At 68.1% G+C, this 56,485-nt stretch carries 55 protein-coding genes, 1 tRNA gene and 2 pseudogenes; 32 read left to right on the plus strand and 26 right to left on the minus strand.

The features are described 5' to 3' along the window. Window positions 1-381: 381 nt before the first annotated feature. Window positions 382-2,202, plus strand: coding sequence for an ABC-F family ATP-binding cassette domain-containing protein (locus A3ES_RS0134225; protein ID WP_020391360.1), 1,821 nt, complete (start codon window positions 382-384; stop codon window positions 2,200-2,202). 426 nt (window positions 2,203-2,628) lie between these two features. Here the strand turns inward: A3ES_RS0134225 and A3ES_RS0134230 are convergent, their stop codons facing one another. Further along, the gene (locus A3ES_RS0134230) at window positions 2,629-3,126 is read right to left on the minus strand and encodes a MarR family winged helix-turn-helix transcriptional regulator (RefSeq protein ID WP_020391361.1); all 498 of its coding nucleotides are present in this window, start codon (window positions 3,124-3,126) and stop codon (window positions 2,629-2,631) included. 97 nt (window positions 3,127-3,223) lie between these two features. On the opposite strand from A3ES_RS0134230, the gene A3ES_RS0134235 reads away from it, so the two are divergent. Beyond that, window positions 3,224-4,012, plus strand: a complete 789-nt coding sequence (locus A3ES_RS0134235) for a methyltransferase domain-containing protein (protein ID WP_020391362.1) — start codon at window positions 3,224-3,226, stop codon at window positions 4,010-4,012. Then, window positions 4,009-4,356, plus strand: coding sequence for a VOC family protein (locus A3ES_RS0134240; RefSeq protein ID WP_026163468.1), 348 nt, complete (start codon window positions 4,009-4,011; stop codon window positions 4,354-4,356). The genes A3ES_RS0134235 and A3ES_RS0134240 overlap by 4 nt, the downstream gene beginning before the upstream one ends. A 1-nt stretch (window position 4,357) precedes the next feature. Here the strand turns inward: A3ES_RS0134240 and A3ES_RS0134245 are convergent, their stop codons facing one another. From A3ES_RS0134245 to A3ES_RS0134280, 8 genes are all read right to left on the minus strand, one after another. Further along, window positions 4,358-6,817: an ABC transporter permease gene (locus A3ES_RS0134245; protein ID WP_020391364.1), complete on the minus strand. Its 2,460-nt coding sequence runs from the start codon at window positions 6,815-6,817 to the stop codon at window positions 4,358-4,360. A 3-nt stretch (window positions 6,818-6,820) separates the two neighbouring features. Beyond that, entirely contained in the window at window positions 6,821-7,615 is a 795-nt protein-coding gene (locus A3ES_RS0134250) for an ABC transporter ATP-binding protein (protein ID WP_020391365.1), read from the minus strand. A gap of 131 nt (window positions 7,616-7,746) precedes the next feature. Next, window positions 7,747-8,421 (minus strand): response regulator transcription factor, encoded by a 675-nt coding sequence (locus tag A3ES_RS0134255; protein ID WP_020391366.1) that lies wholly within the window; start codon window positions 8,419-8,421, stop codon window positions 7,747-7,749. Further along, the gene (locus A3ES_RS0134260) at window positions 8,418-9,620 is read right to left on the minus strand and encodes a sensor histidine kinase (protein ID WP_020391367.1); all 1,203 of its coding nucleotides are present in this window, start codon (window positions 9,618-9,620) and stop codon (window positions 8,418-8,420) included. The genes A3ES_RS0134255 and A3ES_RS0134260 overlap by 4 nt, the downstream gene beginning before the upstream one ends. Before the next feature lie 113 nt (window positions 9,621-9,733). After that, the gene (locus tag A3ES_RS0134265; protein ID WP_020391368.1) at window positions 9,734-10,375 is read right to left on the minus strand and encodes a TetR/AcrR family transcriptional regulator; all 642 of its coding nucleotides are present in this window, start codon (window positions 10,373-10,375) and stop codon (window positions 9,734-9,736) included. A 63-nt stretch (window positions 10,376-10,438) separates the two neighbouring features. Further along, entirely contained in the window at window positions 10,439-11,428 is a 990-nt protein-coding gene (locus A3ES_RS0134270; RefSeq protein WP_020391369.1) for an acyl-CoA desaturase, read from the minus strand. 249 nt (window positions 11,429-11,677) lie between these two features. Beyond that, window positions 11,678-11,929 carry a hypothetical protein gene (locus A3ES_RS0134275; RefSeq protein ID WP_020391370.1) on the minus strand — a complete coding sequence of 84 codons (252 nt, stop codon included), beginning with the start codon at window positions 11,927-11,929 and terminating at the stop codon, window positions 11,678-11,680. Between the two features lie 68 nt (window positions 11,930-11,997). Further along, a complete protein-coding gene (locus A3ES_RS0134280; RefSeq protein WP_020391371.1) occupies window positions 11,998-12,765 on the minus strand; it encodes an SMI1/KNR4 family protein in 768 nt (255 codons plus the stop codon). Between the two features lie 157 nt (window positions 12,766-12,922). On the opposite strand from A3ES_RS0134280, the gene A3ES_RS0134285 reads away from it, so the two are divergent. The 4 genes from A3ES_RS0134285 to A3ES_RS0134300 all read left to right on the plus strand — a co-directional run bounded on the left by A3ES_RS0134285 (window position 12,923) and on the right by A3ES_RS0134300 (window position 17,099). Further along, complete coding sequence (locus tag A3ES_RS0134285) at window positions 12,923-13,153, plus strand: hypothetical protein (protein ID WP_020391372.1); 231 nt, start codon at window positions 12,923-12,925, stop codon at window positions 13,151-13,153. Between the two features lie 400 nt (window positions 13,154-13,553). Continuing rightward, window positions 13,554-14,540, plus strand: a complete 987-nt coding sequence (locus A3ES_RS0134290) for a hypothetical protein (RefSeq protein WP_020391373.1) — start codon at window positions 13,554-13,556, stop codon at window positions 14,538-14,540. Window positions 14,541-14,625: 85 nt separating this feature from the next. After that, window positions 14,626-16,122, plus strand: coding sequence for a bifunctional UDP-N-acetylglucosamine diphosphorylase/glucosamine-1-phosphate N-acetyltransferase GlmU (gene glmU / locus A3ES_RS0134295; protein ID WP_020391374.1), 1,497 nt, complete (start codon window positions 14,626-14,628; stop codon window positions 16,120-16,122). Further along, on the plus strand, window positions 16,119-17,099 hold the full coding sequence (locus tag A3ES_RS0134300) for a ribose-phosphate diphosphokinase (protein WP_026163469.1): 981 nt from the start codon (window positions 16,119-16,121) through the stop codon (window positions 17,097-17,099). The genes glmU and A3ES_RS0134300 overlap by 4 nt, the downstream gene beginning before the upstream one ends. A gap of 3 nt (window positions 17,100-17,102) precedes the next feature. On the opposite strand, the gene A3ES_RS0134305 is transcribed toward A3ES_RS0134300, so the two are convergent. Beyond that, window positions 17,103-17,765 carry a hypothetical protein gene (locus A3ES_RS0134305; protein ID WP_020391376.1) on the minus strand — a complete coding sequence of 221 codons (663 nt, stop codon included), beginning with the start codon at window positions 17,763-17,765 and terminating at the stop codon, window positions 17,103-17,105. 140 nt (window positions 17,766-17,905) lie between these two features. On the opposite strand from A3ES_RS0134305, the gene A3ES_RS51810 reads away from it, so the two are divergent. From A3ES_RS51810 to A3ES_RS0134320, 3 genes are read left to right on the plus strand one after another with little or no spacing between them, the layout of a single operon-like run. Further along, a complete protein-coding gene (locus tag A3ES_RS51810) occupies window positions 17,906-19,867 on the plus strand; it encodes a sensor histidine kinase (RefSeq protein WP_020391377.1) in 1,962 nt (653 codons plus the stop codon). After that, the gene (locus A3ES_RS0134315; RefSeq protein ID WP_020391378.1) at window positions 19,855-20,487 is read left to right on the plus strand and encodes a response regulator transcription factor; all 633 of its coding nucleotides are present in this window, start codon (window positions 19,855-19,857) and stop codon (window positions 20,485-20,487) included. Before A3ES_RS51810 ends, A3ES_RS0134315 begins: the two co-directional genes overlap by 13 nt. A 20-nt stretch (window positions 20,488-20,507) precedes the next feature. Beyond that, window positions 20,508-21,272 carry a DUF1932 domain-containing protein gene (locus tag A3ES_RS0134320; RefSeq protein ID WP_020391379.1) on the plus strand — a complete coding sequence of 255 codons (765 nt, stop codon included), beginning with the start codon at window positions 20,508-20,510 and terminating at the stop codon, window positions 21,270-21,272. Here the strand turns inward: A3ES_RS0134320 and A3ES_RS54490 are convergent. From A3ES_RS54490 to A3ES_RS56425, 9 genes are all read right to left on the minus strand, one after another. Continuing rightward, window positions 21,266-21,442 (minus strand): hypothetical protein, encoded by a 177-nt coding sequence (locus A3ES_RS54490; protein WP_020391380.1) that lies wholly within the window; start codon window positions 21,440-21,442, stop codon window positions 21,266-21,268. The genes A3ES_RS0134320 and A3ES_RS54490 overlap by 7 nt on opposite strands. A gap of 115 nt (window positions 21,443-21,557) precedes the next feature. Then, on the minus strand, window positions 21,558-22,421 hold the full coding sequence (locus A3ES_RS0134330; RefSeq protein ID WP_026163470.1) for a cobalamin-binding protein: 864 nt from the start codon (window positions 22,419-22,421) through the stop codon (window positions 21,558-21,560). Between the two features lie 525 nt (window positions 22,422-22,946). Further along, a complete protein-coding gene (locus A3ES_RS0134340) occupies window positions 22,947-23,585 on the minus strand; it encodes a choice-of-anchor M domain-containing protein (protein ID WP_020391383.1) in 639 nt (212 codons plus the stop codon). Beyond that, on the minus strand, window positions 23,582-24,226 hold the full coding sequence (locus A3ES_RS0134345; RefSeq protein WP_020391384.1) for a choice-of-anchor M domain-containing protein: 645 nt from the start codon (window positions 24,224-24,226) through the stop codon (window positions 23,582-23,584). The genes A3ES_RS0134340 and A3ES_RS0134345 overlap by 4 nt, the downstream gene beginning before the upstream one ends. 16 nt (window positions 24,227-24,242) lie before the next feature. Continuing rightward, on the minus strand, window positions 24,243-25,106 hold the full coding sequence (locus tag A3ES_RS0134350; RefSeq protein WP_020391385.1) for an anchored repeat-type ABC transporter permease subunit: 864 nt from the start codon (window positions 25,104-25,106) through the stop codon (window positions 24,243-24,245). After that, complete coding sequence (locus A3ES_RS0134355; protein WP_020391386.1) at window positions 25,103-25,870, minus strand: anchored repeat-type ABC transporter ATP-binding subunit; 768 nt, start codon at window positions 25,868-25,870, stop codon at window positions 25,103-25,105. The genes A3ES_RS0134350 and A3ES_RS0134355 overlap by 4 nt, the downstream gene beginning before the upstream one ends. Continuing rightward, entirely contained in the window at window positions 25,867-26,676 is an 810-nt protein-coding gene (locus tag A3ES_RS0134360; RefSeq protein ID WP_020391387.1) for a choice-of-anchor M domain-containing protein, read from the minus strand. Before A3ES_RS0134360 ends, A3ES_RS0134355 begins: the two co-directional genes overlap by 4 nt. Next, entirely contained in the window at window positions 26,673-28,196 is a 1,524-nt protein-coding gene (locus A3ES_RS0134365) for an anchored repeat ABC transporter, substrate-binding protein (RefSeq protein ID WP_020391388.1), read from the minus strand. The genes A3ES_RS0134360 and A3ES_RS0134365 overlap by 4 nt, the downstream gene beginning before the upstream one ends. Before the next feature lie 14 nt (window positions 28,197-28,210). Further along, window positions 28,211-30,733, minus strand: coding sequence for a choice-of-anchor M domain-containing protein (locus A3ES_RS56425; protein ID WP_020391389.1), 2,523 nt, complete (start codon window positions 30,731-30,733; stop codon window positions 28,211-28,213). 371 nt (window positions 30,734-31,104) lie between these two features. Between A3ES_RS56425 and A3ES_RS0134375 the strand changes: the two genes are divergently transcribed. The 7 genes from A3ES_RS0134375 (at window position 31,105) to A3ES_RS0134410 (ending at window position 38,976) form a co-directional block, all read left to right on the plus strand. Continuing rightward, the gene (locus A3ES_RS0134375) at window positions 31,105-31,749 is read left to right on the plus strand and encodes a 50S ribosomal protein L25/general stress protein Ctc (RefSeq protein WP_020391390.1); all 645 of its coding nucleotides are present in this window, start codon (window positions 31,105-31,107) and stop codon (window positions 31,747-31,749) included. 46 nt (window positions 31,750-31,795) lie between these two features. Continuing rightward, the gene (pth, locus tag A3ES_RS0134380) at window positions 31,796-32,371 is read left to right on the plus strand and encodes an aminoacyl-tRNA hydrolase (RefSeq protein WP_020391391.1); all 576 of its coding nucleotides are present in this window, start codon (window positions 31,796-31,798) and stop codon (window positions 32,369-32,371) included. Window positions 32,372-32,384: 13 nt separating this feature from the next. Further along, window positions 32,385-36,014, plus strand: coding sequence for a transcription-repair coupling factor (gene mfd / locus A3ES_RS0134385; RefSeq protein WP_020391392.1), 3,630 nt, complete (start codon window positions 32,385-32,387; stop codon window positions 36,012-36,014). A gap of 23 nt (window positions 36,015-36,037) precedes the next feature. Then, window positions 36,038-36,679, plus strand: coding sequence for a SurA N-terminal domain-containing protein (locus A3ES_RS0134390; RefSeq protein WP_157630897.1), 642 nt, complete (start codon window positions 36,038-36,040; stop codon window positions 36,677-36,679). 4 nt (window positions 36,680-36,683) lie between these two features. Continuing rightward, a complete protein-coding gene (locus tag A3ES_RS57265) occupies window positions 36,684-37,718 on the plus strand; it encodes a nucleoside triphosphate pyrophosphohydrolase (protein WP_020391394.1) in 1,035 nt (344 codons plus the stop codon). A 548-nt stretch (window positions 37,719-38,266) separates the two neighbouring features. After that, entirely contained in the window at window positions 38,267-38,440 is a 174-nt protein-coding gene (locus A3ES_RS56435; protein ID WP_020391396.1) for a hypothetical protein, read from the plus strand. Further along, window positions 38,437-38,976, plus strand: a complete 540-nt coding sequence (locus A3ES_RS0134410) for an RNA 2'-phosphotransferase (RefSeq protein ID WP_026163473.1) — start codon at window positions 38,437-38,439, stop codon at window positions 38,974-38,976. The genes A3ES_RS56435 and A3ES_RS0134410 overlap by 4 nt, the downstream gene beginning before the upstream one ends. On the opposite strand, the gene A3ES_RS0134415 is transcribed toward A3ES_RS0134410, so the two are convergent. Further along, window positions 38,963-40,261 (minus strand): aspartyl protease family protein, encoded by a 1,299-nt coding sequence (locus A3ES_RS0134415; protein WP_020391398.1) that lies wholly within the window; start codon window positions 40,259-40,261, stop codon window positions 38,963-38,965. The two genes, A3ES_RS0134410 and A3ES_RS0134415, sit on opposite strands and share 14 nt — an antisense overlap. A 169-nt stretch (window positions 40,262-40,430) precedes the next feature. On the opposite strand from A3ES_RS0134415, the gene eno reads away from it, so the two are divergent. The 4 genes from eno to A3ES_RS0134435 are packed head-to-tail and all read left to right on the plus strand — an operon-like array spanning window position 40,431 to window position 43,769. Beyond that, the gene (gene eno / locus A3ES_RS0134420; protein WP_020391399.1) at window positions 40,431-41,711 is read left to right on the plus strand and encodes a phosphopyruvate hydratase; all 1,281 of its coding nucleotides are present in this window, start codon (window positions 40,431-40,433) and stop codon (window positions 41,709-41,711) included. An 18-nt stretch (window positions 41,712-41,729) separates the two neighbouring features. Further along, a complete protein-coding gene (locus A3ES_RS49445) occupies window positions 41,730-42,341 on the plus strand; it encodes an FtsB family cell division protein (RefSeq protein WP_063746032.1) in 612 nt (203 codons plus the stop codon). Then, window positions 42,338-42,835, plus strand: coding sequence for a DUF501 domain-containing protein (locus A3ES_RS0134430; protein ID WP_026163474.1), 498 nt, complete (start codon window positions 42,338-42,340; stop codon window positions 42,833-42,835). Before A3ES_RS49445 ends, A3ES_RS0134430 begins: the two co-directional genes overlap by 4 nt. After that, window positions 42,828-43,769 carry a Ppx/GppA phosphatase family protein gene (locus tag A3ES_RS0134435; RefSeq protein WP_202806660.1) on the plus strand — a complete coding sequence of 314 codons (942 nt, stop codon included), beginning with the start codon at window positions 42,828-42,830 and terminating at the stop codon, window positions 43,767-43,769. Before A3ES_RS0134430 ends, A3ES_RS0134435 begins: the two co-directional genes overlap by 8 nt. Here A3ES_RS0134435 and A3ES_RS0134440 read toward each other — a convergent pair. Beyond that, window positions 43,749-44,501: a class I SAM-dependent methyltransferase gene (locus A3ES_RS0134440; RefSeq protein WP_020391403.1), complete on the minus strand. Its 753-nt coding sequence runs from the start codon at window positions 44,499-44,501 to the stop codon at window positions 43,749-43,751. The two genes, A3ES_RS0134435 and A3ES_RS0134440, sit on opposite strands and share 21 nt — an antisense overlap. 74 nt (window positions 44,502-44,575) lie before the next feature. Here A3ES_RS0134440 and A3ES_RS0134445 point away from each other — a divergent pair, with 74 nt between their 5' ends. Further along, on the plus strand, window positions 44,576-45,406 hold the full coding sequence (locus A3ES_RS0134445; protein ID WP_020391404.1) for a uracil-DNA glycosylase: 831 nt from the start codon (window positions 44,576-44,578) through the stop codon (window positions 45,404-45,406). A 296-nt stretch (window positions 45,407-45,702) separates the two neighbouring features. Further along, a complete protein-coding gene (locus tag A3ES_RS0134450; protein ID WP_020391405.1) occupies window positions 45,703-47,010 on the plus strand; it encodes an NAD(P)/FAD-dependent oxidoreductase in 1,308 nt (435 codons plus the stop codon). Here the strand turns inward: A3ES_RS0134450 and A3ES_RS0134455 are convergent, their stop codons facing one another. The 3 genes from A3ES_RS0134455 to A3ES_RS0134465 all read right to left on the minus strand — a co-directional run bounded on the left by A3ES_RS0134455 (window position 47,011) and on the right by A3ES_RS0134465 (window position 51,197). Further along, the gene (locus A3ES_RS0134455) at window positions 47,011-49,347 is read right to left on the minus strand and encodes a GH92 family glycosyl hydrolase (RefSeq protein WP_020391406.1); all 2,337 of its coding nucleotides are present in this window, start codon (window positions 49,345-49,347) and stop codon (window positions 47,011-47,013) included. It abuts the gene before it with no gap. Between the two features lie 63 nt (window positions 49,348-49,410). Beyond that, entirely contained in the window at window positions 49,411-50,076 is a 666-nt protein-coding gene (locus tag A3ES_RS0134460; RefSeq protein WP_040456275.1) for a response regulator transcription factor, read from the minus strand. Then, window positions 50,073-51,197 carry a sensor histidine kinase gene (locus tag A3ES_RS0134465; RefSeq protein ID WP_020391408.1) on the minus strand — a complete coding sequence of 375 codons (1,125 nt, stop codon included), beginning with the start codon at window positions 51,195-51,197 and terminating at the stop codon, window positions 50,073-50,075. Before A3ES_RS0134465 ends, A3ES_RS0134460 begins: the two co-directional genes overlap by 4 nt. A 104-nt stretch (window positions 51,198-51,301) precedes the next feature. Here A3ES_RS0134465 and A3ES_RS0134470 point away from each other — a divergent pair, with 104 nt between their 5' ends. The 5 genes and pseudogenes from A3ES_RS0134470 to A3ES_RS54505 all read left to right on the plus strand — a co-directional run bounded on the left by A3ES_RS0134470 (window position 51,302) and on the right by A3ES_RS54505 (window position 53,526). Continuing rightward, complete coding sequence (locus A3ES_RS0134470) at window positions 51,302-51,808, plus strand: glycine cleavage system transcriptional repressor (protein WP_020391409.1); 507 nt, start codon at window positions 51,302-51,304, stop codon at window positions 51,806-51,808. Then, complete coding sequence (locus tag A3ES_RS0134475) at window positions 51,805-52,380, plus strand: peptide deformylase (protein ID WP_020391410.1); 576 nt, start codon at window positions 51,805-51,807, stop codon at window positions 52,378-52,380. The genes A3ES_RS0134470 and A3ES_RS0134475 overlap by 4 nt, the downstream gene beginning before the upstream one ends. A gap of 305 nt (window positions 52,381-52,685) precedes the next feature. Continuing rightward, a tRNA-Leu gene (locus tag A3ES_RS0134480) sits at window positions 52,686-52,766 on the plus strand. A gap of 170 nt (window positions 52,767-52,936) precedes the next feature. Then, window positions 52,937-53,329: pseudogene (locus tag A3ES_RS57475) on the plus strand (ribonuclease FAU-1 family protein); the annotation flags it as partial. Between the two features lie 87 nt (window positions 53,330-53,416). Continuing rightward, a pseudogene (locus A3ES_RS54505) lies at window positions 53,417-53,526 on the plus strand. Window positions 53,527-53,533: 7 nt separating this feature from the next. Here the strand turns inward: A3ES_RS54505 and A3ES_RS0134490 are convergent. Beyond that, window positions 53,534-53,983: an ester cyclase gene (locus tag A3ES_RS0134490; RefSeq protein WP_020391412.1), complete on the minus strand. Its 450-nt coding sequence runs from the start codon at window positions 53,981-53,983 to the stop codon at window positions 53,534-53,536. 140 nt (window positions 53,984-54,123) lie between these two features. On the opposite strand from A3ES_RS0134490, the gene A3ES_RS0134495 reads away from it, so the two are divergent. From A3ES_RS0134495 to A3ES_RS0134505, 3 genes are all read left to right on the plus strand, one after another. Further along, window positions 54,124-54,453, plus strand: a complete 330-nt coding sequence (locus A3ES_RS0134495) for a hypothetical protein (protein ID WP_020391413.1) — start codon at window positions 54,124-54,126, stop codon at window positions 54,451-54,453. Continuing rightward, window positions 54,446-54,862 (plus strand): hypothetical protein, encoded by a 417-nt coding sequence (locus A3ES_RS0134500; protein ID WP_020391414.1) that lies wholly within the window; start codon window positions 54,446-54,448, stop codon window positions 54,860-54,862. The genes A3ES_RS0134495 and A3ES_RS0134500 overlap by 8 nt, the downstream gene beginning before the upstream one ends. 181 nt (window positions 54,863-55,043) lie before the next feature. Then, a complete protein-coding gene (locus A3ES_RS0134505; RefSeq protein ID WP_020391415.1) occupies window positions 55,044-55,340 on the plus strand; it encodes a putative quinol monooxygenase in 297 nt (98 codons plus the stop codon). Here A3ES_RS0134505 and A3ES_RS49450 read toward each other — a convergent pair. Next, window positions 55,337-55,573, minus strand: coding sequence for a hypothetical protein (locus A3ES_RS49450; protein ID WP_020391416.1), 237 nt, complete (start codon window positions 55,571-55,573; stop codon window positions 55,337-55,339). The two genes, A3ES_RS0134505 and A3ES_RS49450, sit on opposite strands and share 4 nt — an antisense overlap. A 91-nt stretch (window positions 55,574-55,664) precedes the next feature. Here A3ES_RS49450 and A3ES_RS49455 point away from each other — a divergent pair, with 91 nt between their 5' ends. Then, window positions 55,665-56,414, plus strand: coding sequence for a DUF4118 domain-containing protein (locus A3ES_RS49455; protein WP_020391417.1), 750 nt, complete (start codon window positions 55,665-55,667; stop codon window positions 56,412-56,414). Window positions 56,415-56,485: the final 71 nt, after the last annotated feature.

The raw sequence follows: 56,485 nt of genomic DNA on the forward strand, positions 1-56,485 counted from the left end.
ACCCGGCCAAATGCACCCGATCGGCCGGGGCGATCTGACCACACCACACCTGCCCGGACTCCACCTCGAGATAGTCGAACGTGATCTGCTTCCGATGAACGTCCAATCCTCCTACGATAGACATCAGGGACCTCCTCAAGCTCCCAACGGGCACACCAGCGCCCGCAACGCAAACGGATAGATACAACCGATGATGATGCGACTGAGCTGAGGAGGTCACCTCAGCAGCCGCACCGATATCCCCAGCCCCGCCGCCAACGGGCCCATGCATGTCATCTTTGGGCACTGGCCAGGGGGCGATCGGGGTGGGGAGTGGCTAGGCGGTGCTCAAAGTGGATGGGGGCGGAGGGTGGGTGGGGGACGTACTAGGCTGAGGGGGATATGGCCGCCATTCCTGCACCCAACTTTGTCAATCTGGAAGCTGTTTCCAAAGGCTTCGGAACCCGCACCCTGCTGGATGGGGTGACCCTCGGCATCGGTCGGGGAGAGCGCATCGGGGTGGTCGGGCGCAACGGCGACGGCAAGTCCACCCTGCTGCGGTTGCTTGCCCGTGAGGAGGAGCCGGATACCGGGCGGATCACGCACAACCGCGATCTCCGGCTCGGCTTTCTCGGTCAGGTCGACGACCTGGATCCCGAGCTGACCGTCGCGCACGCGGTGCTCGGTGACGTCGAGACCTACACCTGGGCCGCCGATCCCCGTGCGCGCACGGTGATGGAGCATCTGCTCGGTGGCGTCGACCACGAGGCGCTGGTCGGCACGCTCAGCGGTGGTGAGCGCCGGCGCGCGTCGCTGGCGAAGCTGCTGATGACCGAGGTCGACCTGCTGATCCTCGACGAGCCGACCAACCATCTCGACATCGAGGCGGTCGACTGGCTCGCGCAGCACGTGGTCGACCGGGCCGGCGCGCTCATCGTCGTCACCCACGACCGGTGGTTCCTCGACGCGGTCTGCACCGAGACCTGGGAGGTCCAGGGCGGCAAGGTCAACTCGTACGACGGCGGGTACGCCGCCTACGTGCTGGCCAAGGCCGAGCGGTCGCGCAACGAGCAGGTCGTCGAGGGCAAACGGCAGAACCTGATGAAGAAGGAGCTCGCCTGGCTGCGCCGGGGAGCGCCCGCGCGGACCGCGAAGCCGAAGTTCCGGATCGACGCGGCCAACGCGCTGATCGAGAACGAGCCGGCGCCCCGCGACAAGCTCGCCCTGGCCCAGCTCGCCACCTCGCGGCTCGGCAAGGACGTTTTCGACGCGGAGGACGTCACCCTGCGCTTCGGCGACCGGGTGATGCTCGACCACGTCACCTTCCGGCTCGGCCCGGCCGACCGGATCGGCCTGCTCGGCCCGAACGGCGCCGGCAAGACGACCTTCCTCAAGGTGCTCACCGGTCTGCTCCCGCCGGACTCCGGCAAGGTCAAGCAGGGCAAGACGGTCCGGATCGCCAACCTCTCGCAGACGCTGGAGGACCTCGACGACTCGGTCACCGTGCTCACCCACATCAGCGACATCCGCCGTACTGCGGCGCTGGCCGGCCGCGGTGGTGAGATGACGTCGTCGCAGCTGCTGGAGCGATTCGGCTTCACCGGCGACAAGCTGACGACCCGGATCAGCGACCTGTCCGGTGGCGAGCGCCGTCGGCTGCAGTTGCTCCGGATCCTGCTCGACGAGCCGAACGTCCTGATCCTCGACGAGCCGACCAACGATCTGGACGTCGAGACGCTGACGGTGCTCGAGGATTTCCTCGACAACTGGCCGGGTGTCGTCGTGGTCGTCACCCACGACCGCTACTTCCTGGAGCGGGTCAGCGACATGGTCTACACGATCCTGGGCGACGGAGCCGTCAGGCACCTGCCCCGCGGCGTCGACCAGTACCTCGAAGAACTAGCAGGCGGTACTCCGGTACGCCGAGTCGTCTCGCCATCCGCAGTACCAGCGGCTCCGGTCGCCGTGGCGGAGCCGGCCGACGAGCCCGTAGTGGACGCGGCCTCGGCCCGGGCCGCGAAGAAGGAGCTCAACCGGATCGAGCGGCAGCTGTCCAAGCTGACTTTCAACGAGACGAAGCTGCACGACCAGCTGGCCGCGAACGCGAGCAACTACGAGCGGCTGGCCGAGCTGGACACCGAGCTGCGCAAGCTCGCCGAAGAACGCGGTGAGCTGGAAACCGCCTGGTTCGAAGCGGCCGAACGCGCGGAGCAGTACGGCTAAATAGGGGAGCCGTTGTCAAGACATTCCCAGCCCGGCTGGGAAATGTATACATAGCGCGAACTGAGTCGCGGCATACCCTCCGATCCCCTGTGACTGGGAGGGTATGCCGCGCCTGCCGGGTGAGCGGGCCCCGTACCGGCCGGGTTGTCCGGGCCCCGAGCCCCGGACACCACCAACCGGCTTCGGCGAACCACCTCTTGCCGCCGAAGTCGCCGATTCGTGAGCGTTCTGTAGTTGATTGGCCACCGATGGTGAGGACACTAGTTGGACCGGTCACTCAGTGTCGATAGTCGTCGGCTACAGCAATCTCTCGATCTCGTTGCAACTAGCAACGATCGGCACACAGATAAAGTGACGGGCCGGCTTTTCGGATTATTCCGACCCAATTCCGGCCGGCAACCTCAAGCCCCGCGAAGAAATGCCGGATCAGTGTTTTTCCTGGTCGAACGGGCCGACCAGTTCGCGCAGTACCCGGGCGATCTTGGCCTGGTCGCGTTCGCTGATCGAGCCGAGCAGGGTGCGTTCGTGCGCGAGCAGGTCGGCCATCGCGGCGTCGACCGAATCGCGGCCGGCGTCGGTGAGCTGGACGATCACGCCCCGGCGGTCGGCCGGATCGGGCAGCCGCTCGACCAGGCCGCGCGCGGTCAGCCGGTCCACCCGGTTCGTCATCGTGCCCGACGTCACCAGGGTTTCCTTGAGCAATCGGCCGGGGGAGAGCTGGTACGGCTTGCCGGCCCGCCGCAGCGCGGCCAGTACGTCGAACTCCCACGACTCCAGGCCGTGCGTCTCGAAGGCCTGGCTGCGGGCGCGATCGAGGTGACGGGCCAGCCTGCTGACCCGCGACAGCACCTCCATCGGCGCGACGTCGAGGTCGGGCCGCTCCCGGCGCCAGGCCTCGACCAGCCGGTCGACCTCGTCTCTCATACTCCGAGACTATGTCATCAAGACTCTTGACATCAAGAGAACTCCTCGGCGTAAAGTATCTCGACATCAAGAGATCTCAGCGGAAAGGGCGGACACCATGCGGACCTCACCGGTCTGGAACCCCCAGCAGTACGGCAAGTACGCCGACGAACGCGGCCGCCCGTTCGCCGATCTCGTCGGCCGGATCCGGGCCGCCGAGCCGGCCACGGTGGTCGACCTGGGCTGTGGCCCTGGCAACCTGACCGTCACCCTGCTCGACCTCTGGCCGACCGCCACCGTGCACGGCGTCGACAGTTCGCCGCAGATGATCGAGGCGGCTCAACCGCTCGCGACGGACCGGTTGACCTTCGAGGTCGGCGATCTGCGGGAGTGGACCGCGGCACCCGAGTCGGTCGACGTGATCGTCACCAACGCGACCTTGCACTGGATCCACGAGCAGCTCGAGTTGCTGCCCGGGTTCGTGGCGGCGCTCAAGCCGGGTGGCTGGCTGGCGATTCAGATTCCCGGCAACGGGGACGCGCCGTCCCACGCGATCCTCCGCGAGCTCGCGAACACCGAGCCGTACGCCGAGTACGCCAGCGAGCAGTCGCTCCGGGCGGACGTGCCTGGCCCGGCCGAGTACGTCGCCGCGCTGAGCGCTGAGGGTTGCACGGTCGATGCCTGGGAGACGACGTACAGCCATCTCCTGCAGGGCGACAACGCTGTGCTCGAGTGGGTCAAGGGGACGGGGGCGCGGCCGGTGTTGCAGTCGTTGCCCGACGAGTTGCGGGAGCGTTTCGAAGCGGAGTACGGGGCTCGGCTGAATGAGGCCTATCCGCAGCGGTCGTTCGGCACGCTGCTGCCGTTCCGGCGGATCTTCGCCGTTGCCCAGAAGGAGAACGGATGAGACTCGATCATGTCCAAGTGTCCTGCCCGCCCGGTGGCGAGGAGGTGGCTCGCGCCTTCTATCGCGACGCGTTAGGGATGACCGAGTTGGAGAAGCCGCCGCTGCTCGCCGCGCGTGGCGGCTGCTGGTTCAAGGATGGGACGGCTGAGGTGCATGTCGGCGTCGAGGAGAACTTCAGCCCTGCGTTGAAGGCGCATCCGGCGCTGGCCGTCGACGACCTCGATGCGCTGGCGGAAACCCTGCTGGCCAAGGGATATCCGGTCAAGTGGGACAACGACACGATCCCGGGCCGCCGACGGTTCCACACCGCCGACGGCCACGGCAACCGAGTCGAGATCGTCTGAGCTACTCGGTGGCCAGCGCCCCGGCCGGTGCGACCTTCGCGGCGCGCCGGGCGGGGAGGATCGAGGCGACCAGACCGGCGACCGCTGCAACCAGCGCGATCGTCAGCAACAGGCGACCCGGTACGGCGTACTCGATGGCGCCGTCGACCTGGTTGCCCATCAAGGCAGCCGTGCCGGACCAGCCGTAGACCAGGCCGAGCGCGATGCCCAGGCCGGCCGCGACGAGTGCCATCAGCAACGATTCGACCGCGAGCATGCCGCGCAGCTGACGCCGGGTCAGGCCCATCGCCCGGAGCAGGGCGTTCTCACGGGTCCGTTCGAGCACCGACAGGCTGAGCGTGTTTCCGACGCCGACCAATGCGATCAGCACCGAGACTCCGAGCAGTCCGACCGCGACGAGCAGCAGGACGTCGAACACCTTGGTGTAGAAGCTTCGTTCGGGCAGGCCACCGGAGATGGTCAGGCTCTTCACCGTCGGGAGCGCCTGCTTGAGTTCGTCGATCACCTTGGGGCCGTCGGCCTTCGGGTCGGAGGCGAGCCAGTACCCCGTGATCGCTGCCTTCGGCGCGAGCTTGTGCAGGTCGGCCTGGGTGACCGTGATCGGCTCCAGCCCCTTGGCTTCGAGCACCTTCAGGGTGAGCTTCTCCTTGCCCGAGACGATGGTGAGGGCCGAGCCGTCCTCCAGCTTGAGCCACCGCATCGTTTCGCGAGCGACCAGCGCCGTTCCGGGCTGCAACTGACTGGCCAGCGTCGGGTTGTGGATCACCGGGCCTGCCGTCGCTTGGTCGATCCCGGTGACCTCCAGCGTCTCGCCGCCGGTCTTGACGGTCGCGGTCCTGACCGGCACCACGTGGGTGATGCCCTTGATCTCCTGCAGTTGCTTGGCCGCGGTGGCCGGCATCTTCTCCTCGTACACCCGGACGGTGACGTCGACCGGGTACTCCTTGTCCATCGTGACATCGAACGTCTTGCGCACCGAGGCGATCCCGACGCAGGTCAGGCTGATCAGCGTGACGCCGATCAGCAGCGCCGAGGTGGTCGCCGCGGTCCGCCGCGGGTTGCGAACGGCATTGGCGACGGCGATCCGCGCGGGCACGCCGCCACTCCGCGCGGGCAACGCCCCCAGCAACCTGACCAGTGCGGGCACCAGCAGTGTGCCGACGGCCAGGATCCCCAGGAAGGAGATCACGCCACCCGCAACCCCGACGATCACCTGGCTCGCCTGAGCTCCCATGACCAGCAGCGCTCCGCCACCGGCCAAGAGGATGAAGCCGAGGATCAGGCGCAGTACGCCGGCCTTGGACTTGGCGACCGGAGCCGCGTCCGGCCGGAGAGCGGCCAGCGGAGCCACCCGAGTCGCCCGTCGTGCCGGTACTACGGCCGCCAGGATCGTCGCGACCGTGCCGAGCAACAGTGGGATGAAGACGGACCCGAGCCCGAGGTGCAGGTCGATCGGCGGCAGACCCCAGTCGAACGTCCGCGCCAGCGTCAGGGCGAGCGCGGACAGGGCCACCCCGAAGACCACACCGATGCCAGAGGCAACCAGTCCGACGACGGAGGCCTCGGCGAGCACCGAGGAGAAGACCTGCCGACGGGACGCTCCGACGCAGCGCAGCAGCGCCATCTCGCGGGTCCGCTGGGCGATCACGATGGTGAAGGTGTTGGCGATCACCAGGCAGGCGACGAACAGCGCGATCACGGCGAACATGCCGAGCACGCCGCCGAGAACGTCGATACCGCTGGTGATGCCCTTGACCTCGCGGTCGATCCAGGCCTCGCCGGTGTAGACGGCCAGGCCCTTGTTGACGACCCCGCCGATCGCGGCGGCCAGCGCTTCCTGGGTCACGCCGGGAGCCGACGCGACCTTGAACTGGTTGATGTAGCCCTGCGGTTCGAAGGTCTTCACGGCCTCGGCTGTGGCGACCGCGTTCGCGCCACCGATCGAGGTGCCGTCGTCGATCAGACCGACCACGGTCACCGGGTAGGTCTTGCCGTCGTACGAGGTGACCTTGAGTTGCTGACCGAGCGCGACCTTGTACTTGTCCGCCAGCTTGGCCGGCAGCGCGATCTCGTTCTTTGCTTCCGGCAACTTCCCGGAGCTGGTGGTCGGGCCGGCGATCTTGGAAGTGTCATAGCGGGCGGCGATGGCGAGCGAGTCGGCGCGGACCTGGCCGGCCCACTGCACCTGCATGTACGCCGAGGTGTCGACGACGACCGAAGATGCCTGCGGCAACTTCTTCACGGCGGCGACGTCGGCCGCCGTCACCGTCTCGCGTTCACTGGCGATCACAGCGTCGACGCCGGCGTTCTGCTTGCCGATGGTCTGGTCGATGCCGTTGCTGGCCGACGAGTGGGCGGTCATCGCCAGCGTGCCGAAGCCGACGCCCAGCACGATCGCCAGGCAGGCGGCGACCAGGCGGCCCAGGTGGGCGCGCAGGGAGGAGAGGATGGAGCGTCGCACGGGTCAGGCCCCCAGCTGCCGCAGGGCGCCGAGCACGGACTCCGGGGTCGGGTCGGTCAGCTCGCCGGCGAGCTTGCCATCGGCAAGCATCACGACGCGGTCGGCGTACGAGGCCGCGAGCGGGTCGTGAGTGACCATCACCACGGTCTGGCCGAACTCGCGGACCGAACGGCGCAGGAAGCCGAGCACCTCGGCGCCGGACCGCGAGTCCAGGTTGCCGGTCGGCTCGTCGGCGAAGACCACCTCGGGCCGGCCGACCAGCGCACGAGCCACCGCGACGCGCTGCTGCTGACCGCCGGACAGCTCCGATGGGCGATGCGTCAGCCGGTCCTGCAGACCGAGTACGTCGATCAGCGTGGCCATCCACTGCTGGTCGGGCTTGCGGCCGCCGAGCTCCAGCGGCAGCAGGATGTTGTCCTTGGCCGAGAGCATCGGCAACAGGTTGAACGACTGGAAGACGAAGCCGATCCGGTCCCGGCGGATCTTCGTCAGCGCCGCGTCCGGCAGCGTGGTCAGCTCGGTCTCGCCGAGCAGCACCTGCCCCGACGTCGGCATGTCCAGGCCGGCCAGGCAGTGCATCAGGGTCGACTTGCCCGAACCCGACGGACCCATGATCGCGGTGAACCGCCCGACCCCGAAGTCGACGGAGACCCCGTCGAGCGCGGCGACCGCGGTATCGCCGTGGCCGTACACCTTGCGGAGTTCGTGCGCGCGGATCGCGGTACGGTCGGCGGTGTCCTGCGGCAAACGGCCGAGCGGCAGTTGCCCGACAGGTTGGTCGCCGGTCTGGATGCTCATCGTTCTCCTCGAAGTGCCTGGGGCGAGACGTTCTCACCCACACTCCGAAAACTAGTGATCAGCAACCCCAGAAGAGTCGGACCAGGGAATGGACTGTACGTACGACCTGAGTCGTACCTGGGTCCGACGACTCAGTTGCTGGGTTTGACGATGCCGGTTTCGTAGCCGAGGACCACCAGGGCGACGCGGTCGCGGAGGCCGGTCTTGGCCAGGATGCGGCCGATGTGGGTCTTGACCGTTGCCTCGGACAACGTGAAGAGCTGGGCGATCTCGGTGTTCGACAGGCCGCGCGCGACCTCGACCAGGACCTCGCGTTCGCGGGCGGTCAGGTCGCCCAGGTCGGGACGCTCGTGCTCCCCGTCCGGCAGCGAACCGGCGAAGTGCTCGAGCAGCCGGCGCGTCGTACTGGGGGAGACGACGGCGTCACCGGAGTGCACCTGGCGGATCGCCGAGAGCAGGTCGGCCGGTGGCGTGTTCTTGAGCAGGAAGCCGGCCGCGCCGGCCTTGATCGCGGCGAACGCGTACTCGTCCAGATCGAACGTCGTCAGCACGATCACTCTGGGGGCCTCCGGCAACGACTGGAGCTGCCGGGTCGCCTCGACGCCGTCCAGTCGCGGCATCCGGACGTCCATCAGGACGACGTCGCTGCCGGTCACCTGGAGTTTCTCCAGCGCTTCGCCGCCGTCACCGGCCTGGCCGACCACCCGCATGTCCGGCTGGGAGTCCACCAGCATGGTGAATCCCGCCCGTACCAGCTCCTGGTCGTCGACCAGGAACACCCGGATCACGTTGTCGTCGTCGGTCACTGAGAAACTCCTCCAGCTGGCAGGTTGTACGGCAGCTTGGCGATCACCTCGTAACCACCGCCCGCCTTCGGTCCGGCGTTCACCGTACCGCCGGAGATGGACGCGCGTTGCCGCATCCCGACCAGACCGTGCCCCGGGTCGTTGCTCGGAGCGACACCGCCACCGCGTCCGTCGTCGGTGACCACCACGGTCAGCATCTCGCGGCCGAAGTCGAGATGGACGGAGGTCCGCGCGCCCGGCCCGGCGTGTTTCAGCGTGTTGGTCAGCCCCTCCTGCACGATCCGGTACGCCGTCAGTCCCAGCAGCGCGGGCAGATCGCGCGGGGTGCCGGTCACCTCGTAGTCCACGGTGAGCCCCGCCTGGCGCACGTTCTCGATCAGCTCGGGCAGCGACGAGACGCCGGGTTGCGGGCGCGGCTGGTTCGGATCGAGCTCCGGCTGGGCGTCCTGCTTGAGGATGCCGAGCATCTTGCGCATCTCGTTCAGCGAGGCGCGGCCGGTGTCGCCGATGGTGGCCAGCGCCTTCTTCGCCTGCTCCGGCGACGCGTCCGCGGCGTACAGGCCGCCGTCCGCCTGGACGATCATGATGGACAGGCCGTGCGCGACGACGTCGTGGATCTCCCGGGCGATCCGGGTCCGCTCGTTGGAGACGGCGAGCTTGGCCTCCCGATCGCGGTCCCGCTCGAGCTGGGCGGCGCGCTCCTCCAGTTGTGCGACGTACAGGCCTTTGGTCCGGCGGCGCTCGCCGAAGGCCCAGACGCCGAAGACCATCGCGCCGAGCGCGACCATCATGGTGATCTGCTGACGCCAGTCGGAGCCGCTGTAGTACCGCGAGGTCGCCATCAGGACGCCGAGGCCGCCGACGCCGAGCGCGATCCGGCTGTACCTGACCTCGCCGTACACGGAGATCGCATAAAGGGCGACGAGCAGGCCGACGTTTCCGGGCATCAGGTTGACGCCGCCCAGCCACTGCAGGACGGCGGCGCCGGAGACGGTGAAGAAGACCGCCTCGGGATGGCTGCGGCGCCAGACCAGCGGCGCCAGCATGGCGAGGCCGAGGACGCCCCCGGCACCGGCCTGAGCGAGTCCGAGCAGCCCGACGAACAGCGTCAGCCCGCCCGCGAACAACAGATCGAACGCCTTGTTGCGTGGGCTGATCTGTCGCCGGGGCGCCAGGATGCCGGCTATGGTCCCCGTCATGCGGGCCAGATTACGGCGTATTCCGGCCGGATTGGTCATGCTGGGGGCGGATGTCGGCGTCCTACTGGGGTCTCATCCACCGGCGGCCGCAGCCGCGTACGGCGTGCTGGGGGTTACTTGTGCGGGCGGGTGGAGAGGGTCGGCTTCGCCTCGAGGCCGGACAGGCCGTTCCAGGCCAGGTTGACCAGGTGGGCGGCGACGTCGGGCTTCTTGGGCCGGCGGACGTCGAGCCACCACTGGCCGGTCAGCGCGACCATGCCGACCAGCATCTGCGCGTACATCGGGGCGAACTTCGGATCCAGGCCGCGACGCTTGAACTCCTCGGCCAGGATGTGTTCGACCCGGGTGCCGACGTCGCTCAGGATCGAGATGAACGAGCCGGTGGACGAGCCGACCGGGGAGTCGCGGACCAGGATCCGGAAGCCGTCGGAGGAGTTCTCGATGTAGTCCAGCAGCGCGAGCGCGGCCTGCTCGACCAGCTCATGGGCGCGGCCGGCCGTCAGGCTCACCGTGACGGTGTCGAGCAGACTGCGGACCTCGCGGTCCACGACCACGGCGTACAGGCCCTCTTTGCCGCCGAAGTGTTCGTACACGACGGGCTTGGAGACCTCGGCGCGAGCCGCGATCTCCTCGACGGAGGTGCCCTCGTAGCCCTTCTCGGCGAACAGGCCGCGGGCGATGACGATGAGCTGCTCGCGTCGCTCGGCACTGGTCATCCGGACCCGGGTGCTGCGGCGCGGCTTGGGATCGGTCACTTCGAGATCACGTCAACATCATGCCGTAGTTCGGGGTTACGGAGTGGGAGATTTACGGCCCGCTCAGGCTGCCGCTCGGTCGGCGGCGGTCACCCGCCGCGCTTCGAGGCGTTCCTTGACCGGCCAGCGGACGTCGCTGACCCAGCCCATTTTCTCGAAGAACCACAGGCACCGGGCCGACGTGTCGAGCTGGCCCTTCAGTACTCCGTGCCGCGCGCAGGTCGGGTCGGAGTGGTGCAGGTTGTGCCACGACTCGCCCTGGCTGAGGATCGCCAGCCACCAGACGTTGCCTGACTTGTCCCGGCTCTTGAACGGCCGCGCGCCGATCGTGTGGCAGATCGAGTTGATCGACCAGGTGACGTGGTGCAGCAGCGCGATCCGGACCAGGCTGGCCCAGAAGAAGGCGGTCAGCGCGCCCTCGATCGACCAGGACCACAGGCCGCCGATGACGGCCGGCGCGAACAGGGACGCGAGCACGAGGAACGGGAACATCCGGGACACCTTGACGATGTCGCGGTCCTTCAGCAGATCCGGCGCGTACTGCCGCTGCGGGGTCTGCTCGGTGTCGAACAGCCAGCCGATATGCGCGTGCAGGAACCCCTTGGTCAGGGCGCCGAGGCTGGTGCCGTACTTCCACGGGCTGTGCGGGTCGCCCTCGCGGTCGGAGAACTTGTGGTGCTTGCGGTGGTCGGCCACCCAGCGGACCACCGGCCCCTCGATCGCGAGCGAACCGGCGATCGCCAGGGCGTACTTGAGCGGCCGGTTCGGCTTGAACGACTTGTGCGTGAAGTAGCGGTGGAAGCCGATCGAGATGCCGTGCCCGCTGACCGTGTAGAAGACGATAGCGATCACGATGTCACGCCAGCCGAGGAAGCCGCCCCAGGCGATCGGCACGGCCGCGAGCACCGCGAGGAAGGGAATCCCGATGAACAGAGCCAGCGCGACCTGTTCCCACAGACCCTTCCGCTCACTCCCACGCGTTCCGGTCTCGACGTCGAACTCGCCGGCCTGCTGGGCGCGGGTGGGCACCTCCGGTGCCGCAACTGGAGTCATGATGTTCCCTCGGGGTGGAGGACGGCTTACCTACGCAACCGTAACCTACGGCCCCGTAGGTAAGGAACCCCTCGCAAGCCACTTGCCCCCTCATGGCAAACTGTTCCGGCGTACACCGCGATCCCCCGTGGGGTAATCGGCAGCCCGCGAGACTTTGAATCTCGAAGATCTGGATCGAAACCAGGCGGGGGAGCAACCCGAACCCTCAGGTCAGAGCACCTCTGACCTGAGGGTTTCGTCATGCTCTGGTCAGTCGTCGATGTCGCGGAAGGAGTCGAGGGCTCGTTCTCGGAGCATGTCCAGTTGGACGGTGAGGATGCCGATGACCTCCTCCACGTTCATGCCCTCGGTTTCGCGGAAGGCCCAGCTGGGGTGGCCTTCGCTGTCCAGGCATTTCACCAGTACTACGCCCTCGAGGGCGGTCCAGCCCGGCAGCAGCGGCGGGACGCGAAACCCGTCGCCGAGGACCTGGGCGAGAGGCTCTCCGTACTCAGTCGACATACCGGAATTCTCGCAGGAGAAGGCGGCCGCCGTACTGCGTTGCGCTCGCCCGATTCCGGGCCGCATGCTCAGGTAGACATCGACCAGGGGGCGCCGAATGTCACGCCGGTGGTGATGGCTGTCTGGCGGATTCGTTCGCGGAGGTCGGCTGCACGGTCTGGCTGGTAGCGGAAGTGGGCGTAGACGTTCGACGCCTGCGGGTCCTGGAGGCTGAGGTATCCGCCGATCGCCTTCACGAAGAAGGTGCACTCGTCGTCGCCGGTTTCCACGGCGTCGTGCAGGCCAAGGGAGCTGATCGCCTCAGCCAACTGGCTGAAGCCGCCACGGCGTCCCTGGCCGTTGGTTGCTTCGGTCGGTCCGGCGAAGGATTCGAAGTACCGGAAGGGGTGAGGGCGGGTCAGAACCCCGGACTCCTGGAACCACGCGACGACGTCCCAGAGGTCGGTGCCGACGGAGTACGTGTGCTCGTCGTGCCGGGGCAGCACGTGCAGCCGGCCGGTGCCTGGATGGAAGATGACCTGGTCCCCATCGATGGAGTCCGCGATCGCGATCGACTCCAGGGCGTAGTCCTTGGTGAGGGTTTCGTCTGGTTCGTTGAAGAACCACACGTCCTGGGTCAACTCGCGGAAGAGTTCCTGCTCAGCTTCGAGCTTGGCCGGTGAGAACACCCGGAGGATGCCGCTGATCTCGCCGTCGCCCAGCGTGGTCATGAGTTCGCGATACCCGTTGGGCAGCTGCACGCCCAAGGCTGCTTCGGCGGTGCGTACGTCGTCATCGGTCTGGCGCTTCAGGCCGTGCTGGACGAGATAGAAGCCGCCCCAGTCAGGTTTCGTCATCCAAGTCCACTCCCGCCTCGATCAGTGCGCACTCATCTTCCGCGATCCGCGCGTCGGTCAGGCGGTTGGGGAGGTAGTTGCCCCCTTAGCGGGCGAAGATCCTCCTCGGGGTTGGTGAAAATCCTCCCCAGGGCCGGATAGAGGGAGGTCGGTGGTAGTGGCAACTGAGGCTCCGATTCGTATCGAGGTTGATGGGCAGGTCTTCGAAGTACAGGTCAGTCCGGACCTCCCCGGGCAGTACGACTTCACCTGGTTGTCCGGCCCCAACCCGGGCTATGGGTTCAGTTCGAGGTCCTCGGACGGCTCGGTTCTGAGCACGAGCGACTTCGAGGAGTCGATCCGGAGCTTCCTCGCTCAGGTCGACCCTGCGACCGGGTACATCGAATAGGCGGTCGGTGTCCCGACCGACAGGACATAGTCGGTGAGCGCGCGGACTCGCACGCTCAGGTGATGTGCCGTGGGACGGGAATTGCGGACTATGTCCTGTCGGTCGGGACAGGACTGCCGCGAAGTTGGTGTGGGGGAGGGGCGTGCGTGACGATGTGGGGGTGCGTGGGTGGCGAGGGGTGTTGACGCCGGTGGTGGCGGCGTTGGTGGTGGGGAGCGCGATGTGGTTGGCGGTTACGCCGGCTGCGAGCACTGTGCGGTTGACCAGCGAGGCGACGCGGGGTGTCACGCTCCAGACCATGCGGCCAAGCCGGACCGGGGATGTGGATCCACGGTTGGCGGCGGCGGTTGATGCGAGTCTGGCGAGGCGTGGGGTTGCGGTGCGAACCAATAATCTTGGGTTGTTCTTGCAAGAAGTTGCGCCAGCGCTGAGGCCGAAGCAGGCGCAGCTGTTCCGCAACCTCAAGGCGGTCGGCATGAGCGTGACCTATCGCCGGGCCGAGCCGTGGGAGAGCTACAGCGCGCAGACCAAGACCTTCCGCGTCAGCATGCGCTACGTCCTGCACGGCAGCCGCCTCGGACAAGCCGCCACCGACGTCGGCTATACCTATACCTTCCGGCAAGGCCGCCTCGCGATGGTGTCCGACCGGTATCTCGACAAAGCGATCGGCTCCAACCGCCAGCCCTGGGATTTCGGCCCCATCGCCGTACTGCGAAGAGCCAACGTCGTGGTGATCGTCAACCAGGGGCAGCTCGCCAGAGCCAAGAGTCTCGCGGACGAGACGGTCGTATCGGCAAGGCGGGTTCGCAAGATCTGGCCCGGACAGCTACAGACAGTCCCGTACGTCGTTGCGCTGCGCGAGCCGCAGGTCCTGACCGAGATCCCACCGACCCAGCCCGGTGCCGAGCCGGCCCAAATCAGGGCCATGATGAGTCCAAAAATCGGCTCGATCCAGCCTGCGGGCGGCTGGGTGGTGGTCAGGCAGACCAGGCTGAGCCCGGCCCAGCTGACCCACGCGCTGATGCACCTCCTGCCGGTGAGACTCGGCGACGGCGCGCCTGGATGGCTGGCTGAGGGCATGGCGCAGTACGCCGGGAACCAGCTGCTCACCGCGGCCCAGCGAGCCAAGCTGCGGGCCGAGATCAGCAAGCAGCAGCTCACCAGGCTCCCCGCCGACGACGAGTTCCCCAACAGCGCCAGCGACAGCATCAGCTGGCTCGCGGTGGAGCAGTTGATCGCCAAGGTCGGAGTGAGACCGGTCACTGAGTACTACCGCCAAGTCGCCCGGCGCGGCTACAACGACGCTGCCAGGGACCGTCTGATGCAGGAGTACACCGGCTTCACCCAGGCGCGGCTGGTGGAGTCCGTGCGAAGGTCGGCGGGTTGAGCCAGTAGGCTTGTGCGGGCACCGTTTCGAGTGTCCTTGACAGTTGTTCCAGCCGAACTCGCCGGGAACTCGAGGAGACCACCGCGTGACTTCCCACCGTCCTGCCTCCGTCATCATCATGGCCGCCGGGCAGGGGACCCGGATGAAATCCGCCACCCCCAAGGTGCTGCACGAGATCGGCGGGCGCAGCCTCGTCGGGCACGCCGTGGTCACCGCCCGGGCGCTCGCGCCGGAGCATCTCGTCGTCGTGGTCGGTACCGGCCGGGAGCTGGTCGAGGCCCACCTGGCCGAGATCGACCCAGGCGTCCGTACCGCCGTCCAGGAGCAGCAGTTGGGTACCGGCGACGCGGTCCGCTCGGGCCTGACCGCAGTACCGGCGGGCTTCGACGGGGCGGTCATCGTCACGTCCGGTGACGTCCCGTTGCTCGCGGCGGAGACGCTCAAGGAGCTCGTCGCGGAGCATGAGCGGAGCGGTAACGCGGTCACCGTGCTGACCGCCCGGGTGCCGGACCCGACCGGCTACGGCCGGATCATCCCCGGCGACGGCGGGACCGTGGCGGGCATCGTCGAGCACAAGGACGCGACGCCCGCGCAGCGGCAGATCGACGAGATCAACGCCGGGATCTACGCCTTCGACGCGGCCACCCTGCGCGACGGCCTGACCCGGATCACCACCGACAACGCCCAGGGCGAGCTGTACCTCACCGACGTGCTCGCGATCGCCAAAAGTGACGGCAAGCGGGTCGGCGCGTATGTCACCGAGGACGCGATGCAGACCGAGGGCGTGAACGACCGGGTCCAGCTGGCCACCCTGCGCGCCGAGCTCAACCGCCGGACCCTCGACGGCCTGATGCGGGCCGGCGTCACCGTGGTCGACCCGAACACCACCTGGGTCGACTCCACCGTCACCCTCGACCGCGACGTCACGCTGCTGCCGAACACGCAGTTGCACGGCGCCACCAAGGTCGCCACCGGCGCCACGATCGGCCCGGACACCACGCTGACCGACATCGAGGTCGGCGAGGGCGCGACGATCATCCGCTGCCATGGCTCCGGCGCGGTCATCGGCGCGCAGGCGACGGTCGGCCCGTTCGCCTACCTCAGGCCCGGTACGACGCTGGGCGTCAAGGGCAAGATCGGCACCTTCGTGGAGACCAAGAATGCGGCGATCGCGGACGGCGCGAAGGTCCCGCACCTCACCTACGCCGGGGACGCGACGATCGGCGAGGGCGCGAACATCGGCGCCGGCACGATCTTCGCCAACTACGACGGGGTCAACAAGCACCACAGCACGATCGGCAAGTACTCCTTCGTCGGCAGCAACTCGGTACTGGTCGCTCCGGCGAACATTGCCGACGGCGCCTATATCGCGGCTGGCAGCGCGATCGACGCTCCGGTCGGCGCTGGTGAGATCGCGGTCGCGCGAGGCCGCCAGCGCAACATCAAGGGCTGGGTCGCGCGCAAGCGGGCCGGTACGAAGACCGCGAAGGCAGCCGAGGAAGCGCTCGCCGCTTCAGAGGCTGCGCAGAGTGCCTCGCCGGGTGACACTGGCGAGGAAGCACAACGGGAGGCGCGGCCATGAGTGGGATGAAGCGGACCACCGAGAAGAACCTGATGGTGTTCTCCGGACGGGCCCACCCGGCCCTCGCGGAGCAGGTCGCGGAGGAGCTGGGCGCCGGGCTGGTGCCGACGTCGGCGTACGACTTCGCCAACGGCGAGATCTACGTCCGGTTCGAGGAGTCGGTCCGGGGCAGCGACGCGTTCGTGATCCAGAGCCACACCCGGCCGATCAACGAGTGGATCATGGAGCAGCTGATCATGGTCGACGCGCTGAAGCGGGCGTCGGCCAAGCGGATCACCGTGGTGCTGCCGTTCTACGGCTATGCCCGGCAAGACAAGAAGCACCGCGGCCGGGAGCCGATCTCGGCCCGGCTGATGGCCGACCTGTTCAAGACAGCCGGCGCGAACCGGCTGATCTGCGTCGACCTGCACACCTCGCAGATCCAGGGCTTCTTCGACGGCCCGGTGGACCACCTGATGGCGCTGCCGATCCTGACCGACTACGTCCGCGACAAGTACGGCGACCAGCAGCTGGCCGTCGTCTCGCCGGACGCCGGCCGGATCAAGGTGGCCGAGCAGTGGTCGGCCCGGCTGAACAACGCGCCGCTGGCCTTCATCCACAAGACCCGCGACATCGAGCGGCCGAACGAGACGGTCGCAAACCGCGTCGTCGGTGAGGTCAAGGGCCGGGTCTGCATCCTGGTCGACGACATGATCGACACCGGCGGCACGATCTGCAAGGCCGCCGACGCGTTGATGGCCGACGGCGCCGCCGGTGTGGTGATCGCCGCGACGCACGCGATCCTGTCCGGCCCGGCCGTCGACCGGCTGAAGAACTGCCAGGCGAGCGAGGTGATCGTCACCAACACGCTGCCGATCGCCAAGGAAAGCGAGTTCGACAAGCTGACCGTGCTGACCATCGCACCGCTGATCAGCCAAGCCATCCGCGAGGTCTTCGAGGACGGCTCGGTGACCAAGCTCTTCGAGGGCCGCGCCTAGGACTCAAGACCTGAACGACAGCCGGCGCCAGGCGTAGTACGCCGTACCGAGGCTGGCCGCGGCGATCGGTACCGAGGTGATCAGCCCGGCGACCCCGTTGCCGGGTACGACGAACGTTGCCACGAGCGTCAGCCACAGCACCGGGATCCAGCGCGGTACGGCGCGGGAACGCCACAGCCCGACCGCCTGGATAACGGTGCCCACGGCAACGAGTAGCGCGCCGGGGAGTAGTACCCCGAAGATGTGCGCCGAGTCGTCGTTGACCCGTTCGATCACCGACGGATCCACGCCGGGGGCCGTGGCGAAGTAGTAGGCCGCGGCCCAGCCCGCCCCGCCGACGGCGTACAGGGCGGTGCCGATCCACATGATGATGCCGCCGACAGTTGCCCAGGCGGCGCCGCGGGCGCGGACGAGCAGGACGGTGAGCAGCGCCTGCGCCGGCACGTTGATGATCAGGTTCGCGGCGAGCGCGACCAGCAGTCCCCACCACAGTGCGCGGTGCGGCTGGATGTCGGCGTAGGAGTAGGTCTCGCCGCCGCCGGACGGCTCGGGCCACAGCAATCCGCCGGCCAGTGCGGCCAGTGCGGTCAGTGCCAGGGCGAGTGCGACGAAGCCGACTCGCCGCCGGGTGGCTGAGTCGGTGCGGACCAAGGTTTCGGTGGACATGTCAGGTTCCTCCTGAGCGAAACGGTCTGATCTCCTCAGGGAACCGCCGAGCACCCGGCCGGCACATCGGAGCGGGCGCGGAGATGGATCTCCGTGCTGACTCGGAGCCGCCGAGGCAGGTTCGGACTTACTCTGACGTCATGCGGTGGCCGCGATGGGCGACGCTCGGCACCTGCCTGCTCGTTCTGGCGATGCTGGCGGGCAGCGGCTGGCTGCTGCTGACCTACTCGGTGGGGCAGCACACCGTGCGGAACTTCGTTGCCCTGGGCAGTGTCGGTACTGCGATCGCCCTGCTCGGCCTGATCATCAGCCGGAAGGTCAACCTGGTCGGTCTGCTCTTCACCTGGGTCGGTGCAGTCACGATGTTCCTGGCGGCCCGCGACGTGTACTACGCCGTGGTGGTCGCCGATCCGGGCAAGCTGCCGCTCGACAGTCGTGTGGTGGCCTTCCTCGACGAGAGCGGCTGGTGGCTAGCCATCGCGGTCGCGCTGGTCCTGCTCCACTTCCCGGACGGCCAGGTGCCGAGCAGGCGCTGGCTGCCGGTCCGCATCCTCCTGGTGGTGCTCGGGTTCGCTCAGCAAGGCTTCGGAGCCGTCGCGACGATCCCGTTCCCCGAACCGCTCCAGGATCTCCCCAGACCGTACGGCGAACCGCCGCTCGCGCTTCGCGTGCTCAGCGAGACGGCTTTCTGGCTGATGATCTTGCTCATCCTGGCGGCGGGCATCTCGCTCTTCGTCCGCTTCCGGCGCTCGACCGGCCGGGTGCGGGCCCAATTGAAGTGGCTGTCGCTGGCCGGCTTGGCCGCCGTGGTCTACCCGTTCGTCTGCCTCACCGAAATCCTGGTCACGGGCGAGACAGGCCAGGTGTCGACAGCGTTCGGTATCGCCACCCTGATAGCGCTTCCCGCCTCGGTAGCCATCGCCATGCTCCGCCACGACCTGTACGACGTGGACCGGGTGATCGCGGACACGGTCACCTACGCGATCGTCATGGTCGTCCTCCTCGGCACGTACGCCGTGACCGCCCTGACCCTTGGTTTGTTCCTGGGCAAGGGATCCGCAACGGCAGCCGCAGCCGCCACTGCCGTGTGTGCCCTGGTGCTGGCTCCACTACGGACCCGACTGCGGCGGGCGGTCGACCGGCGGCTTTATCCACCTCGCCGGGCCGCCTTGCTGGCGATCGAGGATCTCCAGCGGCGCATCCACACCGAGCAGGCCCAGCCGGAGGAGCTGGAAAAGTCTCTGCAGACGGCACTGCGTGATCCCGCGCTCCGCGTCGGCCTGCTGGTGCCCGGCGCCTCGGGCTTCATCGATGCCAAAGGCAGGCCGGTTGCGACCAACAGCGGTGTCCCGGTGATGCTCGGCGGAGTACAGATCGGGTTGCTTGCCGGCGCCAGCGGACCGGCCGTACTGAAGGCGGTCGCGGCCAGCGCAGCGAGTCTGGTCGAGGTGAGCCGGTTGCGGGCCGAGTTGGCCGGTGCGCTGCGCGAGGTCGAGGCCAGTCGCACGCGGCTGGTCCAAGCCGGCGATCAGGAACGGCGGCGGCTGGAGCGGGATCTGCACGACGGTGCTCAGCAACGGCTCGTGTCGCTGGGGATGGCGATGCGGCTGGCGCAACGGCACCTCGACGACGGCACGGTCGATGTCAACGGGCTCCTCGACCAGGGCGTAGCCGAGTTGGCCACCGCGATCGCCGAGCTCCGGCAGATCGCCCACGGCCTGCGGCCGACCAGCCTCGACGACGGGCTGCACGCCGCGCTCACGGCGATCACCCAGACCCTGCCGATCCCGGTCCAGTTGCACATCGGGCCGGGCGACCTGCCGGACGAGCTGGCGACGACGGCGTACTTCGTCGCGGCGGAGGCGGTCACTAACGCGGCGAAGTACTCGCGAGCGACGTCGATCGCGGTGCGGGTGGCCCAGTCCGCCGGCGATGTCAGGATCCGGGTCGAGGACGACGGCTGCGGTGGCGCGACGCCGAGACCCGGCTCGGGACTGAGCGGCCTGGTGGATCGGGTCGCGGCGGTCGGTGGCTCGTTGTCGATGAACAGCCCGGCCGGGCGCGGTACGACGATCGAGGCGGTGCTGCCGTGCGGATCGTGATCGGCGAGGACTCGGCGCTGTTCCGCGAGGGGCTCGCGCGGTTGCTGGACGATGCCGGGCATGAGGTGGTCGGCCGGGCTGGTGACGCGGACAGCCTGCTGACGGTGGTGGCCCAGACTGAGCCCGATCTGGCCGTGATCGACATCCGGATGCCGCCTGACCTCACCGATGACGGTGCCCGGGCGGCGCGGAAGCTCCGGACCAGCTACCCGCGGATGGGGATCGTGCTGCTCTCCCAGCACGTGGAGACGCGGCACTCGGTCGAGCTCGTCAGCTCCGGCGGGTTCGGGTACCTGCTGAAGGACAGGGTGCTGGATGTGGACCAGTTCCTGGACGCGTTGACCAGGGTCGCCGCCGGCGGTTCCGCGCTGGACCCGGAGGTGGTCAGCCGGTTGCTCGGGCGACCGGACCGGCTGGCCGCGTTGACGCCACGGGAGAAGGAGGTGCTCGGGTTGATGGCCGAGGGCTGTACCAACGTCGGCATCGGCCGCCGCCTCTGGCTCAACGAGCGCACGGTCGAGACCCACGTGGGCAGCATCATGGCCAAGCTCGGCCTGATCTCGAACGCCGAGGATCACCGGCGGGTGCTCGCGGTACTGGCTTATCTTGGTCAGAACTGATCCTCGAAGGAGATGTTCTGATGCGCATCGCTGTCTTCCACCCTGGTGCGATGGGTGCACAGCTCGCCACCCAATTGGTTGCTGCAGGCCACGAAGTTCACTGGGTGCCGGAGGGGCGCAGCCAGGCTTCCGTCGATCGGGCGGAGGCCGCCGGACTGATCGGTACGGCGTTCGCCGAGGCGGTCGCTAAAGCCGATGCCGTGCTCTGCTCGTGTGCACCGCAAGGCGCGATCGACATCGCGCGGCAGGTCGGGTCGGCGGGGTTCGCCGGGATCTACATTGAGGCGAACCCGCTGTCGCCGAAGTCGTTGCTGGAGGCCCAGGAAGCGTTGCCCGATGCAACGTTCGTCGACGCTGGCGTGGTCGGCCCGCCGCCGGCCGGTGGACCGAGTCCGACGCACGTGATGTTGTCGGGGTCAGCCGCTCAGCAGGCCGCGGACCTGTGGGCGGGGACGGCGGCGACACCGATGGTCGTGGGAGACCAGGTCGGTGCTGCCAGTGCGGCCAAGTCGGCTTATGCCCTTTACAACAAGGGCAAGGCGGCGCTCGCAGTACTGGCTTTCGAGTTGGCTGAGAAGCATGGCGTGACTGATGCGCTGACGGCTCAGCAGGTTCGCCCGGATGCTGGGTCGCTCAAGGATCCCGGGTTGCCGGAGAGCTTGCGGAGGGTGGCGTGGCGGTGGGGACCCGAGTTCGACGAGCTCGGCGAGACGCTGGACGCCGCCGGCCTCGAAGGCGACGCTGCCCGGGCTTTGCGTCAGGTGTGGACCAAGCTCAGTCAGTAAACGGACCGGCCGTAGTCGGACAGTACGAACGGTGGCACTCGGTCGACGACGCCGGTCAGGCAGTCGAGTTTCTCCAGCGCCAGCAGGATATTCCAGTAGTCCCTGCCTGGTGAGATCAGCAGTTGGTTCTCGATCCCCTGTCCTCGAACACCACCCGGTGACAAGCCCACTTCTGGTGGGCTTGGACACCATCTGGCGACCTTGAACATGGTCTGCCGTGTTCAAGCCCACCGTTTGGTGTTCAAGCCCACCAGATGTGGGCTTGTCACCGGATTGGGCGGGACCCTAGCGGAGGCGGCGGGCCACCGAGGGGTCTACCGGGCCGTCGTGCAGCAGTCCGGCGAGCGCCTCCACGCCGTCGACGAGCCGCGGACCAGGCCTGGCGAAACACCCGTTCGCGTCGACCGCCCAGACCGGTACTGCGCGGGGCAGCCTGCCGTCGTCGAGCAGGTCCTGCGTCAGCTCGGTGGCGCCGTCGAGGTCGAACCCGCAGGGCGCCGACACGATCACCTCGGGGCGGGCCGCCTCGATCGCCGGCCAGGTGGTCCGTACCGAGCGGACGCCGGTCGTGCCGAGAACGCTCACGCCACCGGCGTGCTCGACCATCTCGGGGATCCAGTGGCCGGGAGCGAACGGCGGATCGGTCCACTCCAGCAGCATCACCCGGATGCTGCCCTGGATCCGGACCTTCGCCAGCCGCTTGCGCAGATCCTCGACGAACCGGCCGGCCGGGCGGCCGATGGCGTCGCCGATCAGCTCGATCGAGTCGAACACCTCGTCGAGGTCGTGCGGGTCGGTCGCCAGGACGTCCGCCTCGCAACCGAGGTACGACAGGGCTTCCTCGACGTCGTCCACGTCGATCGCGCAAACGGCACAGAGGTCCTGCGTGATGACGAGTTCGGGGGAGAGGTCGCGGAGCGCGTCCCGGTCTAGCTTGTAGAGGTCCTCGCCTGCAGCCACTCGCTCGCGCACAGTGGCGTCGATCTGAGCCGGGGTGAGTCCTTCGGGGAGGTTGCTGGTGGAGACGATCCGCCGCTGTTTTGCCTCAGCGGGGTAGTCGCACTCGAAGGTCACCCCGAGGACGTCATCGCCTGCACCGAGAGCAAAGCAAATCTCGGTAGCCGAGGGCAACAGCGAGACAATCCTCATATCCCGACCCTACGACGTACTGCGTGCACCCGCAGGTCGTCCAGTGCCTCCAGGCATTGCCCCCCGAGCCGGTTAGCCCGGTGGAGCATCACTTCGTCAAGGGACATGGGAGCGGCGGCCGAGTCCGACGAGGCGCAGCGCGGACCGGATCAGCGCGCTGGCCGGGTCGACGTGCTGGCCGGACCCGCGGAGGATTTTGCCCCCGATCCGGGACATTTCCCTCCTCAACCGGCGAGGACAGATCGACCTTGGGCACGGCGCCGTGCGCCGGCCAGGGCACCTCGTACATCACTCTGGACGTCACGCCGACGGGTTGGCTATGAGACCCCTGGGGCCCAAAGCCGGCAGGGTCCGGACGCCCGCGCATACCCATCTCGGCCAGCAAGCGCTTCCCCCGGCGTGTTGGGCCGTCGGAGCAGGGTCGTGCGTGCGCGGGCGTCCGTGGCCACCGAGAGTGTGGGTTGCCCAGCTGGAAGCTCGCGGGGCAACCCACCCCTGGAGGGGCTAACCCCTGAGAGGGTTTGGTTAGGGCTGGACGGTGAAGGTGTAGGTCTTCTGGCCGGTGGTTACCGCGGCGCCTGCGGCCGTAGTACCGGTGGCTTCGAAGGTGAGGGTGTAGGTGCCTGCGGCTTCGAAGGCCCAGTTGGCGTGGGCGTGGGTGTTGATGGCGATCGCCCGGGTGTCCGGCAAGCCGTTACCGCTGTCGAACCAGATGGTCGGAGTGCCGAGTGAGCTGGTGGTGTAGAGGCTCACCTGGGCCGGCCCGGTGACGGAGACCAGCTTGACGCTGACGCTGTTGCCCTGCAGCGCGCCGCTGGGTACACCCTCGGTGTTGAAGCCCGGCCAGACGATGTTGCTCACCTGGGTCTGCGGCAGGATCCACACCGCGGAGCCCGGCGTACCGAGGAACGAGTACGCCGACCCCGAAGGCACAGTGGTCCTACTGGCCGACACAGCATTCAGTACTACGTCCGCCGGGTCGCGGTCGACGTTCGGGGTCACCGTGCCGTCGCGGAGGTCGAGGGTGAGAGCGGAGCCGGTCCAGTCGACGTCCACTGCGTCGACGTGCCCCTGGGAGACGGTCGTGAGAGCGTGGGCCGGCAGTACCTGCAGCAGCGTGAACACGGCGGCCGTGGCGGCGCCGGCGAGCACCCGGGCCTTCACTGGTTGACCTTGAAGCAGTAGGTGGCGACGGCTGAGGTGACCTGCTTGCCGGTGGCAGCAAGCGTTCCGCTGACCCGGACCTTCACCTGGTACGTACCGGCCGCCTCGAACGCCCAGTTGGCGTGCAGGTGACCGCCAGCAGAGGTGTTGATCCGGTCGGGCAGTCCGTTGCCGCTGTCGGCGAGCACGGTCGGCGCACCGAACGCGTCGGTGGTGAAGATGCTCAGGTCGGCCGGGCCGCTGACCCCGACGATGTCGACCTTCAGCGCGTCGTTGGTGAACACGCCGGCCTCGATCTCCTCGGCGCCGATCCCGGGCCAGAGCAGCTCGGGGTCCTGTACCTGGGGCAGCACCCAGGCGCGGGCGCCCGCAGTACCGAGGAACCTGTACTGCGGGTCGTCGGGTACGGCGATCTCGGAGCCGGGCTTGGCGACCAGCTGGACCTGCGAGGGGGAGTACTCGATGGCGTTCGCCTCGTCGTGGACGTGCACGTCGAAGGCGCCGTCCTCGAAGGCGATGCCGATCACGTCGACGTGGCCTTGGTCGAGCACGATCCTCGGTGCGGCATCGGCCGGCAGGGCGAGGCCGGACAACGCGAGCACTGCCACGGCAGGCAGCGCCACGCGGTGGAGTTTGCGCATGACTTTCCTTTCACACTCAGGCGGGGACAACAGCCGCCGCAGCGGAGCTGCGACGGTGGCTCAGCAGGCCGTGCCGGGGCGCGAACACCCAGCAGGCGATGAAGACGGCGGTCGCCGTCAGCACGATCAACCCGCCGGCGGCGAGGTTGAACGCATAGGAGAGATAGAGGCCGGCCAGCCCGGAGAAGGCGCCGATCAGGGGAGCGATCAGCATCATCCGGCCGATCCGGTCGGTCAGCAGCCGGGCGCAGGCGGCCGGCGTGATCAGCAGCGCGAGCACCAGGATGTTGCCGACCGCCTGGATCGAGATGACGATCGCGATCGTCACCATCGCGTAGAGCGCCATATCCAGCCAGAAGATCGGCAGCCCGACCGAGCGCGCGGTCTCGCGATCCAGCCCGACGGTGACGAACTCCTTGTGCAGTGCTCCGCTGATCAGCAACAGCACGGCACCCGCGATCGCGACCGTGACGACATCGCGGTTGCCGATCCCGAGCACCGAACCGAACAGGAACGACTCCAGCGATCCGCCGTACCCCGGTGCGGTGCTCATCACCACGATGCCGAGGCCGAACGCCGCCGCGAAGAACACGCCGATCACGGTGTCCTCCTTGAGCCGGCGGTTCTGCGAGACGACCGCGATGGACAGTGCGGTGATCAGCCCGGCAACGATTCCGCCGGCCACCAGGCTGGTGTGCAGCACGAACGCGATCGCGATGCCGGGGAAGACCGCGTGCGCCACCGCGTCGCCGATGAACGCCATCCCGCGCAGCGCGACATGGCTGCCGATCACGCCGCAGACGACGCCGGACATCAGCACGACGAGGAACGCGCGCTGCATGAACACGTGCTGCCACGGCTCGGTGAAGAACTCGATCATCGGGTCACCCCGAGCGTGTGCAGCAGTTGCTCGGAACGCGCGACACCGAAGGCTCGCAGCCAGATGGCTGGGTCCCGCAGGTCTTCGGGTGGTCCGTCAGCGACCACGGTCTCGTTCAGCAGACAGAGCCGGGTGCAGGTGTCGGCCGCGGCTGGGAGGTCGTGCGTGGTCATCAGGATGGCGGTGCCTTCGCTGGTCAGCGTGCGGAACAGGCGGGTGAGGATCTCCTGCGTCGGTACGTCGAGGCCGGTGAACGGCTCGTCCAGCAGCAGCAGATTCGGGCGGAGCGCGAGCGCGCGGGCGACGAGTACTCGTTGCCGCTGACCTCCGGAGAGCTCGCCGATCGGACGCCGCTGCAGGTCGACGAGGTCCACTCGCTCGAGTGCTTCGCCCACGGCGGCGCGATCGTCGGCGTTTGGTCGGCGGAGCCAGCCGATGCGATGGGTCCGGCCGGTCATCACCGCAGTACGGACGTCGACCGGGTAGTCCCAGACGAACTCGTGCCGCTGCGGGACGTACCCGATACTCCCGCGCGCTTCCCGCGGCGTACGGCCGTCGATCGCGATCACACCAGCAGTTGTCGGCAGCAGGCCGAGGAGCGAACGGAGAAGAGTGGTCTTCCCGGCGCCGTTCGGTCCGATCAACCCGACATGCTCGCCTCGCCCCACAACCAGATCCACGTCATGCAAGACCTGCCGCCCACCCAGCTCAACAGCAACCCCGGCCACCTGCAGCACACCTGCCTGCGCGCCCGTCGGCTTCATGCTCGCCTCCGGCGGATGAGGGCGTAGGTCGTTCCGAGCAGGGCGACGAGGGCGGCGGAGCCGCCGAGCCAGGGCCAGGGGGAGCGGCCGACGGCATCCGGCTGGCCTGCGCCCTGGCCGGCGGCTGGCTGCCCCGCCTTCTCCCCAGCGGCCGCGCCTTCAGCTGGTTTGAAGGCGTCGCGGGGGTTGCCGGGGCCGGCATGCAGGCGCAGCGGTCTGCGGTCGGTGACCGTGGTGCCGTCGGTGAGTTTGGCTGTCATGGAGAGGTCGAGCAGGTAGCTGCCCGGGGTGGCGAAGGTCCAGTTGCCGTGGACGTGGGTGTTGACGTCGACGCCGGTCTCCTGCGGGAACGGCTTGCGGCTGTCGAAGACCGGAGCGGGCTTGCCGAAGTCCGAGTTCAGGAAGAGCGTGAACGTGCCCGGTCCGTCCACCCCGTGCAGCGACCAGGTCACCTCGCGGTCGACCCGCTTCGCCACCTCGGTGTCCTGGGTGTTCCAGCCCGGCCAGACCACACCGTCCTGCTGCACCTGCGGGATCACCCATACCTTCGCGCCCGGCTTGCCGAGGAACTCGTACGACGGATCAGTGGGTACCGACACCTCCGCCTTCTCCGTCGCCTGGATGACAACGTTCTCCAGCGGCCGCCAGACCACCGGGTCGCCGGTGTCGTCGCGCACCTGGATCGTCCACTTGCCGTCCACGAACCGCGGCCCGAGATCGACATGGCCGGCGGCGATCACCACCTGATCGGTCGGCGGCGCCGGGACAATTGCCACCGGCAACAAAAGCGCGAGCAGCAGTCTCACTTCTTCTCCCCCAGACAGAGCAGCAGTTCGTCGGCGTTGTGCCGCATCATCGCGACGTAGGTCCGGGCATGTTCGTCGAACGAGTCGCCGTAGATCGAGCAGACCCGTACGCCGTTGTCGCGGGCGACCTGGGTCAGTACGGACGCGCGCTGGGCCAGGTTCGGCTCGGTGAAGACGGCCGGCACCTTGAGGTTGCGGATCGTCTCGGACAGCTTGCGGACCTGGTCGACACTCGGCTCCTGCGCCGGATTCGGTACCACGAAGCCGGCCACCTTCATCCCGTACGCCGACGCCAGGTAGCCGAACGCGTCATGCGTGGTGATCAACTGCCGCCGGTCGGCCGGGATCTTCGTCAACTGCGACCGGACGTAGGAATCCAGCTCGTCGAGCTCACGCAAGTAGGCGTCAGCATTGACTCGATATGTACTTGACCCGTCTGGATCAACACTGATCAACGTGTCTCTGATCAACTGCACATAGGCTTTCGCGTTCGCGACGTCCTCCCACAGATGTGGGTCGATCTCGCCGTGCACGTGCTTGCCGAGTACCGCCTGCGGGAGTTGGTGGATCTGTGCCCCCGCCTTGCCGAGGAAGGCGAACCGCGGATCGTCCGGCACGGTCTCGAGCGCCTTGCCCGGTACGTCGATGACGACGCGCGCCGCCGGTACTGCGGATTGCGCTTCACCTGGGCGCTGCGCGTCGGAGTACGCGTAGACCTGGCCGGTGTCGAGGTCGACGGTGAGGTCGGTGTGGCCGTCGTCGAGGACCGTCGCGGTGCCGCCGTCGGCTGGGCGGACCTTGTGTGGCTCGACTCCGACGGCGAAGGTGAAGGTGCCTCGGCCGAGTGGCTGCAGGGGTTTGCCCTCGCCGACGTCGAGCTTGCCTTCGAGGGTGAGGTGGTAGACGCCTGGTTTGGTGAAGGCCCAGTTCAGGTGGGTGTGGGCGGCGGGCGGCAGCGTCGTACTGTCCGCTGGGCCGCCGAAGTACACGTCGGGTTGGCCGAGGGATTCGGTCAGGTAGGCGATGAGCTTGCCGGGGCCGTCGACCTTGGTGGCGGTGAGCTGGACGGACGACGTACGGGTAGCGCCGCGGGCTTTGCCGGTGCCGCGGACGCGGAGGCCCAGCCAGAGCACGTCCAGGCCGATGTCTTCGACGAGGGGGATGACGTGTGCGCCGTACGATTCGGCCGCCTCGGCGAGCGAGACGTTGGGGGTGCCCTTGGGTGCGTTCGCGTCGATCGTCTTGATTAGGGCTTGCGGTTCCAGGAGCAGGTGGTTGGTGAAGGTGACATCGGACTTGGCTACGCGCTTGGCGTCCGCAGGCGTGGGCTCGTAGGAATGCGGATCACCACCCGCCGGTACCAGCGACGACGCGGTCACCCGGTCGCCACCAACCCGCTGCGCGAGGTCAGCCAGGATCTCGGTGGTCGCGACGACATTGAGCTTGCCGCCCGCGCCGGCCGAAGTACCCGCACATCCACTCGCAGCCAGTACTACGAACGCGACCGCCGCAGCGGTCACCCGCCTGCCGCGCCTCACGCTTCACCCCGCCGACGAGTGGCAACCAGCACCACAACACCAATCACCACAAGAGCAGCCCCGCCGCCGATCCACCCCGGCCCGATCTCCGCCCCAGTAGAAGCCAACTTGCACCCACCCGCTGAAGGCGAGCCCTCCGCTGCAGTGCCGCCAACCACTGCTCCACTACGCGAGCCCACCTCCCCTGCACTGAGCGCGACTGCGCCGCGCACCTCAGCACCACCTGCAACCGCTACATGCGCGCCTATGACCGCGCTACGCGCGCCTACGCCTGCGGCGAGGTCGGCATGCGCGGAGTGCGCCGGGGCTCCCGTGCTGGCGCTGCGCGCACCTGCGTCGGCCGCTGCTTCGTACGCAGCGCCGTTCGCCGCTGACTCGCCGACGGCGAGAGCAACCTGCGAGGAGCGCGTCCCGATGTCCGTGCCGATGCCGTGGGCGGCTGTGCCGCTACCTGCAGTGGTGCCGCCTCCGGCGGCCGCGACCGCGCTCTGCGCGGCTGATCCGCCGGCGGCCGCGATGTCGGTGTCTGCGAGTGCGTTGTGGGCCGCCGCGCCGCTTGCGTTGGTGGCAGTTGCAGCAGCGTGCGTGGTTGTGCCGCTTGCTGCGGCGGGATGGGCGGCGCCGCCTGGGGCGGTGGCGGTGGCGGTTACTAGGAAGGTGAGGGTGGAGGTGGTGGTGGAGCGGGCTCCTGTGGTGAGGGTGGCGGTGTGGGTGAAGGTGGCTTGGTAGGTGCCTGGTTGGGTGAAGGACCAGTTGCCGTGGGCGTGGGTGCCGAGGGGGATGCGGTAGGTGTCGGGCAGGCCGTCGCCGCTGTTGAAGATGATCTTCGGGCGGCCGAAGGAGTCGAACTCGAAGACGGCGAAGTTGCCCGGGCCGGTGACGCGGTCGAGGCGCCAGTCGACGCCGGTGGACAGCTGGGCCGGGGTGAGTTCCTCGGTGTTCCAGCCGAGCCAGATGACGCCTTCCTTCTGCGTCTGCGGGATCTGCCAGAGCGGCGCCCCGGCGGGGCCGAGGAAGGCGAACGCCCCGCCTGGCGCACGCGTTCCGGCTGCGGCGGTGAGGCGGATGGTCACCTTTGCGGGGTCGCGCCAGACCGGAGTACCTGGTTTGGTGCCGTCCTTCACCCGGGAGGCCAGCTTTCCGCTCTCAAGGCGTACTGCGTAGTCCGCGTGGCCGTTGGAGAGGGTGGTGCGGGCTGGGTCGTTGCCTGTCGGAGGGGTGGTCGGTGGCGGGGTGGTGGCGCCGGGGGTGGTTCCCGGGGAGGTGGTCGAGCCGGGCTGGTTGGTGGAGGCGGTGCTGCCGGGCGTGGTCGTGGTGGGTGCAGGCTGGGTCGGGGTGGTGATGCAGGGTGGGAGGGTTCCCGAGGGGGTGCCGGTGGGGTTGGGATTCGGCGGGGAATGGTTTGAGTTGTTATCCGCATCCCCGCCAGTTGAAGGCGACGTTGGCTGCTGGGTAGGGGGTGAACTCGGCGCGGTGGTGGGGCGAGGCGTCGGGCTGCCTGTCGGCGGCCGGCTGGTTGATGGAGTCGTCGGCCCGGTGGTCGGCGGGGGTGTCGGTTGGGTCGGCCCGGTGGTGGGCGCCGTGGTGGGTGGGGTTGTCGGCGGTGTGACTGGTGGCGTGGTGGGCGGAGTTGCTGGTGGTGTCGGCGACGTGGTGGGCGGCGTCGTCGGAGGAGTGCCAGTCGGCGGCGGCGTAGTGGGCGGCGTGACCGGAGGCGTCGTGGGAGGAGTGCCGGTGGGCGGAGTGGTCGGTGGGGTGACTGGCGGTGTGGTGGGCGGGGTGGTCGGTGGAGTGACCGGCGGTGTGGTGGGAGGAGTCGTCGTGGTGGGCGGGACGTACGGGCCGACTACGAAGGTGTAGGTGACTGGCCCAGACGAGAGCGGTGCGCCCGCGGTCGTGGTGCCGGATGCCTGGAAGGTCAGTCGGTAGGTGCCTAGCTGGGAGAAGGACCAGTTGGCGTGGACGTGCCGGCCGACCGGCTGGCGGAGCACCCGGATCGCCGGGTCGGCCGAGCTGAACACCCTCTGCGCGACACCGGTGAACTCGTCGTAGTTGAAGAAGACCTCCACATGACCCGGCCCCGAAGCCTCCAGCAGCGTCAGATCCACAGCATCCCCAGCGAGCACCCCAGGAGCGATCGTCTCGGTGTCCCAGCCCGGCCAGATCAGCTCGGGATCCTGGGATTCCGGTGCGATCCAGACCGAGTCGCCCGGCCTGCCCAGGAACGCGAAGGCCGGCAGATCAGGCAGTTCCACCCGAGCCGATGCCTTGTCCTCCAGGTTGAAGATCAGCCCAGCCGGATCCGCCTCGCGGTACTCGCCCAGCCCGATCCGGCTGTTCAGTCGCAGTACCGATCCGTCGTACGTCGTGTGCAGGGCGTCGGTGTGGATCGCCTGCAGCACCTCCGGCGGCGGTTCGGCGTACGAGCGCAGGGCGGGCAGGAACGCCACGGCGAGCGTGAGCACGGCGGTGGTGGAAGCGAGCAGGGCAGCGCGAAAGCGATGGTGAGCGGCGGTCACCGGGGTCCCCCAGGGTTCGGACGGCAGCGAGCAGCAGGACTGTATCTGACTTGACAACCATTTTCAGTAAGCTCGATCGAAACTGCGCCGGACGGCACTGGAAAGTCGTCACGATCGGCCGCCGGGAAATCACGCTCGGGACGGATTTCTCGTCTGGGCGCAGAGGTGGGTAGACTGTTTTGGTTGCCTCGGCGAGGGACGCCCCCCGGACAAAGTCGCGCTCACCCGTGACCTGGGCGGGAGCGGCTCCGTGATCGACGCGGTGGTTCGTTGCCTGACGCCTTTTCGGCAGTCAAGACGTGCCCGCTGAGGCCAGCAGCTTGCAAGACCACCGACAAACATCACCGCAACGCACTTGAGGAGTTCATCTCGTGGCCGAGGTCAAGATCCAAGCCGAGTCGCGCACGGAGTTCGGCAAGGGTGCTGCCCGCCGTATCCGCCGGGACCACAAGGTGCCCGCCGTTCTGTACGGCCACGGCACGGACCCGGTGCACATCACCCTGCCCGGACACGAAACCATGCTGGCGCTGAAGACCGCCAACGCCCTGCTGCTGATCGAGGTCGAGGGCTCGGAGAGCCTGCTCGCGCTGCCGAAGCAGGTCCAGCGCGACCCGATCAAGAACACCGTCGAGCACGTCGACCTGGTCATCGTGAAGCGCGGTGAGAAGGTGCACGTCGACATCGCTGTCCACATCGAGGGCGACGCGGTCAGCGAGACCCTGGTCGTGCTGGAGAACGCGACGATCCTGGTCGAGGCCGAGGCCACCCATATTCCGGACGGCGTCACCGTCTCCGTCGAGGGCCTGGATGCCGGTGCGCAGATCCACGCGTCCGACCTGAAGCTCCCGGCCGGTACGACGCTGGCGATCGAGCCGGACACCCTGATCGTCAACGTGACCGCGGCCCAGACCGCCGAGCAGGCCGAGGCTGACCTGGCCGGCGCCGAGGCCGAGGCCGGCATCGAGCGCGACGAGCCGGAAGCCGCCTCGACCGAAACTGTCGCCGCCAGCTCCTAGTATCTGGGCAGCGATCAGCACAGCTTCAACAGGAGGGCCGGGATCCGTGGCGGACGACGTGTGGTTGGTCGTCGGGCTGGGGAATCCCGGCCCTTCCTATGCCAAGACCCGGCACAACGTCGGCCAGATGGTCGCCGACGAGCTCGTCTCCCGGGTCGGCGGCAACTGGAAACAGCACAAGCAGGCCAAGGCCGAGGTGGTCGAGGCCAGGATCAGCGGTATTCGCGCGGTCCTGGCCAAGCCCCGCTCGTACATGAACGAGTCCGGGTCGCCCGTCTCCGGCCTGCTCAAGTTCTTCAAGGTCGAGCCCAAGGGCCTGATCGTGCTCCACGACGAGCTGGACATCGACTTCGGCGTACTGCGGGCCAAGTACGGCGGTGGCGACAACGGCCACAACGGGCTCAAATCGATCCGCAAGTCGCTGGGCACCGGCGACTACTATCGAATCCGGTTCGGGGTGGGGCGTCCGCCCGGACGGCAGAGCCCAGCGGACTTCGTCCTGAACGAGTTCTCCTCCACTGAACGCAAGGACCTCCCGTTCGCTGTCGACCGGACAGCCGACGCCGTCGAGTCCTTGATCACCGATGGCCTAGAAGTAACCCAAGGACGGTATAACTCTTAGTGAGGGACAACTCGTGAAACTCTCCGGCCTTGTCGACACCCTGATCACCGATCCGGTGGTGGCGGAGGCCGTCCGTGACGCCAAGAACGACGGTGTCACGACGCTCGACCTGAGCGCACCCGGGCCGATCCGCCCGGTGCTGATGGCTGCCCTCGCGGCGGCCCAGGGTGCGGACCGTCCCGTGCTGGCCGTGACGGCCACCTTCCGCGAGGCCGAGGAGCTCACCGAGGCGCTGCAAAGCCTGGTCGAGCCCGGCACGGTCGCCTACTACCCGGCCTGGGAGACGCTGCCCCACGAGCGACTGTCTCCGCGCTCCGACACGGTCGGCCGCCGTCTCGCCGTACTGCGCCGGCTTGCGCACCCCGACCCGTCGGACGAGACCACCGGTCCGATCAAGATCCTGGTGGCTCCCGTTCGTTCGGTGCTGCAGCCCCAGGTCGCCGGGCTCGCCGATCTCCGGCCGGTCCAGCTGCACGTCGGCGACTCCGTCGACCTCGAGGACGTCGTCGAGCGACTGGCCGGAGCGGCGTACAACCGGGTCGATCTGGTCGAGCGGCGTGGCGAGTTCGCCGTCCGCGGCGGCATCATCGACGTCTTCCCGCCGACCGAGGAGCACCCGTTGCGGGTGGACTTCTTCGGTGACGACGTCGAGGAGATCCGGTACTTCGCGGTCGCCGACCAGCGGTCGCTCGAGATTGCCCAGCACGGCCTGTGGGCTCCGCCGTGCCGCGAACTGTTGCTGACCGACGAGGTGCGCTCGCGGGCCGCAGTACTGGCCAAGGAGCACCCGGAGCTGTCGGAGCTGTTCGAGAAGCTCGCCGAAGGACATGCCGTCGAGGGGATGGAGTCGCTCGCGCCCGTCCTCGTCGACGAGATGGAACTGCTGGTCGATTTGATGCCGGCCGGCACCCACATCGTGGTCAGCGACCCCGAGCGGGTCCGGGCCCGGGCGCACGATCTGGTCGCCACCAGCCAGGAGTTCCTGGAGGCGTCCTGGGCGGCTGCCGCGGGTGGCGGTGAGGCGCCGATCGACCTTGGCGCGGCGGCGTACATCTCGCTGGCCGACGTCCGGACGCATGCCCTGGGCAAGGGTCTTGCGTGGTGGAGCATGTCGCCGTTCGCGGCCGCGCCGACCGATGCGCCGGAGTTGCGCGACTCGATGGGCGAGCGCGTCTCCTTCGACATCGACCCGGATGCCGGTGCGGTCCGCAGCCGCGCGATCGCGGCCCACGAGGTCGACCCGTACCGCGGCGAAACCGCTGCTGCCGTTGAGGATGTGCGCGGCTGGCTGCGGGACGGCTGGCGCGTCGTCTGCGTCACCGAAGGTCATGGCCCGGCGCAACGACTGGCCGAGGTGTTCTCCGAGGCCGAGCTGCCCGCGCGGACCGTGGACAACATCGACACCATCCCGCCGACCGGCGTCGTGCAGATCTCGCAGGGCCAGCTCGAGCACGGATTCATTGCCGAGGGCATCAAGCTCGCGGTACTGACCGAGAACGATCTGGCCGGTCAGCGGTCGGCGGCCGAACGGCGTTCCCAGCAACGGATGCCGAGCCGCCGCAAGAAGACGGTCGACCCGCTGGAGCTGGCGCCGGGCGACTACGTCGTGCACGAACAGCACGGCGTCGGCCGGTACGCCGAGATGATGCAGCGCACCGTCGGCACCGGCCCGCAGAAGGCCACCCGCGAGTACATCGTCATCGAGTTCGCGCCGAGCAAGCGCGGCCAGCCGGGCGACCGGCTGTACGTGCCGACCGACCAGCTCGACCAGGTCACCCGGTACGTCGGCGGCGAGCAGCCCACGCTGGACAAGATGGGCGGCGGCGACTGGGCCAAACGCAAGGGCCGCGCACGCAAGGCGGTCCGCCAGATCGCCGGCGAACTGATCAAGCTGTACGCCGCCCGCCAGGCGACCAAGGGGCACGCGTTCGCCAAGGACACTCCCTGGCAGCGCGAGCTGGAGGACGCGTTCCCGTTCGTCGAGACGCCCGACCAGCTGGCCACCATCGACGACGTGAAACGCGACATGGAACGCGTCACGCCGATGGACCGGATCGTCTGCGGTGACGTCGGCTACGGCAAGACCGAGATCGCCGTACGGGCTGCCTTCAAGGCGGTGCAGGACGGCAAGCAGGTCGCAGTACTGGTTCCGACCACGCTGCTCGTCCAGCAGCACTACGCGACCTTCGCCGAGCGGTACGCCGCCTTCCCGGTGAACGTGGCGCCGTTGTCGCGGTTCCAGACCGACAAGGAGGCCAAGGCGTCCATCGACGGCCTGGCCGACGGCTCGGTCGACGTGGTGATCGGCACCCACCGGCTGTTCAGTGGCGAGGTCCAGTTCAAGGATCTCGGCCTGGTCGTGGTCGACGAGGAGCAGCGCTTCGGTGTCGAGCACAAGGAGCAGCTGAAGCGGCTGCGGACCGCGGTCGACGTCCTGACGATGTCCGCGACGCCGATCCCGCGCACGCTGGAGATGTCGATCACCGGCATCCGGGAGATGTCCACGATCGCCACCCCGCCGGAGGAGCGGCACCCGGTGCTGACCTTCGTCGGCGCCTACGAAGAGGGCCAGGTGACCGCCGCGATCCGGCGCGAGCTGCTCCGCGAGGGCCAGGTCTTCTTCGTCCACAACCGGGTCAACACGATCGAGAAGGCCGCCGCCCGGATCCGGCAGCTGGTCCCCGAGGCGCGGGTAGCCGTCGCGCACGGGCAGATGAACGAGCACGCCCTGGAGAACGTGATCCAGGGCTTCTGGGAGAAGCAGTCCGACGTCATCGTCTGTACGACGATCGTCGAGTCCGGCATCGACATCTCGAACGCGAACACGCTGATCGTCGAGCGTTCCGACCTGCTCGGCCTGTCCCAGCTGCACCAGCTGCGCGGCCGGGTCGGCCGTGGCCGCGAGCGCGCCTACGCGTACTTCTTCTTCCCGCCGGAGAAGCCGCTCACCGAGACGGCCCACGACCGGCTGGCCACCATCGCGCAGCACGCCGACCTCGGCGCCGGCATGCAGGTCGCGATGAAGGACCTGGAGATCCGCGGCGCGGGCAACCTGCTCGGTGGCGAGCAGTCCGGCCACATCGCCGACGTCGGCTTCGACCTGTACGTCCGGCTGGTCGGCGAGGCCGTCGCGGAGTACCGGGGTGACACTCAGGCCGAGGAGCCCGAGGTCAAGATCGAGCTGCCGATCGACGCGCACCTCCCGCACGACTACGTGCCGTCACAGCGGCTGCGGCTGGAGATGTACCAGCGACTGGCCGCCGTACGGGACGATGCGGGGATCGCCGAGCTGGTCGAGGAGTTGCACGACCGGTACGGCGACATCCCGCAGGCGGTGATGAACCTGATCGAGGTGGCGAAGTTCCGCAACCACGCTCGTCAGGCGGGGCTGCAGGATGTCACCCTGCAGGGCAATCTGATCAGGTTCGGGCCGGTCGAGCTGGCCGATTCGAAGGTGCTGCGGCTGAACAGGCTGTACCCGAAGAGTCTGGTCAAGCCCCAACTGCGTACGATCCTGGTGCCGAGACCTGCCACCCGGCTGGTCGCCGGTCAGCCGCTCCGCGACCAGGAGCTGCTGCAGTGGTGCACCAGACTGATCGACGACGTGATCGCCGAACCGGCCAGCGGCTCGGCATCATCATGAACTGGACAATGCGAGGAGATTCGGTGAGCACTTCGCGACGGCTTCGGGCGGCCAGAGTGCGGGTAGTTGGCGCGGCGTTTTTGGCCACAGCCTCGGTGCTGCTGCTCGGCGGTTGTGCCGCGGGCACCCACCCGGGCGCGGCGGCGACGATCGGCGACACGGAGATCAGCGTCGGCGACCTGGACAAGTCCACCAACGCGATCCAGGGCGCGGTCGGCGAGCAGGAGGTGGCCCCGGCGGCCGTGCTCGGCCTGCTGGTGGACAACGAGCTGGCCGCTCAGGTGCTGGACCAGCGCTCGATCACCGTCAGCGAGGCCGAGATCGTGCCGGCGATGAAGGTCGTCGTCGACCAGTCGCTGTACGAGAAGTTCGCCGCGAACCCGGTCACCAACGACTTCCTGCGGAACTCGGCGCGGGCGCTGATCGGCCGGATCAAGCTGGCCGGCGGCACCGGGATCACCGACCCGAACGCGCAGCAGCTGAACACCGACGGCGGCAAGGTGCTCGAGGACGCGGCGAAGAAGATCACCGTCAACGTCGCGCCGCGGTACGGCAAGTGGGATGGCGCCAAGGTCGACGGCACCTCGGGCTCGCTGTCGGACCTGTCCGAGCAGAGCAAGCCGACGCCGACCCCGCCCGCGCAGGGCGAGCAGCCGCAGGGCTGAGCTTTTGACGGGTTCGATCAAGGTCGTCCTGACCAGTCCGCGGGTCGCGCCCGGGTTGCTGACCCGGGCCGGCTGGCAGGTCTTCGCCGACGCCGACCAGATCGGTGCGTCGGCGGGTCCCGAGCGCCCCGACGTCCAAGCGCTGATCGGCTCCGGGCTCGTCCTGCAGCAGGTCGTCGGCGACCCTAGTGAGCAGTGGGCCTGGCTGACGGGTGTCGCCGCTGACGGTGGGCGCGTCGCGTGGCTGGTCGGCGAGGACGGCGAGCCCGCGCTGCTGCGAGTGATCGCGGACGACCTCAGCCGGGAACCGCGACCGGCGTACGAGGTCGAGATCGTGCACGGCTCGTACGACGTACCGGGGGCGCGGCTGATCGACCTCGTGCGGGTGATGGACCGGCTCCGGCGGAACTGCCCGTGGGACCAGGAGCAGACGCATCAGAGCCTGGCGCGGTACCTGCTCGAGGAGACCTACGAGCTGCTCGAGGCAATCGACTCCGGCGACTACGAGCACCTGCGCGAGGAGCTCGGTGACCTGCTGCTCCAGGTCGTCTTCCACGCCCGGATCGCTGAGGACATCGACGCCGAGGACGACGGGTTCTCGATCGACGACGTAGCCGGCGGCATCGTCGAAAAACTGATCCGCCGCCACCCCCACGTCTTCGCCGACGTGGCGGCAGCGGATGCGGCAGCCGTCGAGGCCAACTGGGAATCCATCAAAGCCGCCGAAAAACAACGCAGCTCTGTGCTGGAAGGCATCCCGCTCGCCCTGCCTGCGCTCGCGCTGGCGGACAAGGTGCTCGGACGAGCCGCGAAGGTCCTCCCCGCGGACGCGCCGGCCTCAAGCGACCTCCCGGTGGCGACCGCCGGCGTCCCGTCTCCGGAGTCAGCCGACCTCGCGACCTCTGACGATGCGCGCATCGGAGATGCGCTACTGGAGCTGGTGCGTCAGGCTCGCGCTGTCGGCGTCGACCCCGAGCAGGCCCTCCGCACCGCCACCCACCGCCTCGCCGACCACGTACGCACCGCGGAAACCGGCTAACCCGCAAGCGCGGACGTCCACGCATACCGCCCTCGCCCGGCAACCGCTTCCCGCGGCGTGTCGACCCGTCAGCCCCGACTTATGCATGCACGGCGGTCCGCACTAAACCCTTCCCTGCATTGCGGAGAGGGTTCGCTCCTCGGGTGGGGGTTAGCCCGTTGCTCTGCCAGTGGGTGATGCCCCGTCGGCGGGGTGGAGCCCACCGATCGGTTGGGTGTGTGCCGATCGACAGGACATAGCGCCCGTACTGCGATCTGCCGCCGCCTGCGTGAGCGTAACGCCCGGTCGAATGGCCGACTATGTCCTGTCGATCGGGACAGCCAATCCTCAACAGGTCACTGAGGTGGGGCGATCGGGCCACTCGGCGCGGGCCTGTGCCAGTTCTTCCTCGGTGACCGGTCCGTGCTCCTCCGCGAGCTCCGCCAGCAGATCCCCGAGCCCGTCCATTGCGGCCATCCTACTGTTGGTGGGATGGCAGCCCGAGCGTCTGGACCCCGAGGTCGGCGGTAACGGCGGCTTCGGCTGTCGGCCAGGTCCACTTCGTCCGGATGGGCATCGGCCCGGCAGTCGTGAACGGTTTCGTACGTACTCCGGCCGCGGTCCGGACCATCCCGATCAAGGATCTGCCGCCGATCCGCTATTACCTGATCACCCGCCGCAACCGTCCCGCCGACAACCGCCTCGACACGTTGCGGGCGTTGCTGACACGCTTCGTCCCGTGAGCAAGGCCAGTAGGCAACTGTCCCGGCTGTTGCGACATAGCGCCGGGGAGCGCGGACTCGCGATGACGCCGGACGGGTGGGCCGCGATCGACGACGTCTGCGCTCTGCTGCGGATGGACCGTACGGCGCTGGATATCGCCGTCGAGCAGAACGACAAGGCGCGACTGCAGGTGGACGGCGCCCGGATCCGCGCCTGCCAAGGGCATTCCAACGACGGTATGCCGGTCACGCGTGAAGCCTTGGAGAACAGCTGGCGACGGGTGACTCCGGCCGAGTTGCTCTGGCACGGTACGAACCTGGCCGCGCTGGACGCGATCCTCCGCGAAGGCCTGCGACCCGGCCGGCGTACCCACGTGCATCTCGCGCCGGCTCAGAACAGCCCTGTGGGCAAGCGATCCAGGGTCGACGTGCTGCTCGGGGTCGATGCCGGCAAGCTCGGACAGCCCGTTTTCGAAGCACCCAACGGGGTTCTGCTGGTCCGCTCGGTCCCACCCGAGGCGATCTGCCGGGTGGAGAAGGAGATCACCTCTGCGTGATCGTCAGTTTCATGCCGACGTAGTCGAAGGTGACCGCGTAGGGCTTGAAGAACTCGTGGGTGAAGTTGGCTATCAGGTCGAAACCGAACTGCGCCGACTGTCCGGGGCCTGGTACTCCGGGGAAGACCTTCTCGAAGGCGCTGCCCGTGACGTTGCGCCTGACCGCGTTGCCGAGACTGATCCGCTCGGCGGTGACCGGGTAGATCTTGATCCCGGGCCGCTCCCTCGGATGGGCGTAGTCCACTGTGAGGCCGTACTGCTCGGCGATCGCCACCGTGGTGTCCAGGGCGCTGCCGATGCCGCCCGTGTCCACGGTCACCATCTTGGGCCTGTGCTGCCCGAGGCTGCCCAGCGTGCACGGGAAGTGGTCACCAGCCAGCCACAGTGGCAACCTGGCGAGCTCGTTGCGCGGAGGACGGGCAGGAGTACGTCGCAGCAACAGCGCCCGGCCGGCGTAGTCCATCGTGGTCAGGAAGTGGTAGAAGATCGTGGTGCCGAACGCACCTGCCGCTTGCGACCCGTCGGGAAGGGGCGGCCGTTGCGCGTCGTTCCACTGCACCGGGATGTTGCGGATCTCGATGTCGCCGATCCGGAACGAATCCAGGATGCCCACGTGGATCACGACGGGACGGGCGTCCACGACGCCGCCCTCCCAGCTGGCCAGCGGACGCACCCCAGCCTTTTCCGCGGCCTCCATCGACAGGTCCAGCGTGGCGTAGGTGTCGAGGTAGAACTTCTCCGGCTTTCCGCCGTTGATACTCGCGTCGACCGACGGCACCGGGTCCAGGGTGAAGAAAGGTACCCGGGTACTACGGGCTCCGGAGATCTGCCAGGGCCTGCCCTTGAGTTGGGAGTAGACCTGGCCGAATGCCGCATCGCGCGGACGGCCGGTACCGCGCAGCAGCGGGGCCGCGCGGTCGAGCTGGTCCCGCCGTACGAAGCATTCCGCGAGGCGCTGAACGGAGGCGACGTCACCCGGTGCCAGGGCGACGGCTTCGGACAGGTGATCCTCGGCCGTGCGGAACCTGTTGGACAGGAGCGCGATGTACCCGATCCGGGCGTGCGCGTGCGCGTTGCCCGGATCGTCGCGGAGCAGGCACCGGTAACCCCACTCGGCGTCCGCGAACCGGCCTTGCCAGAAGAGTTGGTCAGGGGTCTCCGGGGCGGCGAGCGCCGGGGGAGCGGAACCCAGCAGGGGAAGGGCCGCGCCCGCTGCCGCCGCCATCCCTGCTCGCTGCAGGAACGCACGGCGGTCGAGGCCATGGTCGTTTTGTCGAAGGGGCATGGCAGGTTCCTCCCAGGTTGATCGAGCTGTCCGCGCGTTGCTGTGGACACAATCAACCGGAGCAGGCGTTTCCTGAGCGTTCCGTGCTGGTTCCGGACGCGGTCCACTGAGCTGTCTGGTCTGGCCGCTAGGCTCGGGGCTGACATCAGGTGTGAACAAGGGAGTAGATGTGGCCACCATCGAGGCCGTCGGCGCCCGCGAGATTCTTGACTCGCGCGGTAACCCCACTGTCGAGGTCGAGGTTCTCCTCGACGACGACACCGTAGCCCGGGCGGCAGTGCCGTCGGGAGCTTCCACCGGCCAGTTCGAGGCCGTCGAGCTGCGTGACGGGGACAAGTCCCGTTACGGCGGCAAGGGTGTCCAGAAGGCCGTCACGGCCATCCTGGAGGACATCGACAAGGAGATCGTCGGCTACGACGTCCACGAGCAGCGGCTGATCGACCAGGCCCTGATCGACCTGGACGGTACGCCGAACAAGGCCAAGCTGGGCGCGAACGCCATCCTCGGCGTTAGCCTCGCCGTGGCCAAGGCCGCCGCCGAGAGTGCCGGTCTGGACCTGTACCGCTACGTCGGCGGCCCGAACGCGCACGTGCTCCCGGTGCCGATGATGAACATCCTCAACGGTGGTTCGCACGCGGACAGCAACGTCGACGTGCAGGAGTTCATGATCGCCCCGATCGGCGCGGCGACGTACTCCGAGGCCGTCATGCAGGGCGCCGGCGTCTACCACGCGCTGAAGGCCGTGCTGAAGGAGAAGGGCCTGTCCACCGGCCTCGGCGACGAGGGCGGCTTCGCCCCCAACCTGCCGAGCAACCGCGACGCGCTCGACCTGATCCTGGTGGCGATCGAGCGGGCCGGGCTGGAGCCGGGCAAGGACATCGCGCTGGCCATGGACGTGGCCGCGAGCGAGTTCCACACCGACGGCGTGTACGCCTTCGAGGGCGGCAAGAAGTCAGCCGACGAGATGATCGCGTACTACGCCGACCTGGTCGCGTCGTACCCGATCGTGTCGATCGAGGACCCGCTGAACGAGGAGGACTGGGCCGGCTGGATCAGCCTCAGCTCGCAGCTGGGTGACAAGATCCAGATCGTCGGCGACGACCTGTTCGTCACCAACGTCGAGCGGCTGCAGCGCGGGATCACCGAGAAGGCCGCGAACTCGCTGCTGGTCAAGGTGAACCAGATCGGTTCGCTGACCGAGACGCTGGACGCCGTCGACCTGGCCCACCGCAGCGGCTTCACCTGCATGATGAGCCACCGCTCCGGCGAGACCGAGGACACCACGATCGCCGACCTCGCGGTGGCGACCAACTGCGGCCAGATCAAGTCCGGCGCCCCGGCCCGGTCCGACCGTACGGCGAAGTACAACCAGCTGCTCCGGATCGAGGAGGAGCTCGACGACGCGGCCCGGTACGCCGGTCGCTCGGCCTTCCCTCGTTTCAAGGGCTGACCGACGTAAGCTGCTGAGATGTCCTCCCGCCGGGATCCAGGTGCGCGCCCAGGCTCGCGACCGACGAGTCGTAGCCAGACGCGCCCGCCTGCCCGCCGGGACGGCAACCAGCCCAAACGTCGTACGACGGGAACCCCGGCCGGACCACCCCGGACCCGGGGTTCCCGCAACCTGACCGGCAGGGCGGCCGTCGTGCTGCTCGTGCTCGGTGCGCTGATCGTCTCGTACGCGCAGAGCCTGCGGGTCTGGTTCGATCAGCACCAGCAGATCAGCACGCTGCAGCAGGAGATCCGGGACCGGGAGAAGCGCGTCGACCAGCTGGACGACGAGATCCACCGCTGGAACGACGACGCCTACGTCAAGGCCCAGGCCAGGCAGCGGCTCGGCTGGGTGATGCCGGGCGAGATCGGCTACCGGGTGATCGGTGCGGACGGCAAGCCCGTCGGCGCCCCGCCCGAGCCGGCCGGCCCGGTCGATCCGAAGGCCGACGAACCGCCGAAGCCGACCTGGTACACCAAGCTCTGGGGCAGTGTCGAAGGCGCGGGCAAGCCGCCGCAGCCGGTCAAACCGGCCACGCCGAAACCGACCCCCAAGCCGGTTCTGACCGCACCACCGAAGGGCAGCAGGTGAGCATCACACCCGAGACGGGGCCCTCTAAAGATGTAACGGCCGTCAGCGAGCAACTCGGCCGCCCCGCCCGCGGGATCCGTTCGATCGCGCACCGCTGCAATTGTGGCCTGCCCGATGTGGTCGAGACCGAGCCACGGCTCCCCGACGGCACCCCGTTCCCGACCACGTACTACGTCACCTGCCCGCGGCTCGCGTCGGCGATCGGCCGGCTCGAGGCGGAGGGCGTGATGAAGGAGATGACGGACCGGCTGGGAGAGGACGAGGACCTGGCCGCCCGCTATCGCGCCGCGCACGAGGATTACCTGGCCCGTCGCGAGGTGCTGGGCGACGTACCGGAGGTCAAGGGCATCAGTGCGGGTGGGATGCCGACGCGGGTGAAGTGCTTGCACGTGCTCGTGGGGCACTCGCTAGCGGCCGGTCCTGGGGTGAATCCGCTCGGTGACGAGGCGTTGGCGATGCTGCCCGACTGGGCTCGCCGGGGCCCTTGTGTCTGACTCTTTGCGCGTCGCGGCGATCGACTGTGGGACGAACTCGATCCGCTTGCTGATCGCGGACTACGCCGATGGCGTACTGACCGAGGTCGATCGGCAGATGAAGATCGTCCGGCTCGGGCAAGGGGTCGACTCCACCGGGGCGTTCGCCCCCGACGCGTTGGCACGGACGTTCGCGGCCTGTGCGGAGTACGCCGATGTAGTGCGTGCGGCAGGCGTGGAGCGGCTGAGGTTTGTCGCGACGTCGGCGGCGCGGGACGTGAGCAACCGGGATGAGTTCTTCGCGGGGGTGTTCGAGCGGTTCGGGGTGGAGCCGGACATCATCTCGGGGACCGAAGAGGCGGCGTTGAGCTTCCGCGGCGCGACGGATGGGCTGGCCGCGCTGGACGTGCCCGGGCCGTATCTGGTGGCTGACATCGGCGGCGGGTCGACCGAGTTGGTGCTCGGGGACGCCGACGGCGTACGGGCTGCTGAGTCGCTGGACATGGGGTCGGTGCGGATGACTGAGCGGCATCTGCACTCGGATCCGGCATCGATCGAGGAGTTGCGGGCCGCGACCAAGGACGTCGACGCGCTACTCGACTCGACCGTGGTGCCGCTGTCGGAGGCGCGGTGTTTGATCGGGGTCGCGGGGACCGTGACGACGGTGGCTGCGGTCGCGCTCAAGCTCACCGAGTACGACCCGGCGGTGATCCATCACGCGCGGATCGCGGCGCCGCTGCTGCTCGACACGACTTCGTGGCTGATGGGGTCGACTCGGGCGGCGCGTACCGAAGTACCGGCTATTCATCCTGGGCGGGTGGATGTGATCGGGGCCGGGGCTTTGATCCTGCAGCGGTTGCACGACAGGCTGGCTGACGGGTTGGCGACCGACGAACTGCTGGTGTCGGAACACGACATCCTTGACGGGGTCGCGCTAGCGCTTGCGAGCGAGTAGCGAGAAGGAGTTCGGCAGGCGGCCTTCCCAGGCGGCTGCCCGGTGGCCGTCACCAGGGCGCCAGAACGGTTCGGCGTACTCCTCCAGCGCTTCGATCTCCAGGCCTGCTCGGATGCACGCGGTGACGATGTCGCCGAGTGACCACTGCCATTCCTGGGCGCCGTTGGCCGGGAAGCTGTCGTTGATGTGCGACTTCGCGAAGTAGCTGCGGTCGTCGCGGATCCGGGGCTTGTCCGTGTCCCAGGACCACAGCGGGACGGCCGGATGGGCTTCGTAGACGTAGAGCCGGCCGGCCGGCTTGAGGAGTCGCCCGACCTCCGCGGCCCAGGCTTGGATGTCGCGCATCCAGATCAGCGCGCCTTTGCCCGTGTAGACCAGATCCGCGCACTCGTCCCGGAGTGGCACGGTCGGCACCTCGGCCACGACGTAGTGGACTCCCACCTTCAGGTCGCGGGCCCTCCACTGAGCCGCGGCGGCCGCCGTCGAGCTGTAGTCGACACCGACCACCGTCCGCGCGCCCTTCGCGAGCAGGTCGACGTCGTCCAGCCCGTGCCCGCTCTGCAGATGCACGACCATCGGAGCCTCCGCGAGGGACGGCCCGAGCAACTCCAGCTCCCATGGCCGCAACGACTCCAACCGCGCGGCCTCAGCCAGATGCTCGTCGTACTCGTTCACATGCTTCTGCGACGCGGTCTCCCACGCCACCCGATTGGCTGCCACCTCAGGATCCATTCGCCACATCCTTCCTGCCGAGGTGTGTTGTGACCACCCAAATTTCATTGGTCGATCGCCTTTAGACTGCGGAGATGCGACTGCCGCACCCGTTGACGGGGGAGTTGTACGAAAGCCCGGTGCCGCCGGGTGCGGGCTGGCCCGAGGACCCGGCAGCACGCAGTACGGCGGTCGCTCACGACGCGGCGGAAGTCGTCGAGCTTGCGCAGACGGACGACCTGGCGGAAATCGACGCCAGGGTGTCCGTCTGTCGCGCCTGCTCCCGGCTGGTCGAGTGGCGTGAAGAAGTTGCCTTGGGCAAGCGAAAGTCCTTTGCGGATCAGCCGTACTGGGGCCGTCCGATCGCCGGCTGGGGTGCGGCCGAGCCTCGCGTGCTGATCGCGGGCCTGGCCCCGGCCGCGCACGGCGGCAACCGGACCGGCCGCGTCTTCACCGGCGACCGCTCGGGCGACTGGCTGTTCGCGTCGCTCTACCGGGTCGGCCTCGCCTCGCAACCGACCAGCGAGCATGCCGGTGACGGCCTCCAGCTCCTCGGTGCCCGGATGATGGCAGCGGTCCGCTGCGCCCCACCCGCCAACAAGCCGACGCCTTCAGAGCGTGACACCTGCTCGCCCTGGTTCCACGCTGAGCTGAAGCTGGTCCTGCCGTCCACGCGAGCGATCGTCTGCCTCGGCAAGTTCGGCTTCGACGTCCTGCTCAACGCTTTGCAGGCGGTCGGCGGCGACGTCCCCAAACCCCGCCCCAGATTCGGCCACGCGGTCGAGTACGCCGTACCGGGCCCGTACGGCGAAGTCACCGTCCTCGGCTGCTTCCACCCCAGCCAGCAGAACACCTTCACCGGCAAACTCACCGAATCCATGCTCGACTCAGTCCTGACCCGAGCCAAGACCATCGCCGGCCTGTGAGTGATGCGCGGTCACCCACCGCGTGAAAGATTTTGGTCACCTGGCGGCAATTTTCCTTCACGCCGTTCTGTGGGTGCTTTTGCGGTTGTGTACCGGCTGGCGGGAGGTTGGCGACATCGCTAGGCGCAGGCGATCACGGGCGTCAGGATGGGGACGAAGATCCCTCGGAGGGAACCCCCGGATGGGGGATTCCCGGTGGTTGAGATCACCCGGGAGATGGCTTGTGAAAGTTTTCACGAGGCCGTTATGCTGAAGTGGACATGAAGTTGGATCACCACTCAGGGAGAGTGAAGGCAATGGCAGCCCAGGTACCGCACATCCTCGTCGTCGGAGGCGGTTACGTCGGGATGTACACCGCTTACGGCCTGCGCAAGGCCGCCCGCCGAGGCCGGATCAGGGTGACCGTGGTCGACCCCCGCTCGGTGATGACGTACCAGCCGTTCCTGCCCGAAGCCGCGGCCGGCTCGGTGGAACCGCGGCACGTGGTGGTGCCGCTGCGCAAGACCCTCAAGGGCTGCCGGGTGGTCACCGGTCGCGTCACCGGCATCGATCACGAGCGCAAGGTGGCCAAGGTGATGCCCGAGGAGGGCCCCGACTACGAACTCGCCTACGACCAGGTGGTCGTCGCGCTCGGCTCGATCGCGCGGACGCTGCCGATCCCGGGCCTGGCCGAGGAGGCCACCGGGTTCAAGAACGTCGAGGAAGCGATTGCCCTGCGCAACAAGGTGCTCGACCGGCTGGACGTCGCGTCGTCGCAACCCGACCCGGCGCTGCGCAAGTCCGCGCTCACCTTCGTCTTCGTCGGCGGCGGATACGCAGGCATCGAGGCGTTCGCGGAGCTCGAGGACATGGCCCGCTACGCCACCCGGTACTACGACAACATCAAGCCCGAGGACATGCGCTGGGTGCTCGTCGAGGCGACCAACCGGATCCTGCCGGAGGTCGGCCCCGAGCTCGGTCAGTACACCGTCGAGCAGCTGCGCAAGCGCAAGATGGACATCAAGCTGGAGACCCGGCTGGAGTCCTGCGAAAAGGGCCACGTCGTGCTCAGCGACGGCGAGGAGTTCGACTCCGACACGATCGTCTGGACGGCCGGCGTGAAGGCCAACCCGGCACTAGCCAGCACCGGGTTCCCGCTGGACGAGAAGGGCCGGGTCAAGTGCCTGGCCAACCTCCGGATCGAAGGCGTCAGCGACGCCTGGTCCGCCGGTGACAACGCGGCCGTGCCCGACCTCACCTCCGACACCGGCGCGTACTGCGCACCGAACGCGCAGCACGCAGTACGGCAGGCGAATCGCCTCGCGGCGAACATCCTGCGCGTGGTCGATGGTGAGGCGCCGCAGGACTACAAGCACAAGTACGTCGGCTCGGTGGCGAGCCTCGGCCTGCACAAGGGTGTCGCCCAGCTGTACGGCATCAAGGTCAAAGGCTGGCCGGCCTGGTTCCTGCACCGGACGTACCACGTGTCCCGCGTCCCCACCTTCAACCGCAAGGCCCGGGTCATCCTGGACTGGACGCTCGCGCTGTTCTTCCGCCGCGAGGTCACCAGCCTCGGAAGCCTGCAGACCCCGAACGACGAGTTCCGCAGAGCTACCGGCAGCTAGTCAGTGGTCGATGGGAGCGGTGCCCCAGTCGGTGGGCGCCGCTCCCAACTGCACGTTGATCCGTCCGCCGTTGGTGATGAACGACTCCGGCAGCCAGGACTCGGCGCGCGACTTTCCGTTCAGGCTCAGGGATTGCACGTACTGGTTGGTGTCTGACGTTTCCGCAGCCTCCACAGTCAGCCGTACGCCGTTGCTGCGGCGCAGCTCGACCTTCGGGAACAGGGGACTCCCGACGAGCAACTCGGCCCGCCCCGGTGTCTGCGGGAACAGCCCGATCGCGGCGAAGAGGTACCAGGCCGAGAGCGTCCCCAGATCATCGTTCCCGGGCAGCCCTGACGGCCCGGTCCCGTAGACCGTGTCCACGATCTCGCGAGTGGTCGCCTGCGTCTTCCAAGCCACGCCAAGGCCGTTGTAGAGCCACGGAGTGTGCAGGCCCGGTTCGTTCGTCGGGTCGTACCGCAGCGCACTGCCACCCTTGACGGCCCAGTTGCCCGCGGCATCGTGGAAGAAGCCATCCAGCCGCTGGACGGCGTTGCTGCCCATCGCCGCCGCCAGTCCGGAGACGTCCTGCGGAACCATCCAGGTGTACGTCGCACTGGATCCCTGCGCGAACCCAACATCGGTGGACGGCGTGAACCCGGGCTGCCAGGTCCCATCAGCCTTCCGCGCCCGCTGGTATCCGACCGCCGGATCGAAGGTGTTCTTCCACCAGCCACCGCGCTCAGCCATCTCATCGGCAGGTTTCCCGAGCCGAGAACCCCACTGGGCCAGGGAAAAGTCGGCCAGTGAGTTCTCCAGCGTCTCGGCCGCACCACCCCAGCAGTGGCACGCGTCCTGCGGCGCATAATGCTTCGCCAAGTAGGTGTTCAGAGCAGGTCGTTGCCCAGTGCATTGCCCCGGGCAACCGCCGTCGTTCTCGGCCTCGGCGTTCTGCACTGTTGCCTGCCGCACCAATGACTCATAGGAGCCCTCGGCATCGAAGTTCCGAACACCCATCGCCGCGAAGGTCGCCAGGGTCGGCGCCGCCGGGTCACCCGTCATCACGTGAGTCGCGCCGTTGTTGTGCAGCCAGCGATCCCAGATCCCCTTGTTCTGCTGGGAAAACTGGTACATCGACTGTGCGAAGTCACCTGCGATATCCGGCTTCAGCAACGCCAGCAGCTGGATGTGCGCCCGATACTGATCCCACCCCGAGAACGTCCCGTACTGCGCCCGCTGCCCCTCGGCGAGGCGATGGATCTGCTGATCGCTGCCCAGGTACTTGCCGTCGACATCGTTGAAGATGTTCGGCTGCAGCATCGAGTGGTAGAGCGCGGTGTAGAAGGTGGTCCGCTGCGCCTCGCTCCCACCCGTGATCCGGACGTTCTGCAGTTCGTTCTTCCAGTCCTTGTAGCCATCGGCGGCGATCCGGTTCACTGTCGCGTTCGGACGCACCTCGGCGGCGAGATTCTGCTCGGCGCCGGCGAGGCTGACATACGAGATGCCGATCCGCATCCTCACCTTGGCGCCTGGCGCGAAGCTGACGTAGCCGCCCGAGCCGCGGCCGGCCCGATCAGCGCCGGTCGCGTAGCCCTCGCCGCCCGTGGTCTGAGTCCCGCCCGGGGTGAGCGTGCTGTCCTTCCAAGTGCCTGTACCGACGACAGGCTGATCGAAGGACGCGGTGAAGTAGAGCCGGTAGTACGACTTGCGGTTGTTCGTCCCGCCATTCGCGCGCCGACCGCAGAACGCGCCGGTGAGCACGGATCCCGTCACCTTGCGATTGGCCGCGTCGAGGGTGATCTCCGCGTCCTGACTGCCGTTGAGCGAGTTCGACGTACGGAAGAGCAGATTCGGCTGGCCCTCGCCAGGGAAGGAGAAGTCGCCGACGCCCGCGCGGGTGGTGACGGCGAGATCCGACTTCACCCCGTTCGCCAGTGTCACCGTGTACCGGCCGGGCTTCGCGGCTTCCTGCGCATGGCTGAAGTTGCTCGCGTACTTCGCGTCGGTGGTGTCCGCGGTCGGCGAACTGTCGACCGCGCCGACATACGGCATGATCGGTACGTCGCCGGCCGCGCCTGGGTTGCAGCCGGCTCCGTTGACGTGGGTGAGGCTGAACCCGCGCACCCGCGTCACGTCGTACTGGTAGCCGTTGGCCGCGCCGGTACTGGTCTGGTCGCCGCGCGTGCTGGTCGGGCTCCACGAGATCATCCCGAACGGGCGGACCGCTCCGGGCCAGGTGTTCCCGTCCCGCGCGGAGCCGATCAGAGGGTCGACGTACGAGGCTGGATCCACCGAGGCAACAGCTGGTACGGCGGGGAGCAACAGGGCGAGAGTGAGAGCACCGACGAGCAAGCGCATGCGACAACCTTCCGGGGCGGGCAGACGGTTCGAGGCTAATGCGGATGAGTTAAGGGCCGGTGATCAGCGCGTGTCGTCGAGGAGGCCGGCGTCGTGCACCAGCAAGGCGATCTGGACGCGGTTGTTCAGGTCCAGCTTGGTGAGGATGCGCGAGACGTGCGTCTTCACCGTCGGGATGCTGAGGTAGAGGGTCGCGCTGATCTCGGCGTTCGACTTGCCCTCGCCGACGGCCACGGCGATATCGCGTTCGCGGTCGTTCAGGTCCTTGAGGCGGTTGACGGCCTTGAGTTTGCGCTGGTCCTGGCCGGAGGCGGCGACCCGGTTGATCAGCCGCTTCGTCACGACCGGCGACAACACCGGCTGGCCAGTGGCGACACGGCGTACCGATTCGACGATCTCGGCCGGCGGGGTGTCCTTGAGGATGAAGCCCGCGGCGCCCGCGCGGAGCGCGCGCAGTACCTGCTCGTCGGCGTCGAAGGTGGTCAGGATGACGACCTCCGGCGCGCTCGGACGGCGGCGTAAGGCCTCGGTGGCCGTCAGGCCGTCCATGCCGGGCATCCGGATGTCCATCAGCACGACGTCGGGCGAGAGCCGGTCGATCAGGCTCTGTACTCCGCTGCCGTCGCCCGCCTCGCCGACCACGCGGATGTCCGGCGCACCGCCGAGCATCAGCTGCAGCCCGGCCCGCAGCAGCGGATCGTCGTCCACGATCAACACCCGAATGGTCATGCCGGCCACGGTAGCCAGGCGGCGAGCCGGAACTCGCCCTCGGGGGTCCGGCCGTGTTCGAGCCGGCCGTCGACGAGCTGGGCGCGTTCGGTCAGCCCGAGCAGGCCCTGACCGTCGCCGAATCGCTTGCTGGGCGCGGGATTGGTCACCGCGACGTTCAACCCGTTGCCTGGCGCACCGATCACCTGGATCCGCACCGGCTCGCCCGGAGCGTGCTTGAGGGCATTGGTCAGACCTTCCTGGACGATCCGGTACGCCGTCCGCCCGACGTGGTCCGGGGGATTGCCTGGCGCATCGAAGGTCAGCTCGACCGGTACTCCGGCCTGCCGGGAATCCTCGACCAGGACGGGGAGATCCGCGAAGGTCGGCTGCGGAAGCTCGCCGACCGGCGCACGCAGTACGCCGATCACTTCGCGGAGGTCCTGCAACGCCTGGTGCGCGCTGGCCCGGATCGTCTCCGCGGCGCCGGCCACCTCCTGAGTGGTCGCGTCGGGGCGGTAGGCCAGGGCGCCCGCGTGGACGCTGAGCAGGGACAGCCGGTGGCCGAGTACGTCGTGCATCTCGCGGGCGATCTCCTCGCGGGCTCTCATCTGGGCCTGCTGCGCCTGCAACCGGGCTACGGCCTCGGCCCGGTCGGCGCGGTCGCGGAGGGTCTGCAGGAGTTGCCGGCGGGACCGCAGGTAGAGACCCCAGCCCGCCAGGGCCGTATAGAGCAGGACGGCCCAGAGAGCGAGCGTCTGCGGCGACTCGGGCTTGTCCCGGACCTGGATGTAGACAGCCAGGCCGATCGCGTTGGCGACGAAGATCAGCAGGGTCGTCCGGAACGGCCGGTAGATCGCCACCGTGAGGATCAGCATCAGGGTGGCGATCCCGGCCGTGTCCGAGAACGTTGACAACACCGCCGAGAACACCGCCAGTTGCACCGGCCACCGCCGCCGGAACCAGAGCGTCAGGCACAGCGCCATCCCGGCCCAGAAGTCGAGGGCGAGCAGCTCGGACGGGATCGGGTCGGCCTTGCCGTCGTCGTACAGGACGAAGCCGCCCAGCACCGCGATGAGAAAGCTCAGGCTGTCGACCGCCCAGTCCCGGGCACTGCGACGAGGGCCATCGGAACCGACCATGAGGTCGAAGATAGCCAGACTTCGGCGCCCGTGGGGCCGGTTCGCTCTGTCCGGATACCGAAGTCGTCGCGGGTCGAGACTTTGGTCCGGGTAGGTTTTCGCCCATGAGTCAGCTCGCAGTCACCGTCATCGGCCCGGACCGCCCGGGCATCATCGCCGACGTCACCGAGGCGCTGGCCCAGGCCGGGGTCAACCTCGAGGACTCGACGATGACGCTCCTGCGCGGCCATTTCGCGATGATGATCGTCTGCTCCGGACCGTTCGCCGAGGTCCGCGAGGCGCTCGAACCGCTGCGCGGGGAACTGGTCATCACCGTCCGCGAGATGGGTCCCGAACACGCCCACGCGCCGATCGGACCGCCGTACCTGCTGAGCGTGCACGGAGCCGACCGGCCGGGCATCGTCTCCGCCGTGACCCGGATGATCGCGAGCGTCGGCGGCACGATCACGGACCAGACCACCCGGCTGAGCGGCGCCCTGTACGTGCTGACCGCCGAGGTCGAGCTGCCGCCCGGCGCCGAGCTGGGCATGCTGCAGCGGGCACTGGAGATCACGGCCGAGGAGCTCGGCGTCGGAGTCACGCTACGGCCGGCCGAGAGCGACGACCTGTGAGTTCCGTGAACACCGCTCATCTGAACCAGACCCTCGCCGCCTGGAGTCCGGCCCAGCTCGGGCTCGCGGGCGACGTACTGGAAGTGGTCCGGGCTCCCCATCCTGTGCTTGCCACCGAGGGGGCATTGGTGGATCCGCTGGATCCGGTGATGGTCGCGTTGGCGGCTGACCTGGTGGCGACCATGCGCGTGTCGCCTGGCTGCGTGGGGCTGGCGGCGCCTCAGGTCGGGGTGGCGGCGCAGATGTTCGCGCTGGACGTGACAGGGCATCCGAAGACGCGCACCTGCCACGGTGTGTTCGTACTCTGCAACGCTGTCGTCGTCGAAGCCACGCGTCAGGAGAAGTCCCGCGAAGGCTGCATGTCCGTCCCCGACCTAACCGGAGACGTCAAACGAGCCACTCGCTTGACCATTACCGGAGTCCTCCCCGGCACCACCGAAGAGCTGACCCTAACCACCGACGCCTTCGAAGCCCGAGCTTTACAACACGAAATAGACCACTGCGCGGGCGCCCTCTTCCTGGACCGCGTAGCCGGCGCCCACGCCATCTACCCGCGCAAGGTGTACCTGTAGATAGGTAGCCCTGTACTCCCCATCCGCCATCGCGGCTACTCATCTGGCGCCGGCTGGGGTGGTTTCCCAGCCCACCCTCCCGGGGGGTTGAGCGCCAGCCGGGCTGGCTCCCCGCCCATCTTCCCCGCCGCCGACCATCAGTCCCCGGCCGACCTGCCTTCAGTCCACTGCCATGGTCGACACCAGGCACCCGTCACTCGCACTCACGCGCCCGCCGCGGCGGTTCGCCGTACGCCCCGGCACCTCACCTGCTTACCCTGTGTTCGTGGCCGGGATCTACTTGTAAGGTGCTCCTTTGGTCTCAGGCCCGGGTGGCGGAACGGCAGACGCAGCGAGCTTAAACCTCGCAGCCGAAAGGCATACGGGTTCGAATCCCGTCCCGGGCACATACGCACTGATACGGCCGTACCATGTCCCGATGACCTTCGCTCCTGGTCGATCGATCGCCCGCCGCGACGTCCACCGCAACGGGATGATCGCCGCGGTGCAGACCGCGCGGGTCGTGCGCGACGACGCGGAGGCGCTGCTCACCTGGACTGCGTCCGGATCGGACTGCATGCTGCGCGGCACTCGGGACGGCGCGTCGATCCGGAAGACGTCGCTGGCGGAGCGGGACCGTACGCCGTCCATGCTCTGGCCGCGGCACTGGGAAGGCCGGCACGTGCTGATCCGCACCGAACCCGAGGCCGACCATTCGGTGTGGTGGTTCTTCGACCTGGAGATGCGGTTCGAAGGCTGGTACGTGAACCTGGAGTCCCCGGTGCGCCGCTGGTCGGCCGGAACCGACATCCTCGATCACGCGATCGACATTGTGGTCGGGCCCGATCGCAGCTGGTCCTGGAAGGACGAGGACGAGCTGGCCGAGCGTGTCGATCATCCGGCGTACTGGACGGCGGTCGAGGCGGACCGCATCCGCGCCGCTGGCGAGCGCATCATCGGTGACATCGAGGCCGGCCGGTTCCCGTTCGACGGCCGGCACACGGATTTCCGTCCCGATCCGTCGTGGGAACCGGCCGACCTGCCCCCGTACTGGGACGCCGAGGTGGTTGCAGCTCCGGTGGACGACTGCGGACGGTGCGGGATGGGGTCAGGTCGAGCTTGAATCGCGCAGCCGAAAGGCATGCGGGTTCGAATCCCGTCCCGGCAGCTTGGTTCAGTCGGGCGGTGGGCTGGAGGGGGCTGGGATCACGCCCAGTTGGGTCAGCCAGCTGAGTTGGTCGACGATGTTCCAGTGCTCGACGATCCGGCCGTCACGTACGCGCATGATGTCGACGTACTGGAAGGTCACGGGTTTGCCCGTGGCTGGTACGCCGGCGAAGTCGCCGGTGTTGGTGCCCGACATCGTCTTCCTGGTCACCACCTGGTCGCCCTCGGCAATTATCTCCTCGATGGTGAAGGTCGCGTCGGGGTAGGCCTGGGCGAATGCCTGGAGGAACAGCTTGCCGCCGTCCCGGTCCGGCGGGACGCCCGGAGGGCTGCTGAGGTTGACGAAATCAGGGTCGTTGAGCTCGTCGTAGGCATCGAAGTCCTTGCCGTTCTGGACTTCCTCGACGAACCGCCTGATCACCGCCTTGTTTCGCTCGGTCTCGGTGCGAGTTTCCATGGTTTGGCACCCCCTCGGAGCCGCGGCGCCGGCCGCCGGCGCCGTACAGCATCTGCCGTCATTGTGCGACTTCCAGCCCGGTAAAGCATCCCTTCGCGACCATCCGCGATCCCAGCCCTCTGGACTGTCAAACTGAGGCCATGGACGAACAGCGCCCTGAGCAACCGACTGCCGACACGCAGGCAGGCAGGGCTGGGATTGTGCGTGAGCTGTTCGACATCAACTCCATGTACAACCCGCGTACGCCGGCGTGGCCTCGGTGGCTTGGTCGGCTGGTTCTGTTCGGGGTTGGTAGCGGAATTGGTGGGATTCTCTGGCGGGTCGTCGACGACTCTGCGGGGGATCGTTCGTTCGGGGAGCGGATGCTCACCAACGTCTACATTTGGGCCACTCTGATCGCCACCGGCCTCTACGCGTTGCACGACTGGCGAATGCGTCGCCAGAACGCCGAGACCGCCGGGGATGACTGAGTTTCTCGGGATCACGGACGATCCCCGGCATGATGTCGCGAGTGCTGGGACCGGGCTCTACGAGTTCTGGACCGCGGACGGCGTACCGGTGTATCTGCATGACACCACGTTGATCAGCCTGGAGTGGCAGCCCGTACGGCGGCGGCTCGGGTTGCGGTTTGTGTACGACGATCCGCAGTGGACTCCGCCCGAGGTGGCCCGGACGCCGGTCGTGCTGATGGACTTCGAGGGGGTGGTGCTTCTCGAGTGGAGTCAGGACAACGAGGGGCACGAGGATGCTCCGGACGAGGTCGCTGGGCAGGTCGCGGACTTCTCGTACGACGGGCGCGACGGCTTCGAGCTCGTCACTGCCCAGTCGGTCGTCGGTTTCACCGCCAGCAGACTGACCGTTGCGCTCAAGTCTGCGTAGGCCCCGGATCGCCATCACATGCCAAGTCGCTCGGTTGCCCTGGCCTCACGCTTGGGAACACCTCTGAGGGCACCCGCTGGGATGGTTGGTGTGTGATGGCGGTCCGGGTGCCCGGCTGAGCGATGTCCGGCTGGGCGTTGCCTGTACGTCGTACTGGTGTCGGCCCTGGAAGGAGCGGAACATGGCAGCGGTGATCGTTGCGGGCAAGGTGTATGTCGATCCGGCACAGCGGGATCGGTTTGTTGAGGCGCATCGGGTGATCGTGGAGCGGGCACGGGAGTATCCGGGCTGCCTGGACGTCTCGATCGCGGCTGATTCCGTCGAGCCAGGGCGGGTGAATCTCTTTGAGTACTGGGATTCGCACGCGACCCTCAACGCCTGGCGGGCGATCGCGCCGGCGCCGTCGGAGCGGATCGAGATGCTGGACGGCCAGGTGCTCAAGCACGAGGTGTCCAACACCAGAGGGCCTTTCGACTAGCCGTCGAGCGCCAGGCCGGGACGTTCGTCGTCCCAGGCAGCGGCGGAGATGCGCCAGCCGTCGGTACTGCGAATGAACTGCATCGTCTTCATCCCACGACCCGTGAAGGCGGTCCCGTCCTGGACGCCTTCCTTGGCATAGCTGCCGAACCAGTGCGCGATGTCTCCGAAGACGTGGAACCGACCGGACAGCCGCCACTCGTGAAAGTCGACCAGCGTCCCGCCCTCGAGCAACGCCTGCCGCGGAGCCTGCTTGCCGGCCCGACTTTGTCAGAGTCTGGTGAGAAGCGTTGAATGTTTGGCTGCGGCGCGCATCAATGGGGGTGTGGAGAGTTACCGGAATCCGGTGCTGACGGCCGCGGTGGTCGGGCCCTTGATCGTTTGTGCGGCCTTGGTGCCGTTCAGGCACAGTTTCGACAATGCGAACGCCGCCTTGGTGCTGGTTCTGGTGATTGTGGCGGTGGCCTCCTTCGGGATTCGGCCGGCTGGTGTGCTCGCGGCGGTGTCGAGCGCGGTCTGGTTCGACTTCTTCCTGACCGTGCCTTTCAACCGGCTCACGATCGAGAACCAGGACGACATCGAGGCCACCATCCTGCTGGTGGTGATCGGCGCCGCGGTCACCGAGATCGCGATCTGGGGCCGGCGGCAACAAGCTCGGGTGAGCCGGCAAAGTGGCTACCTGGCCGGCGTGATGACCACCTCGCAGGCGATCGCGACGGGTGGTTCGACCGCCGCGGTGATCGACCAGGTCTGCACCGAGCTGACCGCCGTACTGCGTATCGACGGCTGCAGGTTCCTTGCCGGTGGCAAGCACGACCGTGCTCCACAGCTGAACCGCGACGGCTCCGTCACCCGCCAGGACCGGCTGATCAAAGTGGAACGCGACGGTCTGCCGACCGACGCCGAGATCGAGCTGGTCGTGCAACACGCTGGCGTGGCACGCGGCCGTTTCCTGCTCACGGCGGCGAGCCGGATCGCGCGCCCCGATCTCGAGCAGCGCCTGGTCGCCGTCGCCCTCGCCGACCAGGCCGGCTCGGCCCTCGCCTCCCAGGAGACCACGCTGCGTAACCCCTGAACTGGCCTGCGGGAAGAACCACATCCTGGGTGGCCACCGGTCCCGGCGTCGTACTTGCCCATACAGGTACG

The organism is Kribbella catacumbae DSM 19601, assembly GCF_000372465.1.
Taxonomy (GTDB): Bacteria; Actinomycetota; Actinomycetes; order Propionibacteriales; family Kribbellaceae; genus Kribbella; species Kribbella catacumbae.

Coding starts and splice junctions, on each gene's coding strand:
- A3ES_RS0134350 (WP_020391385.1), bottom strand. CDS start 25,106: ATGATCGAGTTCTTCACCGAGCCGTGGCAGCACGTGTTCATGCAGCGC.
- A3ES_RS0134495 (WP_020391413.1), top strand. CDS start 54,124: ATGGACGAACAGCGCCCTGAGCAACCGACTGCCGACACGCAGGCAGGC.
- A3ES_RS0134240 (WP_026163468.1), top strand. CDS start 4,009: ATGAGACTCGATCATGTCCAAGTGTCCTGCCCGCCCGGTGGCGAGGAG.
- A3ES_RS0134270 (WP_020391369.1), bottom strand. CDS start 11,428: ATGACTCCAGTTGCGGCACCGGAGGTGCCCACCCGCGCCCAGCAGGCC.
- A3ES_RS0134320 (WP_020391379.1), top strand. CDS start 20,508: ATGCGCATCGCTGTCTTCCACCCTGGTGCGATGGGTGCACAGCTCGCC.
- A3ES_RS0134470 (WP_020391409.1), top strand. CDS start 51,302: ATGAGTCAGCTCGCAGTCACCGTCATCGGCCCGGACCGCCCGGGCATC.
- A3ES_RS0134490 (WP_020391412.1), bottom strand. CDS start 53,983: ATGGAAACTCGCACCGAGACCGAGCGAAACAAGGCGGTGATCAGGCGG.
- A3ES_RS0134280 (WP_020391371.1), bottom strand. CDS start 12,765: ATGACGAAACCTGACTGGGGCGGCTTCTATCTCGTCCAGCACGGCCTG.
- A3ES_RS56435 (WP_020391396.1), top strand. CDS start 38,267: ATGGGCATCGGCCCGGCAGTCGTGAACGGTTTCGTACGTACTCCGGCC.
- A3ES_RS0134225 (WP_020391360.1), top strand. CDS start 382: ATGGCCGCCATTCCTGCACCCAACTTTGTCAATCTGGAAGCTGTTTCC.
- A3ES_RS0134465 (WP_020391408.1), bottom strand. CDS start 51,197: ATGGTCGGTTCCGATGGCCCTCGTCGCAGTGCCCGGGACTGGGCGGTC.
- A3ES_RS0134500 (WP_020391414.1), top strand. CDS start 54,446: ATGACTGAGTTTCTCGGGATCACGGACGATCCCCGGCATGATGTCGCG.
- A3ES_RS0134415 (WP_020391398.1), bottom strand. CDS start 40,261: ATGCCCCTTCGACAAAACGACCATGGCCTCGACCGCCGTGCGTTCCTG.
- A3ES_RS0134305 (WP_020391376.1), bottom strand. CDS start 17,765: ATGTCCACCGAAACCTTGGTCCGCACCGACTCAGCCACCCGGCGGCGA.
- A3ES_RS0134445 (WP_020391404.1), top strand. CDS start 44,576: ATGCGACTGCCGCACCCGTTGACGGGGGAGTTGTACGAAAGCCCGGTG.
- A3ES_RS0134300 (WP_026163469.1), top strand. CDS start 16,119: ATGAGTGGGATGAAGCGGACCACCGAGAAGAACCTGATGGTGTTCTCC.
- A3ES_RS0134440 (WP_020391403.1), bottom strand. CDS start 44,501: ATGGATCCTGAGGTGGCAGCCAATCGGGTGGCGTGGGAGACCGCGTCG.
- A3ES_RS0134235 (WP_020391362.1), top strand. CDS start 3,224: ATGCGGACCTCACCGGTCTGGAACCCCCAGCAGTACGGCAAGTACGCC.
- A3ES_RS49445 (WP_063746032.1), top strand. CDS start 41,730: ATGTCCTCCCGCCGGGATCCAGGTGCGCGCCCAGGCTCGCGACCGACG.
- A3ES_RS0134355 (WP_020391386.1), bottom strand. CDS start 25,870: ATGAAGCCGACGGGCGCGCAGGCAGGTGTGCTGCAGGTGGCCGGGGTT.
- A3ES_RS0134330 (WP_026163470.1), bottom strand. CDS start 22,421: ATGAGGATTGTCTCGCTGTTGCCCTCGGCTACCGAGATTTGCTTTGCT.
- A3ES_RS0134345 (WP_020391384.1), bottom strand. CDS start 24,226: ATGCGCAAACTCCACCGCGTGGCGCTGCCTGCCGTGGCAGTGCTCGCG.
- A3ES_RS0134455 (WP_020391406.1), bottom strand. CDS start 49,347: ATGCGCTTGCTCGTCGGTGCTCTCACTCTCGCCCTGTTGCTCCCCGCC.
- A3ES_RS0134275 (WP_020391370.1), bottom strand. CDS start 11,929: ATGTCGACTGAGTACGGAGAGCCTCTCGCCCAGGTCCTCGGCGACGGG.
- A3ES_RS0134250 (WP_020391365.1), bottom strand. CDS start 7,615: ATGAGCATCCAGACCGGCGACCAACCTGTCGGGCAACTGCCGCTCGGC.
- A3ES_RS0134230 (WP_020391361.1), bottom strand. CDS start 3,126: ATGAGAGACGAGGTCGACCGGCTGGTCGAGGCCTGGCGCCGGGAGCGG.
- A3ES_RS0134460 (WP_040456275.1), bottom strand. CDS start 50,076: ATGACCATTCGGGTGTTGATCGTGGACGACGATCCGCTGCTGCGGGCC.
- A3ES_RS0134260 (WP_020391367.1), bottom strand. CDS start 9,620: ATGACGGGGACCATAGCCGGCATCCTGGCGCCCCGGCGACAGATCAGC.
- A3ES_RS0134450 (WP_020391405.1), top strand. CDS start 45,703: ATGGCAGCCCAGGTACCGCACATCCTCGTCGTCGGAGGCGGTTACGTC.
- A3ES_RS0134505 (WP_020391415.1), top strand. CDS start 55,044: ATGGCAGCGGTGATCGTTGCGGGCAAGGTGTATGTCGATCCGGCACAG.
- A3ES_RS51810 (WP_020391377.1), top strand. CDS start 17,906: ATGCGGTGGCCGCGATGGGCGACGCTCGGCACCTGCCTGCTCGTTCTG.